The sequence below is a fragment of the Lacihabitans sp. CS3-21 genome (assembly GCF_024343675.1).
In the GTDB taxonomy this organism is placed as follows: domain Bacteria; phylum Bacteroidota; class Bacteroidia; order Cytophagales; family Spirosomataceae; genus Leadbetterella.
On sequence record NZ_RJUD01000018.1, the window covers coordinates 1 to 57,671 of the forward strand.

The 57,671-nt window shown below is 36.0% G+C and carries 59 protein-coding genes and 2 pseudogenes (1 of these 61 running past the window's edge); 32 read left to right on the forward strand and 29 right to left on the reverse strand.

From position 1 onward, the window contains the following. The 9 genes from EGI24_RS11475 to EGI24_RS11515 form a co-directional block, all read right to left on the reverse strand. A partial coding sequence (locus EGI24_RS11475) for a hypothetical protein (RefSeq protein WP_255048548.1) occupies positions 1–299 on the reverse strand: 299 nt, incomplete at its 3' end. A gap of 3 nt (positions 300–302) precedes the next feature. Further along, positions 303–599, reverse strand: coding sequence for a Dabb family protein (locus tag EGI24_RS11480; RefSeq protein WP_255048549.1), 297 nt, complete (start codon positions 597–599; stop codon positions 303–305). Between the two features lie 95 nt (positions 600–694). Then, a complete protein-coding gene (locus EGI24_RS11485) occupies positions 695–1,567 on the reverse strand; it encodes a sugar phosphate isomerase/epimerase (protein ID WP_255048550.1) in 873 nt (290 codons plus the stop codon). 36 nt (positions 1,568–1,603) lie between these two features. Beyond that, entirely contained in the window at positions 1,604–2,386 is a 783-nt protein-coding gene (locus EGI24_RS11490) for an SDR family NAD(P)-dependent oxidoreductase (RefSeq protein WP_255048551.1), read from the reverse strand. Positions 2,387–2,572: 186 nt separating this feature from the next. Next, positions 2,573–3,469 carry an AraC family transcriptional regulator gene (locus EGI24_RS11495; RefSeq protein ID WP_255048552.1) on the reverse strand — a complete coding sequence of 299 codons (897 nt, stop codon included), beginning with the start codon at positions 3,467–3,469 and terminating at the stop codon, positions 2,573–2,575. 222 nt (positions 3,470–3,691) lie between these two features. After that, the gene (locus EGI24_RS11500; RefSeq protein WP_255048553.1) at positions 3,692–4,447 is read right to left on the reverse strand and encodes a cyclase family protein; all 756 of its coding nucleotides are present in this window, start codon (positions 4,445–4,447) and stop codon (positions 3,692–3,694) included. Between the two features lie 137 nt (positions 4,448–4,584). Continuing rightward, positions 4,585–5,370, reverse strand: a complete 786-nt coding sequence (locus EGI24_RS11505) for an SDR family NAD(P)-dependent oxidoreductase (RefSeq protein ID WP_255048554.1) — start codon at positions 5,368–5,370, stop codon at positions 4,585–4,587. Between the two features lie 209 nt (positions 5,371–5,579). Continuing rightward, positions 5,580–6,854 carry a histidinol dehydrogenase gene (hisD, locus tag EGI24_RS11510; RefSeq protein ID WP_255048555.1) on the reverse strand — a complete coding sequence of 425 codons (1,275 nt, stop codon included), beginning with the start codon at positions 6,852–6,854 and terminating at the stop codon, positions 5,580–5,582. 1 nt (position 6,855) lies between these two features. Continuing rightward, positions 6,856–7,143: an antibiotic biosynthesis monooxygenase gene (locus EGI24_RS11515; protein ID WP_255048556.1), complete on the reverse strand. Its 288-nt coding sequence runs from the start codon at positions 7,141–7,143 to the stop codon at positions 6,856–6,858. A gap of 267 nt (positions 7,144–7,410) precedes the next feature. Between EGI24_RS11515 and EGI24_RS11520 the strand changes: the two genes are divergently transcribed. From EGI24_RS11520 to EGI24_RS11565, 10 genes are all read left to right on the forward strand, one after another. After that, positions 7,411–7,932, forward strand: coding sequence for a DUF3237 domain-containing protein (locus tag EGI24_RS11520; RefSeq protein WP_255048557.1), 522 nt, complete (start codon positions 7,411–7,413; stop codon positions 7,930–7,932). A gap of 3 nt (positions 7,933–7,935) precedes the next feature. After that, entirely contained in the window at positions 7,936–8,817 is an 882-nt protein-coding gene (locus EGI24_RS11525) for an AraC family transcriptional regulator (protein ID WP_255048558.1), read from the forward strand. 147 nt (positions 8,818–8,964) lie between these two features. Beyond that, positions 8,965–9,741 carry a crotonase/enoyl-CoA hydratase family protein gene (locus EGI24_RS11530; RefSeq protein ID WP_255048559.1) on the forward strand — a complete coding sequence of 259 codons (777 nt, stop codon included), beginning with the start codon at positions 8,965–8,967 and terminating at the stop codon, positions 9,739–9,741. 350 nt (positions 9,742–10,091) lie between these two features. Continuing rightward, positions 10,092–11,885 carry a feruloyl-CoA synthase gene (locus EGI24_RS11535; RefSeq protein ID WP_255048560.1) on the forward strand — a complete coding sequence of 598 codons (1,794 nt, stop codon included), beginning with the start codon at positions 10,092–10,094 and terminating at the stop codon, positions 11,883–11,885. A gap of 126 nt (positions 11,886–12,011) precedes the next feature. Further along, positions 12,012–12,419: a GxxExxY protein gene (locus EGI24_RS11540; RefSeq protein WP_255048562.1), complete on the forward strand. Its 408-nt coding sequence runs from the start codon at positions 12,012–12,014 to the stop codon at positions 12,417–12,419. A gap of 75 nt (positions 12,420–12,494) precedes the next feature. Then, on the forward strand, positions 12,495–13,262 hold the full coding sequence (locus tag EGI24_RS11545) for a 3-hydroxyacyl-CoA dehydrogenase (RefSeq protein WP_255048563.1): 768 nt from the start codon (positions 12,495–12,497) through the stop codon (positions 13,260–13,262). Positions 13,263–13,281: 19 nt separating this feature from the next. Further along, entirely contained in the window at positions 13,282–14,394 is a 1,113-nt protein-coding gene (locus EGI24_RS11550) for an alpha/beta hydrolase (RefSeq protein ID WP_255048564.1), read from the forward strand. 22 nt (positions 14,395–14,416) lie between these two features. After that, complete coding sequence (locus tag EGI24_RS11555) at positions 14,417–15,523, forward strand: 5-methyltetrahydropteroyltriglutamate--homocysteine S-methyltransferase (protein WP_255048565.1); 1,107 nt, start codon at positions 14,417–14,419, stop codon at positions 15,521–15,523. Positions 15,524–15,674: 151 nt separating this feature from the next. Next, on the forward strand, positions 15,675–17,456 hold the full coding sequence (locus tag EGI24_RS11560) for an acyl-CoA dehydrogenase (protein WP_255048566.1): 1,782 nt from the start codon (positions 15,675–15,677) through the stop codon (positions 17,454–17,456). 2 nt (positions 17,457–17,458) lie between these two features. Further along, positions 17,459–18,325 carry an amidohydrolase family protein gene (locus tag EGI24_RS11565; RefSeq protein WP_255048567.1) on the forward strand — a complete coding sequence of 289 codons (867 nt, stop codon included), beginning with the start codon at positions 17,459–17,461 and terminating at the stop codon, positions 18,323–18,325. 96 nt (positions 18,326–18,421) lie between these two features. Here EGI24_RS11565 and pcaF read toward each other — a convergent pair whose 3' ends face one another. The 10 genes and pseudogenes from pcaF to pcaH form a co-directional block, all read right to left on the reverse strand. Beyond that, entirely contained in the window at positions 18,422–19,630 is a 1,209-nt protein-coding gene (pcaF, locus tag EGI24_RS11570; RefSeq protein ID WP_255048568.1) for a 3-oxoadipyl-CoA thiolase, read from the reverse strand. Between the two features lie 2 nt (positions 19,631–19,632). Continuing rightward, the gene (locus EGI24_RS11575) at positions 19,633–19,893 is read right to left on the reverse strand and encodes a hypothetical protein (RefSeq protein ID WP_255048569.1); all 261 of its coding nucleotides are present in this window, start codon (positions 19,891–19,893) and stop codon (positions 19,633–19,635) included. Positions 19,894–20,082: 189 nt separating this feature from the next. Then, the gene (locus EGI24_RS11580) at positions 20,083–21,432 is read right to left on the reverse strand and encodes a 3-oxoacid CoA-transferase (protein ID WP_255048570.1); all 1,350 of its coding nucleotides are present in this window, start codon (positions 21,430–21,432) and stop codon (positions 20,083–20,085) included. A 288-nt stretch (positions 21,433–21,720) separates the two neighbouring features. After that, on the reverse strand, positions 21,721–21,936 hold the full coding sequence (locus EGI24_RS11585; protein ID WP_255048571.1) for a four helix bundle protein: 216 nt from the start codon (positions 21,934–21,936) through the stop codon (positions 21,721–21,723). Between the two features lie 196 nt (positions 21,937–22,132). After that, positions 22,133–23,302 carry a 4-hydroxybenzoate 3-monooxygenase gene (locus tag EGI24_RS11590; RefSeq protein WP_255048573.1) on the reverse strand — a complete coding sequence of 390 codons (1,170 nt, stop codon included), beginning with the start codon at positions 23,300–23,302 and terminating at the stop codon, positions 22,133–22,135. A gap of 3 nt (positions 23,303–23,305) precedes the next feature. After that, entirely contained in the window at positions 23,306–23,701 is a 396-nt protein-coding gene (gene pcaC, locus EGI24_RS21980; protein ID WP_409035478.1) for a 4-carboxymuconolactone decarboxylase, read from the reverse strand. Continuing rightward, a pseudogene (gene pcaD, locus EGI24_RS11595) lies at positions 23,699–24,442 on the reverse strand (3-oxoadipate enol-lactonase); the annotation flags it as partial. The gene pcaC and the pseudogene pcaD, both read right to left, overlap by 3 nt. Beyond that, on the reverse strand, positions 24,432–25,745 hold the full coding sequence (gene pcaB, locus EGI24_RS11600; RefSeq protein WP_255048575.1) for a 3-carboxy-cis,cis-muconate cycloisomerase: 1,314 nt from the start codon (positions 25,743–25,745) through the stop codon (positions 24,432–24,434). The gene pcaB and the pseudogene pcaD, both read right to left, overlap by 11 nt. Positions 25,746–25,749: 4 nt before the next feature. Further along, positions 25,750–26,262 (reverse strand): protocatechuate 3,4-dioxygenase subunit alpha, encoded by a 513-nt coding sequence (pcaG, locus tag EGI24_RS11605; RefSeq protein ID WP_255048576.1) that lies wholly within the window; start codon positions 26,260–26,262, stop codon positions 25,750–25,752. Between the two features lie 14 nt (positions 26,263–26,276). After that, on the reverse strand, positions 26,277–26,984 hold the full coding sequence (gene pcaH / locus EGI24_RS11610) for a protocatechuate 3,4-dioxygenase subunit beta (RefSeq protein ID WP_255048577.1): 708 nt from the start codon (positions 26,982–26,984) through the stop codon (positions 26,277–26,279). A 235-nt stretch (positions 26,985–27,219) separates the two neighbouring features. On the opposite strand from pcaH, the gene EGI24_RS11615 reads away from it, so the two are divergent. The 3 genes from EGI24_RS11615 (at position 27,220) to EGI24_RS11625 (ending at position 30,616) form a co-directional block, all read left to right on the forward strand. After that, positions 27,220–28,092 (forward strand): helix-turn-helix domain-containing protein, encoded by an 873-nt coding sequence (locus EGI24_RS11615; protein WP_255048578.1) that lies wholly within the window; start codon positions 27,220–27,222, stop codon positions 28,090–28,092. Between the two features lie 68 nt (positions 28,093–28,160). Further along, positions 28,161–29,468: an MFS transporter gene (locus EGI24_RS11620; protein WP_255048579.1), complete on the forward strand. Its 1,308-nt coding sequence runs from the start codon at positions 28,161–28,163 to the stop codon at positions 29,466–29,468. After that, positions 29,465–30,616: a glycosyltransferase gene (locus EGI24_RS11625; RefSeq protein ID WP_255048580.1), complete on the forward strand. Its 1,152-nt coding sequence runs from the start codon at positions 29,465–29,467 to the stop codon at positions 30,614–30,616. Before EGI24_RS11620 ends, EGI24_RS11625 begins: the two co-directional genes overlap by 4 nt. On the opposite strand, the gene EGI24_RS11630 is transcribed toward EGI24_RS11625, so the two are convergent. Together EGI24_RS11630 and EGI24_RS11635 are read right to left on the reverse strand one after the other, a co-directional pair. Further along, positions 30,581–31,513 (reverse strand): hypothetical protein, encoded by a 933-nt coding sequence (locus EGI24_RS11630; protein WP_255048581.1) that lies wholly within the window; start codon positions 31,511–31,513, stop codon positions 30,581–30,583. The genes EGI24_RS11625 and EGI24_RS11630 overlap by 36 nt on opposite strands. A 68-nt stretch (positions 31,514–31,581) precedes the next feature. Beyond that, the gene (locus tag EGI24_RS11635; RefSeq protein ID WP_255048582.1) at positions 31,582–32,973 is read right to left on the reverse strand and encodes an MBOAT family protein; all 1,392 of its coding nucleotides are present in this window, start codon (positions 32,971–32,973) and stop codon (positions 31,582–31,584) included. 98 nt (positions 32,974–33,071) lie between these two features. On the opposite strand from EGI24_RS11635, the gene mnmE reads away from it, so the two are divergent. After that, positions 33,072–34,403 carry a tRNA uridine-5-carboxymethylaminomethyl(34) synthesis GTPase MnmE gene (gene mnmE, locus EGI24_RS11640; RefSeq protein ID WP_255048583.1) on the forward strand — a complete coding sequence of 444 codons (1,332 nt, stop codon included), beginning with the start codon at positions 33,072–33,074 and terminating at the stop codon, positions 34,401–34,403. A 22-nt stretch (positions 34,404–34,425) separates the two neighbouring features. On the opposite strand, the gene EGI24_RS11645 is transcribed toward mnmE, so the two are convergent. After that, positions 34,426–35,490, reverse strand: a complete 1,065-nt coding sequence (locus EGI24_RS11645; RefSeq protein WP_255048584.1) for a Fic family protein — start codon at positions 35,488–35,490, stop codon at positions 34,426–34,428. 64 nt (positions 35,491–35,554) lie between these two features. Between EGI24_RS11645 and EGI24_RS11650 the strand changes: the two genes are divergently transcribed. Beyond that, positions 35,555–35,782: a DUF3820 family protein gene (locus EGI24_RS11650; RefSeq protein WP_255048585.1), complete on the forward strand. Its 228-nt coding sequence runs from the start codon at positions 35,555–35,557 to the stop codon at positions 35,780–35,782. 2 nt (positions 35,783–35,784) lie between these two features. Here EGI24_RS11650 and EGI24_RS11655 read toward each other — a convergent pair whose 3' ends face one another. Continuing rightward, a complete protein-coding gene (locus tag EGI24_RS11655) occupies positions 35,785–36,819 on the reverse strand; it encodes a glycoside hydrolase family 113 (RefSeq protein WP_255048586.1) in 1,035 nt (344 codons plus the stop codon). 16 nt (positions 36,820–36,835) lie between these two features. Between EGI24_RS11655 and EGI24_RS11660 the strand changes: the two genes are divergently transcribed. Together EGI24_RS11660 and EGI24_RS11665 are read left to right on the forward strand one after the other, a co-directional pair. After that, positions 36,836–37,510 carry an NUDIX hydrolase gene (locus EGI24_RS11660; RefSeq protein WP_255048587.1) on the forward strand — a complete coding sequence of 225 codons (675 nt, stop codon included), beginning with the start codon at positions 36,836–36,838 and terminating at the stop codon, positions 37,508–37,510. An 11-nt stretch (positions 37,511–37,521) separates the two neighbouring features. After that, entirely contained in the window at positions 37,522–38,172 is a 651-nt protein-coding gene (locus tag EGI24_RS11665) for a hypothetical protein (RefSeq protein WP_255048588.1), read from the forward strand. Positions 38,173–38,228: 56 nt separating this feature from the next. On the opposite strand, the gene EGI24_RS11670 is transcribed toward EGI24_RS11665, so the two are convergent. Then, the gene (locus EGI24_RS11670) at positions 38,229–38,888 is read right to left on the reverse strand and encodes a hypothetical protein (RefSeq protein WP_255048589.1); all 660 of its coding nucleotides are present in this window, start codon (positions 38,886–38,888) and stop codon (positions 38,229–38,231) included. A gap of 180 nt (positions 38,889–39,068) precedes the next feature. On the opposite strand from EGI24_RS11670, the gene EGI24_RS11675 reads away from it, so the two are divergent. After that, positions 39,069–40,244 (forward strand): exo-alpha-sialidase, encoded by a 1,176-nt coding sequence (locus EGI24_RS11675; protein WP_255048590.1) that lies wholly within the window; start codon positions 39,069–39,071, stop codon positions 40,242–40,244. A 144-nt stretch (positions 40,245–40,388) separates the two neighbouring features. After that, positions 40,389–40,853, forward strand: a complete 465-nt coding sequence (locus EGI24_RS11680; RefSeq protein ID WP_255048591.1) for a hypothetical protein — start codon at positions 40,389–40,391, stop codon at positions 40,851–40,853. Positions 40,854–40,937: 84 nt separating this feature from the next. Here the strand turns inward: EGI24_RS11680 and EGI24_RS11685 are convergent, their stop codons facing one another. Beyond that, complete coding sequence (locus EGI24_RS11685) at positions 40,938–42,098, reverse strand: iron-containing alcohol dehydrogenase (RefSeq protein ID WP_255048592.1); 1,161 nt, start codon at positions 42,096–42,098, stop codon at positions 40,938–40,940. A gap of 81 nt (positions 42,099–42,179) precedes the next feature. On the opposite strand from EGI24_RS11685, the gene EGI24_RS11690 reads away from it, so the two are divergent. Then, positions 42,180–42,707 (forward strand): DNA-3-methyladenine glycosylase I, encoded by a 528-nt coding sequence (locus EGI24_RS11690; RefSeq protein ID WP_255048593.1) that lies wholly within the window; start codon positions 42,180–42,182, stop codon positions 42,705–42,707. Between the two features lies 1 nt (position 42,708). Next, positions 42,709–43,116: a DUF1801 domain-containing protein gene (locus tag EGI24_RS11695; protein ID WP_255048594.1), complete on the forward strand. Its 408-nt coding sequence runs from the start codon at positions 42,709–42,711 to the stop codon at positions 43,114–43,116. Positions 43,117–43,230: 114 nt separating this feature from the next. Here EGI24_RS11695 and EGI24_RS11700 read toward each other — a convergent pair whose 3' ends face one another. Beyond that, the gene (locus tag EGI24_RS11700; RefSeq protein WP_255048595.1) at positions 43,231–44,709 is read right to left on the reverse strand and encodes a Gfo/Idh/MocA family protein; all 1,479 of its coding nucleotides are present in this window, start codon (positions 44,707–44,709) and stop codon (positions 43,231–43,233) included. Positions 44,710–44,946: 237 nt separating this feature from the next. On the opposite strand from EGI24_RS11700, the gene EGI24_RS11705 reads away from it, so the two are divergent. The 11 genes and pseudogenes from EGI24_RS11705 (at position 44,947) to EGI24_RS11755 (ending at position 55,730) form a co-directional block, all read left to right on the forward strand. Next, on the forward strand, positions 44,947–45,135 hold the full coding sequence (locus EGI24_RS11705; protein ID WP_255048596.1) for a hypothetical protein: 189 nt from the start codon (positions 44,947–44,949) through the stop codon (positions 45,133–45,135). Beyond that, positions 45,122–45,901 carry a TIGR00266 family protein gene (locus EGI24_RS11710; RefSeq protein WP_255048597.1) on the forward strand — a complete coding sequence of 260 codons (780 nt, stop codon included), beginning with the start codon at positions 45,122–45,124 and terminating at the stop codon, positions 45,899–45,901. The genes EGI24_RS11705 and EGI24_RS11710 overlap by 14 nt, the downstream gene beginning before the upstream one ends. 508 nt (positions 45,902–46,409) lie before the next feature. Beyond that, positions 46,410–47,531, forward strand: a pseudogene (locus EGI24_RS11715) (DNA polymerase III subunit gamma/tau); the annotation flags it as partial. 182 nt (positions 47,532–47,713) lie between these two features. Next, complete coding sequence (locus EGI24_RS11720) at positions 47,714–48,139, forward strand: hypothetical protein (RefSeq protein ID WP_255048598.1); 426 nt, start codon at positions 47,714–47,716, stop codon at positions 48,137–48,139. A gap of 117 nt (positions 48,140–48,256) precedes the next feature. Continuing rightward, positions 48,257–48,691 carry a ribose 5-phosphate isomerase B gene (gene rpiB, locus EGI24_RS11725; protein WP_255048599.1) on the forward strand — a complete coding sequence of 145 codons (435 nt, stop codon included), beginning with the start codon at positions 48,257–48,259 and terminating at the stop codon, positions 48,689–48,691. Positions 48,692–48,913: 222 nt separating this feature from the next. After that, positions 48,914–49,423 (forward strand): T9SS type A sorting domain-containing protein, encoded by a 510-nt coding sequence (locus EGI24_RS11730; RefSeq protein ID WP_255048600.1) that lies wholly within the window; start codon positions 48,914–48,916, stop codon positions 49,421–49,423. Positions 49,424–49,498: 75 nt separating this feature from the next. After that, positions 49,499–50,386, forward strand: coding sequence for an outer membrane protein assembly factor BamD (locus tag EGI24_RS11735; RefSeq protein WP_255048601.1), 888 nt, complete (start codon positions 49,499–49,501; stop codon positions 50,384–50,386). Between the two features lie 72 nt (positions 50,387–50,458). Next, a complete protein-coding gene (locus EGI24_RS11740; RefSeq protein WP_255048602.1) occupies positions 50,459–50,773 on the forward strand; it encodes a DNA-directed RNA polymerase subunit omega in 315 nt (104 codons plus the stop codon). 112 nt (positions 50,774–50,885) lie between these two features. After that, positions 50,886–54,224 carry a ThuA domain-containing protein gene (locus EGI24_RS11745; protein ID WP_255048603.1) on the forward strand — a complete coding sequence of 1,113 codons (3,339 nt, stop codon included), beginning with the start codon at positions 50,886–50,888 and terminating at the stop codon, positions 54,222–54,224. A 62-nt stretch (positions 54,225–54,286) separates the two neighbouring features. Then, positions 54,287–55,207 (forward strand): helix-hairpin-helix domain-containing protein, encoded by a 921-nt coding sequence (locus tag EGI24_RS11750; RefSeq protein ID WP_255048604.1) that lies wholly within the window; start codon positions 54,287–54,289, stop codon positions 55,205–55,207. Positions 55,208–55,346: 139 nt separating this feature from the next. After that, positions 55,347–55,730, forward strand: coding sequence for a RidA family protein (locus tag EGI24_RS11755; RefSeq protein ID WP_255048605.1), 384 nt, complete (start codon positions 55,347–55,349; stop codon positions 55,728–55,730). On the opposite strand, the gene EGI24_RS11760 is transcribed toward EGI24_RS11755, so the two are convergent. The 3 genes in view from EGI24_RS11760 to EGI24_RS11770 are tightly spaced (each overlapping or abutting the next) and all read right to left on the reverse strand, a layout consistent with a single transcriptional unit that may run on beyond the window. Beyond that, entirely contained in the window at positions 55,727–56,383 is a 657-nt protein-coding gene (locus tag EGI24_RS11760; RefSeq protein ID WP_255048606.1) for a response regulator transcription factor, read from the reverse strand. The two genes, EGI24_RS11755 and EGI24_RS11760, sit on opposite strands and share 4 nt — an antisense overlap. After that, positions 56,370–57,185, reverse strand: coding sequence for a sensor histidine kinase (locus EGI24_RS11765; RefSeq protein WP_255048607.1), 816 nt, complete (start codon positions 57,183–57,185; stop codon positions 56,370–56,372). Before EGI24_RS11765 ends, EGI24_RS11760 begins: the two co-directional genes overlap by 14 nt. Then, on the reverse strand, positions 57,182–57,671 hold the 3' portion of the coding sequence (locus tag EGI24_RS11770) for a hypothetical protein (protein ID WP_255048608.1). 200 nt of this gene lie beyond the right edge of the window; 490 of the gene's 690 nt are visible here — the last part of the coding sequence; the start codon falls outside the window, past its right edge; it ends in the stop codon at positions 57,182–57,184. The genes EGI24_RS11765 and EGI24_RS11770 overlap by 4 nt, the downstream gene beginning before the upstream one ends.

Here is a 57,671-nt window from a genome sequence, read left to right on the forward strand (position 1 = left end):
GCTCCAGCATCTGCCACTTCTCCATTCTTAATTGACTTTAAAAAAGAATCATAAGCTTTGTTTAACTTCAAAGAATCGAGTTTTTTTAAACCTGAAAAGTAAAATTCGAAATCGGTATTTTCATCTAAACTTTTGATATTAACCGACATTTGTCTTATTTTGAAATCGGTCAAAGCTCTATAAGAAGTAGAGTCTATTCTATCAATTTTCACTTCGTAATCAACTTTGTTTTTCAGGTTGGAGTTTCCACAAGCGAGAAACATACACGATATAATAGAAAGAAATAGTAATTTTTTCATTTATCAGTTATTGTAAAGGGTGTAATCAATTTCTAAAAAATCTTCCACATTTGGAATCCAAAAGTTTTGGATAAAATCAAGATGGGCAGGATGATTTGAATAAGTATCATATTGTTCTTGATTTTCAAACTCCATCGAAATACCATATTCAAATTTATTTTTGGGGCTTATCTGGTTCAAAACCTCAAATGTCTTGACGTCTGGTATTTCTTTTAGTTTGTCTACCGCATCAAAAAAAGCTTTCTTGGACTCATGGGAAATGGTCTCTTTTAGTTTGAGAATGACGGAATGGCGTATCATGTTTTGAGGCTTGAGTTTAATTTATTGGATAATTTAGAATTTCGTATGAGATTTTTTTCTTGACATCTTAAACGTCAAGGTCATTCAATTTTCTCTTATAATTTTAATATTTCACGGTAATAGTTGACGGTCTGTTTTACTGAACTTAAGTTATTGGGTTTCTCTTTGGTGTCTCTTTCTATATTGATATTCCCTCTAAAATCCTGTCTTTTCAGTTCATCAAAAATTGCTGGAAAATCAATCACACCCGTACCAACTGGTACGTCCTGAATTTTAGTATTGTTATACTCAGCGATGTCTTTTAGATGTATTCCTATTATTTTTCCTTCCAATTTCTTGATAGCGTCCAGCGGATTCAGGCCAGACTTTGGATAATGACCTAGGTCAGGACAAGCACCAAAACTCGAATGACCTGCAATGGCTGCTAGCACCGAATCTGGGTGCCAATATATACTATTTCCGTTCCAGTGATTGTGCAATGCCACTTTTACTCCATATGCTTTAGCCAAACTATCTACACTATTCCACATATTTTTGGGCGGTTCGGCAGTTACATATTTCACGCCAAAACGATTTGCAAATTCAAAATCACGTTTCCAGTTGTCAACAGTTTTACCACCAGTGATGTAAATGGACTCCATCTTAAAACCTTTTTGATTAAGTTTGGCCTTCAATTGTTGTACACCTGACGGCGATAAATTCATGAGGAGACTATCTTTGAGTTCAATTCCTGCTTTTGCAAATGTGAATCCCTCCACATATTTAATACCAGCACTATCGGCATAGTCTAGCTGCTGCGGGAAAGACATATTACTAAAAGTGTACAAAGCTAAACCGAGTTTCCAATTAGAAGGGTCGCCTTTGCTCTTTTTGGTTTTAGATTGTGCTAAACCTTGAATTGTGAAACACAGAGAAAGACCAATCACAAAAACTATTTGTAACACGCGAGACTGCCCAGACGACTTCATATTGATAATTATTTAAGGTTAATTTTTCTTTAATTCTCATTCATAAGGCGATACCCCTACTGAGGTCCATCCACCATCTATCACCAAATTCTGCCCCATGATCTGTCGCGAAAGTGGAGAAACCAAAAACAATGCAGCATGAGCAATATCTTCTATAGTTGCTGGCCTTCCAGATGGTGTAATTCTGGACCAAGTGGAAATGTATTCGGTATCTTCTAAAGTTCGTTCAGTAAGTGTTGCCCCTGGAACAATGGTGTTAATATTTATTCCATGAGGTGCCAAATCCACGATCAAATTTTTAGCCAATTGATCTATGGCGGCCTTTGTCATGCCATAGGCAGCCAAGTTTTTGTGGGCCGCATGGGCCGTAACAGAGGATGTTAACAAAACACTTCCCCCTTGACCTTGGGCGACCATTTTTCTAGTAGCCGCTTGTGTAAGGAAAAAAGTCCCAAAAAGATTGACTTGCAATAAATGCTGCATTGAAATTGGTTGATACTCCCAAAAATCACCAAAAGTGGTAATACCCGCATTGGCCACTAAGATGTCTAATCTTCCAAAATTATCAACCGTAAACTTTACAACATCCTGTATAACAGACATTTCCGAAACATCTCCAGCAAATGCCTTACAAACTCCTTGCTCGTCAGTTATTTTTTGACACGCTTTTTCAGCCAAATTTTTATCTATATCATTGAGTATGATTTTAGCACCATTTTTTGCTAATTTTCGAGCTATTTCAAAACCTATTCCTACACCTGCACCCGTGACTATAGCTACTTGGTTTTCAAAAAGCCTATTTTCTTGTTCCTCTTTCAATTTCTATTTTATCCATTAATTGTCATAAAAGTATTAAAAAACTTATTTAAGAAATATTCGACCGAAACATTTAATCTTTCGTTCTAAATTTTAAAATTAAAAAGACCGTAAATTCAAATGAAACACTACCAAAGCTAAAGAAAAAAAATCAGCAAACTAACCTGCACTGTTGATGCCTAATAGCAATTATTTGTATTCCTTTGGCATCATACCTGTTTTACTCTTAAAAAACCTGGCAAAATTGCTAGGCGTTTGATTTCCCAATTTTATTGCGATTTCTGCAATATGCAGATTAGAATATTTCAACAAGGATTTAGCTTCCAAAATCATCATTTCGTTAAGCAAATCTTGAGATGATTTCAAAGTTATATTTTTTACACATTTATTTAAGTGATTGGGAGTAACATGTAGATAATTGGCATAATCACTCACTTTTTGTTTTTGGTAAATAAACTGAGAAAGTGCCTCTTTGTAACGTTGCACCAGACTTGCTGCAGCATTTTTTTGAGGTTTCAAATCTGATTCAACAAACAATGAGGCTTCTTTAAGTAAAGCAAAAATATAGAAGGCTATCAGCTCCATTTGCTTATTTTCACCCTCTTGATCTAAAACTTCTAACCTGTAAAAGATATTTAAAATAGGTTCAACAGCTTCAGAAGAAACGGCCACAACAGGATTAGAAAGGAAATTAAAAAAATTGAATTTATTGAGGTGTTTGTCTAAGGATAAATGCTTAAGAATATCAATATCAAAATGCAAAAAATAGCCTTCGGCATCCTCACTCATGTACTCGTGTGAGGTAATTTGGTAAGGAGGTAAAAAGAAAAATTGACCCACTCCAAACTCATAGTTGGCTAAGCCTTTACTTCTTACCGATTTCCCTTTGGTAAGAAAAATCAAATCATAGACAGTTTTGCGATGCGGAGGCAGGGGAAAGGAGAGTTTATCTCGATAATTCTCTATACGATTAATATGAAAAAGATTGTGATCCTTGCTAAAGTTAAACGGCCAACTTACCCCTCCGAAATGGAAAGAATCCAATCCGTTGGGTTCGATTACTGGTATGTTTATTTCTTTATTCAAGCGTAGTTATTGGTCAATTTGTTATTAAATATTTGGTTTAATTGCAACGATATTATTGTTATCTCGGTTAGCTAATTACTAAATCTCTCAATACTTTATATTTCTTATGCAAAATCTGATTATTGTTTTTAGCCATCTTCCCTCTTTTTTTTAGTATTAATAAAAAACCTCTTATCCAATAACCAGTTTACTAATAACCAATCAACAAATAACCAAATAAGATTACTCAAAAATAGCCACTGCCCTTGTCCAACCAGCACTTGCTTTTTCTATTTTGGCTGGGAAACACGCTACCTTAAAGCCAAATGGCGGTAATTGATCTAGATTTGCCAGTTTTTCTATTTGACAATATTCTTTTTCGATACCCACGTAATGTGCCTGCCATATAACACCTTGTCTAGGGTTGGCTTTGTAATCAGCGGCCTGAATATGCAAAGGAATATCCCAACCCCAGCCATCAGTCCCCATTACTTTTATACCTTGGTCAATCAGCCAGTGGGTGGCTTTTGCAGATGCACCCACATGAATTTTTACAAAATTATCGTCGTGAATGCGTTTGTCGGCATCACATCGAATGAGTACAATATCAAGTGGTTTAAGCTGATAGCCAATAGCTGATAGCTTTTCCTGTAAATCTTCTGGCTCAAACATATAACCATCCGGCTTATCCGTAAAATCCAAAACTAATCCATCTTGAAAAAACCAATCCAAGGGAATTTCGTCGATTGTACGAGAGGGTTTCCCTTCGCAAGTGGGATAATAATGATAGGGAGCATCTACATGTGTACCACAATGACTGGTTACGGTCAAAGTTTCTCCAGCAGGTCCATTATCGTTTACAAAACAATCGGTCATACCTCCAAAAAGCATAGCTCCAATCTTTTTAGCACCATTTTTATGATCTTCATAATCGATTTTGGTGGCCATTGGCTCCTTGATTTTTTCCGAAATGGTTACTGAAAGGTCTATAATTCGCATGTTTGGTTATTGGTTAATTGATTACTGGTTAATTGGATATTTGTATCTTGCTAATTGCTTTGGTGGCAAATGTTAATAAGTTTAAAGTTTTTCTAATTAAACCCTCTAAAATTTATTGCTATTCATTAAAATACTCCTCACTTTAAAAGCCTCCCCCCGTCTACAGTAATGATATTTCCTGTTGAAAATGTCAACTGCGTAGCAACAGCAAAAACCGCATTTGCTACATCATTTCCGTTGGCAAAACGCTCCAAGGGCGTATTGTCCATTTGATTTTTCAAAAAAGCTGGGTCAAAGTTTTTGGTATATTCACCTTCAACAAAACCAGGTGAAACAGACACCACCCTTATTTTCGGTGCCAAAGCCCTAGCCAAAGACCTCGTCATAGAATCGACCGCTGATTTGGAGGCACAATAAGCCACATTCGAACCAATACCGTAAATTCCGGCTATTGAGGAGATATTCACCACTAAGGCAGAATCTTCCTCTGACTTCATTAATAAATCTTTAAAAGCCCTGACCATTGCAAAACCTCCTCTGAAATTGGTCTGCATTATTTTATCAATCCACTCATCTGTCAATCCATCCAAGTCATCGTGTTTTACGGGAGTGGTTATTCCTGCATTATTTACCAAAACATCCAATTTTCCGTATTTTTCAAGCACAAATTCCTTCAAGTCGGCCAGTTTATCTGGATCAGTAGTTGGGGCATGAAAGATGGAATGATGTGCTTTTTTTTCGATTGAAGATTGACGCTTAACGATTGATTGCTCAGAAGCCAAATTTAATTCAGCTAGCAACTTTTCGGCTTTTTCTTTATTCGAATTATAAGTGGCTAAAACACTGTAGCCTGCCTCAGCAAATTTTCGACAAATAGCCGAACCAATTTCTCCTGCACCACCTGTAACTAAAACTGTTTTCATAAAACTTATTTTTTGTAAATCGTCATTCGACATTCGTTATTCGTTATTTGTTATTAGTTATTAGTTATTGGTTATTCGTAAATCGTCATTCGCAATTCGTCATTCGTCATTCGTAAATCGTCATTTGCAAATCGTCATTCGTAAATCGTAAATCGTAAATCGCAAATCGCAAATCGTCATTCCTTTTGGCTAAAATCGCAAACCCTAAATCAAGAATACCTCCTCACCCTAATATCTGCCTGCTCTTTGTGGCCAGCAAAATTCTCGATCTCACACAATCTTGAACAATATTCTCCAATCATTGCACTGGCTTCAGGCGTTCTGATTTCTTGGTAAGTACATGTTTTCATAAATTTACCCACCCAAAGACCTCCTGTATATTTTGCCCCATGTTTGGTTGGCAAGGTGTGGTTTGTGCCAATTACTTTATCTCCATAGGCCACATTGGTATATTGCCCGAGAAAAAGTCCGCCGTAATTGGTCATTTTTTCTAAAAAATATCTTGGGTCTGCCGTCATTACTTGCACGTGCTCACTCGCAATGGCGTCAGCTTCAGCTACCATTTCATCTATGGTATCTACCACTATCACTTGTCCATAGTCTCTCCAAGAAATGCTCGCAATATCTGCTGTCGCAAGGGTTTTCAATTGCTTTTCCACTTCTAATATAGTTTCTTTTGCCAACTTTTCAGAGTTTGTCAACAAAATAGCTGGAGAAGTTGGCCCATGTTCGGCTTGACCGAGCAGGTCAGTGGCACAAATTTCGGCATCGCTGGTATCATCCGCTATCACCAATGTTTCAGTTGGACCAGCCAATAAGTCTATCCCAATTTTTCCAAAAAGTTGTCTTTTTGCTTCCGCCACATAAGCATTTCCTGGCCCAACAATCATGTCTACTTCATCTATGGTTTCTGTTCCTAGAGCCATGGCTGCAATGGCTTGAACGCCACCCAAAAGGTATATTTCATCTGCACCAGCCATGTGCATTGCTGCCACAGTAGCTGCGGGTATTTCGCCCTTCATGGGAGGAGTGCAAGCTATAACACGCTTAACTCCAGCTACTTTAGCAGTAAGAACACTCATGTGAGCGGAGGCCACCATCGGATATCTTCCACCAGGCACATAACAGCCAACGCTATTCACAGGAATATTTTTATGACCTAAAAACACACCAGGGAGGGTTTCGACTTCGATATCAACAAGAGCATTTTTTTGATGCTGAGCAAAGTTTCTTATCTGCGTTTGAGCAAACTCAATATCTGAAATTACTTGAGAAGGCAAACTGGCTATAATGTCGATAATTTGACTTTTAGACAATTTAAAACTTTCTGGTGACCAATTGTCCAGCTTTGTCGAAATCTCCTTTACTGCTTTATCCCCTCCAATTTTTATTTCTTCAATAAAACCTTCAACGGTTTCTCTTACTTTTTTATCGTTTGACTCTGCCTCAAAAAGTGCTATGGCAGATTTTAATATTCTTTTCATATTAAATTAAATTGTAATGTAAGGCCAAAGGTGGTGAATTAAAAAAAGGAGATAGAATGGCTCTCCATTCTATAAATAATGGAGATTCTCTAAAACCAATGGTGTGATCTTCGAGCGTTTCCCACTTTATGAGTGCCAAAAACTTTGTAGGTGTTTCTATACATTTCTGAAATTCTATGCTAACAAAACCTTTAGATTGGCTTATTATATTTTTAGCCGAATATGTGGCTTCCTCAAACAAATCCTCTTTTCCCGCTAGTATATCGAACTGGGCAATTTCAAGTATCATATTCCAATCGTTAGTTTAGGATAAATCCCATTAAATTTTGAACAAAATTAAGTCGAAAACCTAACCATTGTTAGTCAAAAAAAGGCAAATAATATTCAATATCAATCAATAATAGAGCAATTACGTTTTGAAAGGTGATTTTTAAATTCAAATAATCTAAATCTGGCGTTTATGAACTAGAATAAAGCCTTTGAAGAAAAACTTCTCAATTCAATTAAAATCATTTCTCATTTTTATAATATTGCAGAAAAATCAAACCCTATTAATATGAAAAACACCCTTTTTCTATTATTTCTACTTATTTCGACAGTGGCTTTTTCTCAAAAGACCCCTGCGGCACCAGGTCTCGAATATGTTTGTGAATTGAAAGTAAAATTGAATCCCCCTTATATTGTTGGAGAAACACCGCATGGTTTGAGGCGAATAATTCCGATTGTTGGCGGAACCGTAGAAGGTCCAAAAATCAAAGCCGAAATATTGAATGGTGGTGCCGATTGGCAAATCGTGAGGAAAGACGGCGTAGCAGAGCTAGAGGCTCATTACCAAATGAAAACTGATGATGGCGTAACTATTTATATAAAAAATATAGGTTTAAGAGTGGCAACACCCGAAGTGGCCGCAAGAATTGGTAGAGGTGAGCAAGTAAGTCCTTCAGAGTATTATTTCAGAGCAGTTCCAAAATTTGAGGCCCCTGCTGGAAAATACGAATGGATGAACAATGCCATTTTTGTCTGTACAGCTGAAAGGAATCCCGATAATGTGGCCATTAGAGTTTGGAAACTTTTATAAGTTTTGAAAAACATAAAAATACCCACCGTAAAGCCTTCAGAGTTTGACGATTATCTATTTGCTAATTGGAAAGCTCCCGTTACTAGTTTGTACGAAAACTTCCATGTTTCGAGAATAGAGGATTACAAAAATCACCTTAAACTACCTACACCTCCGCACAGAAGATCTGTATATTTTTTTCTTTTTATTACTAATGGCCAAGTAGTTAGGCGGAAAGATTTGACAAAATTTGAACTCAAAAGAGACTCATGCTTTTGTTTATCAGCAGATCAAATAACGAGCATTGATTTTGTGAGTCAAGACGCCACCGGTTTTTACATGCATTTTTTACCCGAAATTTTTAATCATCCAAATCTTAAAGTAGATTTAATTAAAGACTTTCCTTTTTTTTCGAATTGGAATGAGCCCCATTTTGAAATTAATGATGACAAAAAAATTAAAAATCTATTCGAAATGTTAATAAAAGAACATCTAAACGAGAATAAAGAAGTCTTGCCCTTTTATCTAATGACGCTTCTTTCCGAAATAAAAAACCTTGCACAAATAAATCAAAACAAAAAACAAGACGCCTCTTCTATTCTCACCTATAAATATAAAAACGCTCTTTCAGAGTTTATCTACTCCAAAAAAACTGTTTCAGAATATGCTGATTATCTATCAGTAACACCAAATCATCTGCTAAAATGCGTTAAAAACACAACTGGAAAAACTGCCCATGAATTGTTGGATGAAATGCGAATTTTGGAGTCTAAAGTATTACTAAAACAAACTGATAAAAGTATTTCTGAAATTGCGGACGCAATAGGCAAAGAAGACCCGTCTGACTTTTCGCGGTTTTTTAAGTTAAAAACAGGCCAAACTCCTAATCAATACAGAAAAGCATAAAATATTTTAGCTTTAATAACCAAAAAGCTCAAAATTGATTGATTTTGCATAAAAAATCAAGCATTTTTCCTATTTTCAAAAGATTAATCCCTATTATTTTTGCATTATTCAAATAATAATTTTAGATATTTGACTATAAAAACATTAATGATGAACCTTCCTGCTTCACTTACGATAGAACAAAAAGACGAAATTCTTCTCGTAAAAATCAATAGACCAGAAAAAAGGAATGCCATAAATGATGAATTGGTTTTGGGGCTTGAAACACTCTTTTCTAATATTCCAAAAGGCATAAAATGTGCTGTTATTTCAGGTGAAGGTCAACATTTTAGTGCTGGGTTGGACTTGTCCGAGCTCAAAGAAAGAGATATCATTGAAGGGCTACATCACTCAAGAATGTGGCACCGTGCCTTAGAAAAAATACAGTTTGGAACCGTTCCTGTAGTGGCGGTTCTACATGGTGCTTGTGTGGGTGGCGGCTTAGAAATAGCCTCCGCTTGTCATATTAGAGTTGCCGAAAAAAGTACTTTTTATGCCTTGCCGGAGGGTCAGAGAGGAATATTTGTTGGTGGAGGTGCTTCCGTAAGACTACCCAAACTCATCGGAATGGCAAGAATGGCCGACATGATGTTTACTGGCAGGGTAATTTCAGCAGAGGAAGGCATGCAAATGGGTTTTTCGCAATATGTTACCGAAAACGAAGGTGGACTAGAAAAAGGAATAGAACTCGCAAAAAAAATTGCCCAAAATGCTGAAACCACAAACTACGCTTTGATGCACGTTTTGCCAAGAATTGTGGATTCAGGCCAAACTGAAGGATTAATGATGGAATCGTTGATAGCAACCATATCCTCATCCTCTCCAGAAGCAAAAAAGCGGTTAAATGATTTCTTGGAAGGCAGGGCCAAGAAGGTTGGAGAATGAGTTGAATCTTGTGCTGAGCGAAGTCGTCGAAGCCTATGATTTTTTAGAGGACGATTAATTCGATTCTAGATTAACAATTTTAGATTTTTTTTGAAGATTATTTAAGGAAGATCAAGCTAATTGATAGAGCGATGCAGCGATCGGTGGTTGAGCGGAGTCGAAACCACCTGATGATTGAGTTAAGCCAATCATGGTGGTTGAGCGGAGTCGGAAGCACCTTATGATTGAGTTAAGCCTAAAATGGTGGTTAAGCGGAGTCGAAACAAACCTACGGTTTTGCTAAGCCAAAATTGGTGGTTGAGCGGAGCCGAAACCACGACACTCTTTAAATTTAAATATTAAAAAAATAGATGTTCAAAAAAACTATGTTTGGGCCAACTGCGACCACGAAGAAAGTTCGTGAAGATGGCTCTGTATTATTAAAACTTGAACAAAAACTGGAGGCTTTTCCTGAAAGAATTACAGAAAAACTTATTTATTGGGCGGAAAACTTCCCTAATAAAACATTTATTGCCCGTAGAAAAAGTTCCAAACCCAATGATTGGGAGGAATATACTTATGCCGAAACTTTAAAAAAGGTCAAGGCCATTGGGCAGCACCTTTTAAATTTAAATTTCACGGAAGAAGAAACAATCGTAATCTTATCCGACAATAGTATTGAACATGCATTACTGGCTCTGGCGGCTTTGCATGTAGGTATTCCGTACACACCAATTTCGCCTCCGTATTCTTTGGTTTCAAATGATTTTGGAAAACTCAAGCATTGTCTTGAAATAATGACGCCTAAATTGGTTTTCGCACAAAATGCCAAAACCTACGCAAAAGCTATAGCATTTACGAAAGATCTTTTTCCTGAAATAAATGTCGTGACAGCAGAAGAGTCTATTTATGCAGTATTCTCTGAAATATTAAAAACTTCACCTACATTGGAAGTAGATGAGGCGTTTAAGAAAGTAAATGGTAATTCAGTAGCCAAGGTTTTGTTTACCTCTGGCTCAACAGGCCTACCAAAAGGTGTAATAAATACCCACAAAATGTGGTGTGCAAATTTACAACAGATTACTCAGGTATTTCCCTTTATGCATATAGAACCACCAGTTTTTATTGATTGGCTGCCTTGGAATCATACTTTCGGTGGAAATCACAATTTCGGTTTGACGCTTTACAATGGAGGCACTTTGTATCTAGACGAAGGAAAACCTACTGCAAAAGGAATTGAAACTACTGTTCAAAACTTAAGAGAAATTTCTCCTACTGCCTATTTCAACGTACCCAAAGGTTTTGAAATGCTGATTCCCTATTTTGAAAATGAGTCTGAACTACGAGAGAAGTTTTTTGAAAAAGTAAATATTCTCTTTTATGCAGGTGCAAGCTTGGCCCAACCTGTTTGGAATCGTTTGGAAGAATTGGCAATGAAAACCATTGGTGAAAAAATCCCTATAATTACTGGACTTGGTTGTACAGAATCTGGACCTTCGGCGATGTTTGCGAGTTGGGGCGGCAGCTATTCAGGACTTTTAGGTGTGCCTGTTCCTGGTATGGAAGTAAAATTGGTGCCCGATGGAGACAAAATGGAAGCAAGATACAAAGCACCTAATGTCACGAACGGGTATTGGAGAAACCCTGAAGAAACCGCCAAAGCCTTTGATGAAGAAGGGTTTTATAAAACTGGCGATGCGGTAAAATTTGTGGACGATGAAAACCCAAGCAAAGGTTTGGTTTTTGATGGTAGAATTGCTGAGGATTTTAAACTTTCGACAGGCACATGGGTAAATGTGGGCGTACTTAAGGCAAAAATCATTTCAGCAGGTTCGCCAATAGTGCAAGATGTAGTGTTGGCAGGATTAGACAAAGAATATATTGGGGCTATTTTGTTTTTAAATGCAGATTCTTGTCGAAATTTGATAGGAGAAAACTTAGAAAATAAAGATGCATTTTTACACGAAAAAGTACATCATTTTTTAGGCGATGTGTTTGAAAAATTCAATGCTCATTCAACTGGTAGTTCTACCAAAGTTGAAAGAATAATGATAGCAACAGAGCCACCTTCAATTGATTTGGGAGAAATAACAGACAAAGGTTCTCTAAATCAAAGGGCTGTTCTGAAACATCGAGCCCATTTGGTGGAGGAATTGTTTAGCTAACTGTTAAATTGGCACGCTGATGACGCTGATCTTCGATCGCTGATTAGCACGGATTTTATTAAAAAGGGTATTGGTTAAGATTTTCTATTTGGGTTAACAAAGTATTTAGGGCAAAATATTTATTCGATGGAATTACTGCACAAAGATTTGACTGACAAAATATTGAGGACTTTTTTTGATGTATATAATGAATTAGGTTTTGGATTTTTAGAAAAGGTTTATCAGAATTCTTTATTCTTAGAATTGAAGTCAAGAGGTTTTCATGTTGAAGCCCAAAAGCAAATTAAAGTGAATTTTAAAGGTTTCGAAGTAGGAGAATATTATGCTGATTTAGTTGTGGATGAAATGATAATATTGGAATTAAAAGCAACAGAATTTATTGTTCCTGAATTTGAAAGTCAACTTATTAATTATTTGAGAGGTACAGATAAAGAAGTTGGATTGCTTTTAAATTTCGGAATTAAACCGGAATTCAAAAGAAAAGTCTTTGAAAATTCTAGAAAAAATTTAAAAGTAAATAAAATAGCCGAATGAGATTCAAAAATAATATCCGTAAAATCTGCGTTGGAACATCCGTTTTATCAGCGTGCCATCAGTAAGAACGAAACAATGGAAATAAAAAATAAAACATTCTTAATTACTGGCGGGGCGTCTGGTTTGGGATATGCCACCGCCAAAATGATTATTGAAAACGGTGGAAATGCTGTTCTGCTAGATGTAAATGTGGAGTCTGGAGAAAAAGCAGAAAACGAATTAGGTAAAAATGCCAAATTTATAAATACCGATGTCACCAGCGAAGAACAGGTTCAAAATGCCGTTGATGTGGCTGTGAATCATTTTGGAGGCATAAATGGTGTGGCCAATTGTGCAGGAATAGGTCCAGCAATGCGAGTAGTTGGAAAAAATGGACCACATGGACTTGATTTTTTCTCAAAAGTAATCAGTATCAATTTAATAGGTACGTTCAATGTATTGAGATTGGCAACCAATGTGATGCAAAACAACGAGCCAAATGAAGGTGGAGAAAGAGGTGTAATTATCAACACAGCCTCAGTGGCTGCATTTGATGGACAAATAGGACAAGGAGCATACTCAGCCTCAAAAGGAGGAATCGTAGCAATGACCCTTCCTATAGCACGTGAATTAGCAAGAATGGGAATTAGGGTTATGGCCATTGCACCTGGGATATTTGAAACACCCCTGTTAGCATCCATGCCCGATGAGGTAAAAGATTCACTTGGAAAACAAGTACCATTCCCTCCAAGGCTTGGCCAGCCCTCAGAATATGCAAATTTGGTAAAACATATCATTGAAAATCAAATGCTGAATGGCGAAGTAATCCGATTGGATGGAGCAATTAGAATGGGAGCTAAATAGAATTAATCAACCTTTATAAATGAAATACATAATTATTCTTCTTTTTCTGGCAAATGTACTTTTTGCCCAAAAAATAGCCAAAATAGATTCTGGATCAATAAATGGAGCTGCATACCGAATAATTTTCCCTGAAAACTGGAAAGGAAAACTGGTCATGTATGCCCACGGATATGAGTTTATGGGTAGTCCTTTGCAAAGTAAAAACCCAGAGTGGGCAATAAGAATGAAGCCTTTCACTGAAAGAGGTTTTGCAGTTGCAGCTTCTGATTATCGAAATCAAGGTTTGGCTCTTGCACAAGGCGTAGATGATACCGAGGCCCTACGTCAACTTTTTGTGAAAAGATACGGCCTTCCTGACTCCACTTTTATGGCAGGACATTCGATGGGTGGTGGAATAACAATCGCTACGCTAGAAAACTTTGGTAAAAACTATGCGGGTGGCTTCCCAATGTGTCCATTAGCAGGTCGAATCTACCTACAAACGAGAAAAGAATTCGATTTGATAGCCACATTCAATGCTTTGTTTCCTGGAAATATGCCTAGTTTGATGGAAATCTTAGATAAAAATCAATCCAAAAATCCGGTACCCATGAATGTGGCGTTTGGAAAAGCGATGGCACTAAAAAAAGTAATATTTGCTAAAGACTCACTTTTGGCGGCGGACATTGCAGATAGATTTGACCTTAAGCCTGATGATTTACCTTTTGCATTGGTATTTGGAGAAAATGTACTTCGAGATATAGCCATAAAAGGTGGAGGAAATCCTTATGATAATACAAATACGCTCTATGGCGGGTTTCGAGACAATCTTTTGGTGAATCAGAATGTAGAACGTTTATCAGCAACTATTGGTCAAGATAAATTATTTTCAAAATATGATAGAACAGGAAATATCGACAAGCCTACTTTGGTTTTACATACTATTTATGACCAATTGATTCCTGCCGAAATGGCTATCGTTAGATACGAAAATTTAATACAAGAAAAAGGAAATCAAGCTTTTTACACGGTAAAATTTACCAACGGACAAGGGCATTGTAACTTTTCACCTGAGCAAACAGGAAAGGCTTTTGACGAATTGAGAGAATGGGCAAAAACGGGTATCAAAGCTAAAGCAGGCTATATAAAATAAAAATCTTAAAAAATATAACAGAATGAAAAACAACAATTTTAGAGCCGATCATGTGGGTAGTTTATTAAGAACTCTTGAAGTTAAAGAAAACCGTGATAAATGGAAAAGAGGAGAAATTCCTGCTGACGAACTAAGAGAAATAGAAAATATCGGAATAGCAGAAACGGTTAAAAAATTGGAAAATACTGGTATGAAAGCCATCACTGACGGTGAGTTTCGTAGAGATTATTTCCATTTAGATTTCCTAAAAGAATTGGATGGTGTAACTGTAACTGGTGGTGTTGGTGGTGGACAAGCCAAAGTTGCTTCAGACGGATTTACGCCTCCTGTATTAAGTGTAACTGGTAAACTAAAACACAGTCACGACATCCAAGTTGCTGATTTCAATTACCTAAAATCTATTGTTACCGCAACTCCCAAGGTATCGATTCCCTCTCCTACCATGATACATTTTCGTGGTGGTCGCAAATCCATAGATATCAATTCTTATCCTGATATGGACGAATTTTTCCATGATTTATCAAATGCTTACAAAGAAGAAATTGATCACCTTTACAAAGCTGGCTTAAGATACTTGCAATTGGACGACACCAACTTGGCCTATCTTTGTGACCCAAAAATGCGTGCAGCCGCAGCCGAAAGAGGCGAAGACCCAAATGAGTTGCCAAAAACCTATGCAGCCTTAATAAATTCAGTTATTGATGGTAGGCCTGATGATTTAACAGTTGGAATTCACTTATGTAGAGGCAATTACAGAAGCACTTGGTTTGCAGAAGGCGGTTATGAGCCAGTTGCGGAGATTCTATTTAATGAAATCAATGTTGATAGATATCTTCTAGAATATGATGACGAACGTTCGGGCGATTTTGCACCATTAAGATTTGTTCCAAGCCACAAAAAAGTAGTTTTGGGCATTATTTCTTCGAAAAAAAGAGAATTAGAAAATATGGATGACCTTTGTAAAAGAATTGACGAAGCAGCTCAATATATGCCACTAGACCAAATGTGTGTAAGCCCACAATGTGGTTTTTCAAGCACCCACCATGGCAACGACATGAGCGAAGATGATCAATGGAGAAAAATGGATTTGGTAGTTAAAACAGCTGAGAAAGTTTGGGGCGAAAGCTGATTTGTTTGCGTTTTTTTTTGAAACACAGATGATACAGATTGGATGGAATGACATAGATTTTTTCTATTTTCGAAGTGTAAAAATGATCTCTGTGTAAATCAGCAAAATCCGTGTTACCAGTTTTCAAATCTGATTCAGAATTAAAATAAAAATGCAATTATACACGAGGAAAAATATTGATTTTATATTGCACGATGTGCTGGAAGTAGAAGAGCTCTGCAAGAATGATTACTTTAAAAATCATTCTAAAGAGACCTTTGATTTGGTGCTTGATATGGCTGATGAAGTAAGTAAAAAAACTTCTTTGCCTGCATTTGTAGATAGCGACCGAAATCAACCAGCACTTACTGATGGTCACGTAAAAGTTCATTCAGGTTTACACGCATTTACAAAGGCTTATGCTGATGCAGGAATGATTGCTTCTACATTTGACGAGTCTTTTGGAGGACAACAATTACCAAAAACCATATATGCAGCTACCGAGTATGTGGGTATGTGTGCCCACAACAGCTTCATGATGTTTACCGATTTGGCAAATGGTTGCTCTAATCTCATAGCCACCTTCGGTAATCAAGAACAAAAAGAGCTTTACATACCCAAATTACTTTCGGCTGAATGGCTTAGCAGCATGTGCCTGACCGAGCCTCAGGCAGGTAGTTCGCTTTCAGAAATTACCACAAAAGCCAGTCCACAGATTAATGGTACATTTAAAATTTCAGGACAAAAAGTATTCATTTCTGCTGGAGATCATGACATTACACCCAATATTGTCCATTTGGTTTTGGCTAGAATCGAAGGAGCCCCAGCTGGAGTAAAAGGGATTTCATTGTTTATCGTACCCAAAAATCGCGTGGAAGATCTAAGTCAATCCAACGATGTTACTTCGATCGGTATTTTCCACAAAATGGGCCAGAAAGCTACACCTGCAATGCATTTAGCGTTTGGTGCCAATGACAATTGTGAGGGTTATTTATTGGGTGAAGCCAACCAGGGTTTGACACAAATGTTTAAAATGATGAATGGAGCAAGGCTTGGTGTGGGAATGACCGGCATAGCCTGTGCCTCAGCGGCATATCATCATTCATTACAATATTCCAAAGAAAGAATTCAAGGAAAGCGTTTGGATTTAAATCAAAAAGCTGCTTCGGTAGCTATCGTGGAGCATCCGGATGTCAGAAGAATGCTTCTTAGGCAAAAAGCAATTGTGGAAGGCGGCCTAGCTTTTATGTTGCAATGTTATTTTTATATAGATCAAATTCGTTTGAAGCCAGAAAGGAAATCTCAATACGATACATTGCTTGAATTGCTCACACCGGTTGCCAAAACATTTGGAGCAGAAATGGGTATCGTTTCGGTGAATCAAGGTTTGCAGGTTTTGGGAGGCTATGGATATACGGAAGATTTTCCATTGGAACAATTGGCCAGAGATGTTAGAATTTGTAGTATTTATGAAGGGACTACAGGCATTCAGTCTTTGGCTTTGTTGGGTAGAGAAGTTTTTAGAAATGATAAGATAGCTCTAAAACTTTGGCATTCTGAGGTTCAAGAAACATTAGAATTGTCAAATGAAATAAAAGAATTACAGGCGTTTGTAGAAGAATTCAAACAAAAACTTAACATTTTTGACAAACTTAATGAACATTTAGAGAAAATCTCTGGAGAAGGTAATTCTGAAATCTTCTTGAAAGACGCTACTGCTTATATGGAAATGTTTGGCCTTTTAAATGTAGCTTGGCAATGGCTAAAAATGGCCCAAATAGCACAATTGAAAATCTCAATTATTAATGCAGAAGACAATTTTTACAAATCCAAAATACAAACCATGAAGTTTTTCTTTAAATATGAACTGAGCCGAGTAAATAATTTATCAGAAATTCTTTTCCAAAATGACACCTTGACCATTTTTGACCCAAATAATGAAATTTTAGTTTAATCATGATAGATATTCAAAAAATAAAAGCCATAGATGTACACACACACGCTGAAGTTTCATGTGGCCAGCCGCATGATGATTATCGACCTGAATTTGATGTGGCTTTTGCGAAATATTTCAAATCAGATAAACGTCCAACGATTCAGGAAACGGCTGATTTTTACAGAGATAGCAACCTGGCCTTTGTGATGTTCACGGTGGATTCTGAGCATGAAGTGGGTAAAAAAAGAATTCCGAATGTCGAAGTAGCTGAAGCTGCTCTGAAAAATGACGATGTTATGATTGCTTTTGCGAGCATAGATCCTCACAAAGGCCGAATGGGGGCACGTGAAGCTCGAGATTTGATAGAAAACTACGGAGTAAAAGGATTTAAATTCCACCCAACCGTACAAGGATTTTACCCACAAGACAAAATGGCCTATCATTTATATGAAGTCATCGCTGAATACAAATTGCCGATGCTTTTTCATTCGGGTCATTCTGGATTTGGCTCTGGCGTTCGTGGAGGCGGCGGTTTGAGACTTGAATATTCCAATCCGATGCACTTAGACGATGTGGCTATTGATTTTCCAGATTGCCCAATAATTATAGCCCATCCGAGTTGGCCATGGCAAGACGAGGCTCTTTCAGTAGCCATGCACAAGCCCAATGTTTATATAGACCTCAGTGGCTGGTCACCAAAATACTTCCCGAAACAATTGATTCAATATGCCAATACAATGCTCAAAGAACGAATTCTTTTCGGCACAGATTTTCCGCTAATTACGCCAGAAAGATGGATGAAAGATTTCGAGGAAGCAGGATTTAAAGACGAAGTAAAGCCGTTGATATTGAAAGAAAATGCGATTCGGATGTTGGGATTGAAGTGATAAAAAAAGCCTGCTAATGGAACACAGATGACAAGGATATTAAAATACCACGGATTAACACTGATTTCTTAATTCCATGGTATTTATTTTTAAAACTTAAACCCGCTCCAATATTACCGCATAACCCATACCAACTCCCACACACATAGAGGCTAAGGCATATCTTTTATTGCTTCTTTGCAACTGATTCACAGCCGCTTGAATGATACGTGTACCCGACATTCCTAACGGATGTCCCAAGGCAATTGCTCCACCGTTTGGATTAATTCTTTCATCATCGTCTGCCAAACCAAGGTTTCTTGAAACAGCCAAACATTGAGCAGAAAAGGCTTCGTTAAACTCAATTACATCCATATCTGCTAAAGTTAACCCTGCCTTTTGCAAAGCTTTCTGAGAAGCTCCTACAGGTCCGATTCCCATAATTCTCGGCTCTACACCTACAACACCCGAACTCACAATTCTTGCTTTTGGAACTAGATTATAAGATTGTACCGCATTTTCAGAGGCAAGAATCATAGCGGCTGCACCATCATTGAGTCCAGAGGCATTACCTGCAGTTACAGTTCCACTTTCCTTTCTGAAAGCTGGTTTCAATTTTGCCAAAGTTTCTAAACTTGTGACTCCTTTTATAAATTCATCTTTGCTAAAAGCCGTTACTATTCCTTTTTTGTCTGTCAATTCTACGGAAACAATTTCCTCTGCCAAAATACCATTTTGTTGAGCCGCAAATGCTTTCTGCTGAGAATTATATGCAAACAAATCCTGATCCTCTCGACTAATATTGTACATTTCCGCCAAATTTTCAGCAGTAACTCCCATAGCATCAGTACCATACAATTTATTCATCACCGGATTTACAAAACGCCAACCGAAGCTTGAATCGAATAGTTGTACATCTCCACCAAACGCTTTTGTGGATTTACTCATTACCATTGGCCCTCGGGTCATGTGCTCCATTCCTCCCGCTATCAAAACCTCTCCGTCTCCTGCTTTTATTGCTCTGTTGGCATGAATCACTGCAGACATACCTGATGAACATAGTCTGTTGACCGTTTCGCCAGGAACTGTATAGGGTAAACCTGCCAAAAGCAATGCCATACGGGCAACATTTCTATTATCTTCTCCTGCTTGGTTGTGACAACCCAAAATGACATCCTCTATCGCTTCTAAAGGAATATTTGGATTTCTTTTGATCAATTCTTTGATTGGAATAGCTGCCAAATCATCTGCACGAACCGTGGACAAGCTACCTCCAAGACTCCCAATTGGAGTTCTGACTGCATCTATTATGAAAGCATCTTTCATTTTTATTCCTTTATTTTATTGCCAAAAATATATAACCAAATAATTCTTGAAAGTCTAAAATTGAGAGGAAAAAGAATTATCATGAAACTAATAATAATCAATAGGTTAACATAGTCAAATAACTCATTTCCATACCAAGAACAAGCCAGAATAACTAACAAACCCTCTAAGCTGGCTAAACCATAACTCACAAACATAGCTCCCCAATAAAATCCATTTTCAGGAAAAAAGTTGTAATTACAGTTTGGGCATTTACTGTTCATTTTTGTTAATTGAAAAAAAGAAAATAAATTTCTATTAATAAAAATATTGCCTTTTCCGCATTGCGGACATTTATTTTGAAACAAGTGTTTGAGTGCCATTAATGCATATTAATTTGAGTACATAATTCCCCAAAATTACCTATATAATGCTAACAGATTACAGAATGTCTGATTTTTAATGGTGTGGCTTTAATCCACTAAGCCATTCACAAACCTTGCACTGGTTTTTACCTCTACCTCCTCCAAAGTGGCATTTGGAAGCAAATCTACCAAAGTTAAAATACCATTGGTGTAAGAAAAAACCGCCAAATCTGTAATAATCATATCCACTACACCCGATGCAGTTAATGGCAACATACACGAAGGTACAATTTTCGGAGACCCGTCAGAATTGGTATGGGTCATGGTAATGATGAGTCGTTTAGCTCCTTTTGCCAAATCCATAGCACCACCTACACCCAAAAGTGGTTTCCCTGGTACTGCCCAGTTGGCGAGATTTGCGGCTTCGTCACACTCTAAACCACCCATTATGGCCACATCGATGTGACCACCACGAATCATCGCAAATGATTCCGCACTATCGAAATAACTACTTCCTTGTAAAGGAGTTACAGGAATTTTACCAGCATTTACCGGATAATTCATTGCTCCTCCTCCATCTGTTGGAGCTGGACCAACGCCCAACATTCCGTTTTCAGTATGGAGAATAATGCCTTGGTCCTCTGTGATTAAATCGGCCACCAAAGTTGGAATTCCGATACCTAAATTTACGACATCGCCCTTTTTCAGTTCGGCCAATGCACGGCGAGCCATATTCATTCTGACCTCATCTACTTTTTTAGAGGACGCTATGGATGCAGAAGTGCCTAAATCTTCCAGAGTAAGCGTAGCTTGTACCAAATAATCTACAAAACAGCCCTGTGTATGCACGTTTTCGGGAGCTATTTCACCAACTGGCACAATTTCTTCAACTTCAGCAATGACCAAATCCGCAGCTGTTGCCATAGCTTTATTAAAGTTATTTTCCGTCATACGGTATTGCAAATTTCCAGCGGTATCAGCACGCCATGCACGTATGAAAGCTACGTTACCACGAATACCTTTTATGAAAACTTGCTCTTCTCCATCGATAATTTTGGTTTCACGACCTTCGGCAATCTTGGTTCCAGCTGAAGTTTTGGTATAAAAACCACCAATACCTGCACCACCAGCACGGATGGCTTCTGCCAAAGTGCCTTGAGGCAAGAGCTCTGCTTCAACCAATCCAGATTGAACGGCCTTTACAGCATTTGGATTTGAAGTAAAAAACGAGCCAATTACTTTTTTTAACTGACCATTGGCCAATAATCTATCGCCACCCAGTCCAGGTTCGCCCGTATTATTTCCAATAAAAGTTAAGTTTTTAGTACTTGTTTCAGCCAAAGCATGCATCAAATGCACAGGATTTCCCGTCATACCAAAGCCACCTTGGAGGAGGATATCTCCGTCTTTTACAAATTTAACCGCCTCATTTAAGCTTACAATAGGCACATTTTTCATAATAAATTAAAAAAGAAAATGATAAATTTCGAATAACGAATAACGAATGACGAATAACGAATGACGAATAACGAATTTTGGAATACCTTAAATCATTAATATTAACCCCTTCAATAAACCTATTAAAGGAGTAAAAAACATTGGCTAATTTCATTTTTATTTATTCCTAGCAGTCTTAATAGATGCTACAGTTATTGATAAAAGTTCATTTGCCTCTTTATATATAGATTCAGAGCTTCTTCCTAGAACAGGAAGAAGTTCTGTTATGAATTCAATCCAAAACATTGTCTAGTCTAATTCTTCCTCAACTATTTTTAGTTTATTTATAAAATCAGGATTCGATTTTCCTCTACAAGCAGCTCTATAATTTGCTGCTGCTGAAGGTGCTGATCTGACTATCTGTTTTCGACAAGCTTTAAATTCAGGATCACTTGGCAATTGCCTTGTCATAATAACAACTGAAATCGCCCATTTTTTATACCTTTCTTTTAAATCTGAAATCATGTTGAGTTTGGTTTAGATTATTGATCGTTGATTTCTTTAAATATTGTATGATAAAATTATCACATTAAATTAAAACAAACGAAATTCTATAAATGCAATTATTAGAAATTCTTTATTCGAAAATCGTGCCCCTGTCTTCGTTATTCATAACTCACCATTCTCCATTCTTAACTCGATAATCGTAATTCGTAATTCGTCATTCAAACACCTCAAATGGCAATCCCACATAATTCTCTGCTATGGTTTTTTGATAAGCTTCAGAAATTCTTAAATAATCAAACTTTGATTTTTGTAGTAATTGTTCAAAACTACCATTTTCGGCTTGTTTATGACACAAATACGTCATGAAATTGGAAAAATCTTGTACTCTCCAAACTCTTGCTACAGATTTTTTGGTGTAATTATTAAGAAACTCTTCATTTCCATTTTTAAAGAATTCAGTTAGGCCAATAGCTAAATTTCTCACATCTGCAATTGCCAAATTTAAGCCTTTCGCTCCAGTTGGCGGCACAATATGTGCCGCATCACCAGCCAAAAACAATCTCCCTGCTTGTAAATTATCAATCATAAAGCTTCGCATAGGCGTAATGCTTTTTTCAAAGATATCTCCTTTGTCTAATTCAATTCCCAATCTATTTTCTAGTTCTGACCATATGTTATCATCAGACCAATTCTCAATTTTTTCGTCGTTTGGTACTTGCAGATATAATCTGCATACTTTTTCTGACCTCATACTGGCCAAGGCAAAACCATTATTATGAAAAGCATAAATCAATTCATCATAATTAGGTTTGGAATAAGCCAAAATACCTAACCAACTAAACGGATATTCAATTTTGAATTCATTGTAAGATTCTTTGGGTAATGTTTTCCTCCCCAAACCATGAAACCCATCCGTTCCCGCTACAAAATCACAATGCAATATTTTATTTTCTCCCAAGAAAGTAAATGATATACTTGGTTCATTGGACATAAAATCATTGATTTGTGTAGCATCTGCCTCAAATAAAATCTCAATTTTTCTATCGATACAGGCTTGAATTAAATCCTTCACAACCTCTTGTTGCCCATAAATCGTTACTTCCCTTTGTGTATGTTTTTGAAAATCAATACGTTGAATCACCCCATTGTAAGCAATATAACATCCATGATGCACCAAACCTTCTTTATGCAATCTTTCGGCTACACCCAATTCCTCAAAAACTTCTACAGTGTTTTGTTCTAACAAGCCTGCCCTTACACGATTCTCCACATATTCTCGACTTCTATTTTCTATTATAATACACTTAATACCTTGTTTTTGAAGCATCAAAGCCAAGGTAAGTCCAGCTGGCCCAGCTCCAATAATTCCTACTTGAGTCTTCATGGTTTAAAAATTAATATCGTTTTCTTTAAAAACTTCTTGTGCCAAATGGAAGGCATCATTAGCGGCCGGTAATCCACAATACAATGCTGATTGCATAATTACCTCTTTGATTTCATCCACAGTAACTCCGTTATTAAAGGCTGCTTTTACATGCATTTTAAACTCAGTCGGCCTATTTAATGCAATTAGCATGGACATGGTAATTAAACTTTTAGTGGGTTTAGACAGGCCCGGCCGTGTCCAAATTTCACCCCATGCATAATTTGTAATAAAAGACTGGAAATCAGCATTAAAATCATTTATTTTACTATTGGCTTTATCTACATGAGTATCCCCCAAAACACTTCTTCGAACATGCATTCCCTTTTCAAAAGTTTGATCTCCTACAAAAAAATCAATCAAAACCGCTGCATATTCTTTTGGTAATTCAGTGGCAGCTAGGTGTCTGGCATGGAGTACTTTTAATCTAGCATCGGGTATTTTGGATACCAAAAATTCAGCCTGCTCAACGTTTGTCACTGGATCTTCGTCACCAGTAATGACCAAAGTTTTGACACTCAAATTTTGTAACTGTTCTCTAAAATCTGCATCACGAATGGCACAGCAACAATTAGAATAGCCTTCTACATTACTTCTTAAAAACATGGCATGCATTTCGGTAACTCTTTTTGGGTTTTGCCTGCGAAATTCTTCAGTAAACCAACGCTCCATGGTATCATCAACGATGGCCTGCATTCCGTTTTTTGAAATGGTTTCTATGCGGCTATTCCAGCGTTCATCATTACCTATTTTTGCTCCAGTATTGCTTAAAACTATTTTTATGAAGCGATTTGGGTAATTGATTCCTAAAAATTGGCCAATTAATCCACCCATTGAGAGTCCACAGAAATAGGCTGAATCAATGCTTAGTTCATCCATTAGTTGGATAACATCATTGCCTAAATGCTCAATCGTCGAATCACTACCAAATATAAAACCTTCACTTCCACCATGTCCAGCTGTATCGTACCTTAAAACCCTAAAATAAGGCAATAAATAAGGAACTAATTCATCCCACATCATCATTTCTGAACCTAATGAATTGGAAAAAATCAAAACTGGACTGTTTGGTGTTCCTTCTATTTTATAGTTAATTTTCATATTTCTTTAGAATATTCTCAACAATTTCAACACTGTTTCCTATGGAATTTTGAGGATTAAAATACATATTTAAATTCTCTAAGTCAAGATTCATTTCCCTTAGTACTTCTTTCAAATGTTTCTTTTTTGAAATAGCAATTTTACAAGCTTTCTCTACCAACTCATGGGCCTGAATTTTACCTATTTTTGAGGCCAAAGCAAGTGATACATTTTCTGCAAAAATCAGCCCCTGTGTAATCTCAATATTTGCCAGCATGCGTTTTTCATCAACCTCCAAGCCTTCAATCAATTCCACAGTCTTTTCTAAACTACCTGCTGTCAAAAGCATTATTTCGGTCAAAACCTCCCATTCCGCATGCCAATTTCCAGCGGAACGCTCATGCTCTTGTATCATAGAAGAAAGCATACTTCCAACCAAATGCGGAATACGTGTTGCATTGGCCAATATGGCTGCACATGTTACGGGATTGCGTTTATGTGGCATAGTACTAGATCCCCCTTTACCTTCGGCCGCACCCTCAAAGACCTCCCCAACCTCGGTCTGCATCAATAATGAAACATCTTTCGCTATTTTGCCTAAGGAACCACTCAAAATGCCTAATTTAGACGCTAGCTCATTTAAATTATCTCTCTGAGATTGCCATGAAAATGAAGGACATAAGCCCAAAAACTGAGCGAATAAATTTACAACATCGTTAGAAATATTTTTATTTTGACTTCCAACAGCACCAGAAAGTTGCACCCCCAAAAGCCTTGGTTTCATTTCAACCAACCTATCTATTGACCTACAAACACCTTCTAACCAAGCACTTGCTTTTAGACCAAATGTAATTGGACGAGCTTGCTGCAAAAGCGTCCGCCCAACCATCACAGTACTTTTGTGCTTTTTAGAAATTTTTATCAATTCTGACTTTAGAATCAATAATTTACTCTCCAATAAATTTACAAATTGAGCTATTTGTAGTATCGAGCCAGTATCCACAATATCTTGGCTAGTAGCACCAAAATGGACAAACTTTGAGGCTTCAAAGTCTCTACTCTTTACTACTTTCGTAAGTTGCTGTACCAATGGTATAGCCGCATTGCCTCCAAGTTTAATATCTTTTTTAAGTTTTTCTATATCAACAAATTCAATCTGGCAGCAATTCGAAATAATATTGGCAGACTCCCTTGATATAATTCCTACCTCTGCCTGAGCCTGAGCCAATGAAGACTCTGCAACCAACATGGCCGCGATTGTGTTTTGGTCCGAAAAAAGTTCGTTTACCTCAGAAGAATAAAAAAGTTCACTATATAAACTCATAATTTCAAATATCAAAGAAAACCGTTTCGCTATCGCCTTGCATGTGAATATCGAATAAATAATAATTATCTTTTTTCTGAGCTATCAAAGTTTCTCTTCTTGAATTATCTATTTGAGAAAGCACTTCATCTGTTGCATTTTTGACTTCGTCAGAAAAATAAATTCTTGTGTAAGAATGAATTAATTGACCACGCATAAATAGAATCACGGACAAAAAAGGTGCATTCTCTCCTATAGATTCAGGTTTTTTAGTTTTAAAAACAAAGCTTTTGTCTTTTTCGGTACCCGTACCAAATCTTCCGAATAGGTTATTCTGATTGTCCCAAATCTCGAGCATGGCATCAGGAATAACGTTTCCTTCGCCATCAAAAACTCTTCCTCGAATTACTATATGTTCCTCATCTGATGAAACCAGATCATGCTGAGCCAGACTTTTAAAATCGTACAAATATTGCTCAGGAGTAAGACCATATGCGAAATAAGGTCCAACGGTTTGTGATGGTGTTTGCTTTAACATAATATTTTCAAAATTTATATTTTCTCAAATGGCGTGGCTTTATGACCTCTTAAAACAAAATCAAAGCGGTAACCCAAGGCAAAATCAGGTTCTGTAGCCCCAAGATCAAACTTTGATATCAATAAGTCTCTCCCTTTAGGTGGTACTGCCAAAAATATCGGGTCATGTTCTAAAAGCGGATCACCTGGAAAATACATTTGTGTAACCAAACGATTGGTAATATTTGCTCCAAACAGTGAAAAATGTATATGATTTGGCCTCCAAGCGTTGTAATGATTACCCCAAGGATATGCCCCCGGCTTGATGGTGTAAAATTTATAATTCCCATCTTTGTCTGTCATGCATCGGCCCGCACCCAAAAAGTTGGGATCCAATGGGGCATCGTGCTGGTCCACTTTATGTACATATCTACCACATGAATTGGCCTGCCAAATTTCTATTAATGTATGCGGAATCGGTTGGCCGTTTTCGTTAAAAACCGTACCGTGTACCACAATTCTTTCGCCCAATGGTTCGCCATTTTTAATCGAATTCTTGGTTAAATCATGATCAAACTCCCCCAAATTAAAGTCCCCAAAAACAGGCCCTGAAAGTTCAGCCAATGATTGTTTCAGTAACACCAAAGGTTTGGTAGGTGCTCGGAGAATAGTTGACTTATACGCTGGTGACAATCGAGGTGGATGCACCTCCATGTCGAAAGGATTATATATCAATTGACTCATGATTTTACATTTAAAACTATATAATAAAACAAATGTACCCTGAAAGTATAATTTATTCTTGGACAAATTAAAATATTGTTTGTACTTTTATAACATAATAATAATTTTATTGGTGACATAAATTGAGACAAACTGGAAAAATTCAAATAAAAATAAATCCTAATTACTAATAAACAATAGCTTACAATAAAACCAAAGAAAAAATAAGGGGAAAATCAAAAAGTACATTTATAACATGAAGGAAAAACTCGTAATATTTAACGGACTCTATGGCGAAAACAATTACAGCTCACTGCTGGAATTCGTTCATGCTGAACCGTTGGAATCGAGAAGCAAAATGTATAATTGGGAAATCAAAGAGCATTTACACACAGATTTGGTTCAGCTATTTGTCATAGAAAGTGGAAATGGAATTTTAGTTTCAGAGAAAAAGGAATCCATTATCTCGGGGCCAAGCATAGTTTTTATTCCCATAAATACACTGCATGGATTCATTTTTCAAGATAATGTAAAAGGGGAGGTCATCACTTTTTCCGATTACTTTCTTGAAAATAATTTTAAACAAAACCAGAAAATCGTATTTGAATTAAATCATTTGCAATGCTTTAACTTTGAAAGAAACAACACGCATTTTGAACAAATAAAAATACTCAAAGAAATGATAATTAAGGAATTAAATGAAGAAAACATAGAAAAACGCACTTTCATAAATTCCTTATTCCAAACGTTATTTCTCGCAATTTTCAGAGTTAATCAAATTCAAAAAACAAGTATGGAAGAAACGGATAATAAAACATTAAAATATTTCCAGATTTTCCAGAAAAGTATAAAACAAGATTATTCAGAAATGAAAACTATCAGCCAATATGCCAAAGAAATAGGAATTACCACCATGCATCTCAACAGAGTTTGTAAGATAGTAATAGGTAAATCTCCACTCCAAATCTTACATGAATTAGTTGTCGCAGAAGCAAAAAAATACCTTTTAAACACCTCCTATTCTATCTCTGAAATTAGCTATTTTCTAAACTTTAACGACCCCGCTTATTTCACAAGATTATTCAAGAAAAATGTCGGGGTATCACCTAGTGATTTCCGAAAAACTTAAAATTGATTTTTATTCTTAATTTTGCAAAAAAGGTTTTAGTTATATTGCCTAATATTTAAACCCTATACATGAATTTTATAAACAATAAAAAAATCTGGAACGCATGGTCTATGTACGACTGGGCGAATTCAGTGCATAATTTGGTCATCACTACCGTGATTTTTCCGATTTATTACCATGCAACTGCCGTGGGAATAGATGGCAGTGATAAGGTACTTTTTTTTGGATTTGAAGTAAACAACAATTCCCTATATAGTTTTACGATTTCGGCGGCGGCCATGACTTTGGTCTTCCTTTCACCCATACTGACGTCCATCGCAGACTATTCAGGGAGGAGAAAAATGTTCATGAAGTTCTTTTGCTATTTGGGGGCGGCTTCTTGTGCATATTTTTACTTTTTTACAAAAGAAAGCCTGAATAGTGTTATGATTGCATTTGGCTTATCCATTGTTGGTTGGGGTGGAAGTATCGTCTTCTACAATTCATATATTCCCCAAATAGCCACGGAAGACAATTTTGACAAACTTAGTGCAAAAGGATTCGTATTTGGCTATATTGGAAGCGTTATATTACTAGTTTTCAATCTTTTAATGATTCTTAAGCCTGAGCTTTTTGGCCTTACAGAAGCAGACTCCAAGTCTGGACTTACCTCCAGAATTGCTTTCTTAACAGTAGGTATTTGGTGGTTTGGCTTTGCCCAAATTCCATTTTATTTTTTACCAAAAGACAACAGCAAGAAGTTTGAACTCAACTGGATAAAAAAAGGAATAAAAGAACTACGGAATGTAATTTTAGAAGTCAGGCAAAACAAGATTTTAACCAAATTCCTTACGGCCTATTTTACTTATTATTTGGGTGTAATGACAGTGATTTACGTTGCCACCTTGTTTGCCGAAGATGAACTCAAAATACCTCGTGATGGCTTAATAGCCACCCTATTAGTTATACAATTGGTTGCTATTCCAGGTAGTTATTTGGCTTCTTATTTATCCCGTAAATTTGGAAATTCTATAGCATTAAGAATTCAAGTCTTCATATGGTTTTTGGTTCCACTTGGTGCATATTTTACTACTACTGCCACTCAATTTTATGTCATTGCCGGCATGGTGGGTTTGGTTATGGGCGGAATTCAGTCACTTTCACGTTCTACGTTCGCCAAATTGATACCGGAAGACATAAAGCATACAGCATCTTACTTTTCGCTATATGATATTTTGGAAAAGGCCTCTATAACCACGGGAACTTTCATTTTTGGATATCTCAATGCCATAACAGGCAGTATGCGAACCTCTATTTTGTTCCTAATGGTGGCATTTTTCCTGGGCTTTTTACTACTGATGAGAATACCATCCAAAACTGTATATCACGATAAATGAGGATTTTAATTACGGATTTAAATATAAAGTTGGACGGGCATAAGTTTGGCTACGTAAGCAATTTACTAAAACACATTGAAGCCCTTAGTACTGAGAATGAATACTTTATACTGACAAATCACTCAAAAGAATTTAAATTAGCTTCAGTTAAACCTAATATTAAAATTCTCAATACAACCGAAGAACAACAAACAGTGATTTTGTCACAAAAACACTATTTCCAAAAGTCTGCAGAAGAATGGAAAATCATTAATAATGAATGTCTCAAAAATCAGATCAATCATTTGGTTTTGATGGAACTAGATCCTTATCAGGTAGAAATTGGAAAGAAAAAAACTTCATTTAGTATAGCTGGAATTTGGTTTAGACCTTACGCCAGAATGCAAAAAGAAGGCCCAGGACTAAGAAACCAAATTGTGTTTTGGAGGACGATTTTACAGAAAAAATTGACAATAAAATGGGCTTTATTGAATAAAAATCTTAAAAAAGTATTCATTTTGAATGATGAAGCCATGCCAAATTGGCTAGACAATCAACGTTTTTTTTATTTACCCGACCCCTATTTTGAATATAAAACAATTGAGAATTTCGACCTCAGAGAAAAACATAATATCCCGAAAGAGAATCTTATTTTGCTCCAGTTTGGCAACATGGACGAACGCAAAAACAATGAGAACATCCTAGCCGCACTGAATAATTTGGACGAAGATTTGGCACAAAAAATTTCTTTAATTATTGTAGGAAAGTTTAAGGAGGGCTATTTGGAGAAAATAAAGAACCTAATCCCTGAAAATTCAAAATATCAAACGATAATAAATGATGAATTTGTGAGTGACGAAGAAATGGAGTCGACGTTTATACAATCAGACGTTATCCTAAGAATGAATATCAACTTCTTTGGCTCAAGCGGGATAGTCGGGCAAGCAGCCAATCACAACAAACCATGTATAGTGTCTGACAGTGGAGTAATGGCCGAGCAAGTAGAAAAATATAAGCTTGGAAAAATCATAGACCCTTATGATATCAATGCCATAAAAGAAACTATTATTTACTATTTACAAAATCCAAGGTCAAGAAATATTGATGGGGAATATTATAGACAAACTCACGATTTAAAGGCTTTTGGAAATACTTTGTTGCGTATTTAATAGTTTTTCGTTAACCTTATCTACCCAAATTTTTTGCCCTTCGCAATTCCAATGCGAATCGCCTTTTAAGTATAGATTTTTCTTTCGAAAATCTTGAAAAATACTAATTATCGGGATTTTAAGGTTCGAATTACCCTCAATTCTCTCAACGAGATGATTATACTCCGCCAAATCTTGGGCTAAAATACTGGTTTTATTGGGAATTATACTCAAGTAAACTTCATCAAAACCTAAACCTTTATAATATGCATAGGTTAAATTCGCATTATTCACCATCAAATCTATTTCTGAATCATCTATTTTATCAAAACAACTGCTAATTCCAGGATTAACATCCAAATAATAAAGCAGATGACCATTATGTAGTTTTACTTTATCGTCTGTTTTACCAAAAAGCCAAAGATTCAACTGAGCTTTAATCTCTCTAATTTTCATCATAAAGTCCGTTCCAAATAGCAGAGATTCATGCATTTGTGTGTTATATGGCACTTTAATGTCTAAAAGTTTTTCCTTTAAAGTTTGTTGATTCAAAACCGCATTTTCACTTGCCACATCCCAGTTTTTCCAAGGTTGCTGAAACCGTTCCCTAAAATGTCGCTCCACTGTTTCAATCACCAATATTTTTTTTCCACTTGGCAAATTGAAACTTTCGTTGGATTCGGCAACAAACCCTCTTTCAAACTTTTCAGTTGCAAAATTATCGCTTTGCAATCTGCCCTTCTCAGTAAAACTGTCCCCGGCTAAAAATAAAGCCACATCTGATTTTTCCCCTTTAAAATCATCGTCGCATTTTTTTACTTTTTCTCTAAAATCGGGCAGATTAGCCAAACGATACAAATCACCATAACGAAAGTCATCCTCCACTATTTTATTATCATATAGGAAATTGGTAGCCATTTTTGAACAACCTAGAAACCAAAGAAAGGCAAACACAAACAGAGCAAAATATTTAAATATTTTCATCATCAAAATTGGAAATAAATAAATTGATTAGAAGAAAATATACCAAAGAAGTAGCAAACAAGGAGTAAGCCTACGAATTTCGCATAAAACATAGGGGTATTTGAGGTTTTTATTTCTTTCATAAAAATATCTTTTAGAAACAAAACTATCATCAACGTCCAACAAAAAACAAACTCATTGAGTGTGAAAGGCATAGAAAAACTACCATAGTCACCAAAATCAAAAACCTTAGACAAGATTATTTTAGCATTGTACAATCCTTTAGCCCTGAAAAAGACCCAAGTAATCATCACCAACACAAACGTAAAAATTATAGATAGAAAGGTGTTTTTTGGCAGTTTAAATGGCAAATATTTATCTCTCATAATGGCCAGTACCAGATAAATTCCATGCAAAGCTCCCCAAATAACAAATGTCCAAGCTGCACCATGCCATAAGCCACTCACTGTAAAAACTATCAAATAATTAAGATACAATCTTCCTGTGCCTACCCTACTTCCACCCAAGGGGATATACAAATAGTCTCTAAACCAAGTAGATAGCGAAATATGCCATCGCCGCCAAAACTCTGAAATACTTTTGGAAAGATAAGGTGCATTGAAGTTCAACATGAGATCATAACCCATCGTTCGAGCAGCTCCAATGGCAATATCTGAATATCCAGAGAAATCACAATAAATCTGAATCGTAAAAAACACGGTGGCCATAAGTAATGTCAATCCCGAAAATTGTGTAGGATTGTCGTAACAATAATCCACCATGATGGAAAGTCTATCGGCTATTACAACTTTTTTGAATAAACCCCAAGCCATGAGCATCAAACCAGACTTCAGTTTTTCAAAATCAAACTTAAAATAGGTATGAAACTGCGGCAAAAGGTTTTGTGGCCGTTCAATTGGCCCTGCCACCAACTGCGGATAAAACATTACATAAAGGGAATAAACAATAAAATCTTTCTCTGGCTTTTGATTTCTTCTGTACACCTCTATGGTATAGCTCATCGCCTGAAAAGTATGAAATGAAAGCCCGATGGGTAAATCAAAGGGGTAATCATGAAAAGGATTTTCTACACCAATTAAACCGAGAGCAAGCGAAATATTTTTATTTATAAAATTCCAATATTTAAAAAACGCCAAAAAACCTACATTGGTAATCAAACTCAGAATCAAAAGTGATTTACGTTTTTTACCTTCCGACTGACTAATCCAAATACCAGCAAAGTAATCTACGATGATAGTTACAAGCAAAATTAGGATATAAACTGGCTTAAAAACCAAGTAAAAATAACTACTTGCCAAAAGCAAAAGCCAAACTCTGCCCCTATGCCTAAGAGAAAAGTAAAGAATGGTAACAACTATGTAGAAAAAAACAAATTGAAGTGAATTAAAAAGCATATATGGGCTTCAATGGGTTTGATTTAAGTTCAAAATTAATTGAATTGTCTCAATAAAAGAGCTGTTTTTGAGTTATTTTTGCACAAAAATAAGAGCATTTGAACCAACAAGAAACCATTTGTGCTTTAGCCACCCCCCAAGGCATTGGTGCTTTGGCTATCATCAGGGTGTCCGGACAAGAAACATTCAGGAACGTCAATAAAATCTTCAAAGGCGTGGATTTAGAAAAAGCCATAGCCAATACGGTTCATTACGGCAAAATAATGGATGGGGAAAAGATGATTGACGAAGTACTAGTAAGTGTTTTTAGGGCTCCAAAAAGTTTTACCAAAGAAGATTCTGTTGAAATATCAACTCATGGAAGCGAATACATTGTTAGGTATGTACTTAAACTTCTTATAAAAAACGGTTGCCGTATGGCAAATCCGGGAGAATTCACACAAAGGGCATTTTTAAATGGACAGTTTGATCTCGCTCAAGCCGAAGCAGTTGCTGATTTAATTTCTGCGGATTCCGAAGCATCACACCAAATAGCCATTAACCAATTGAGAGGTGGTTTTTCGAAAAAACTGGCCATTTTAAGAGAAAAACTAGTCCATTTTGCAAGCTTAGTTGAACTTGAGCTAGACTTTGGCGAAGAGGATGTAGAATTTGCAGACCGTGATGATTTGAGAGCCTTAATAAACGAACTTCAATCACAGCTAAGGCCGCTTATTGCATCCTTCGAAAACGGAAATGCCATAAAAGAAGGACTACCGGTAGCCATCATCGGGGCTCCAAATGCAGGTAAATCAACCCTACTTAACGCCCTATTGAACGAAGAAAAAGCGATTGTAACTGATATAGCTGGCACTACCAGAGACGTTATTGAAGATATCGTATTTATTGAAGGGCAAAAATTCAGATTTATAGACACTGCCGGAATTAGACATACCGAAGATATTATTGAATCTATGGGTATTGAACGCTCCCGTAAAGCCATGCATTCGGCCAAAATCATTATCTTTTTATTTGACAATGACGTAAATAAAATCTTCTTAGACCAACTAGAAAAAGAAACAACGAATGCTGATATTCTTTGGGTACAGAACAAAATTGATCTCTACGAAAACTTTAAATCCGATGCAGTTATAAGAATTTCTGCCAAAAATGACATTGGGATAGAAGATCTTAAAAAAGCATTGGTAGCCAAAATAAAACTCCAGAGCAGTCAAGATACCACTATAACCAACCTCCGCCATTTCGAACACTTATTAAAAGCCAACGAGGCTCTCACAGAAGTCCTTAATGGATTAGACTTAGGGATTACGGGGGATTTTTTAGCACAAGACATCAGACTTTCCCTACATCATTTGGGCGAAATTACAGGAACCATTACCACCGAAGACTTGCTGGCTAATATTTTTGGTAAGTTTTGTATTGGGAAGTAGAGCCTTTTACCAGAAAAAGACTCTAAACCAAATTCAGATGTTCCTCCAGCGAGGCCAAACACCTTTCTATCACCAAAGTATAGAACGGCTCTGTATTATTATTAAATTGAACCTCTTGTAAGGCGGTATAATATTTAATTTTAGAGTCTGAATCGCCCTTTAGAATAGCAACAGTATAGCCATTCTGAAGCAATACAAAATTCATAATTAGCCGAGAGGTACGCCCATTGCCATCCAAAAAAGGATGAATACTTACCAATCTTTCGTGCATTTCAGCAGCCAATATAACTGGATGAAGAAACTTCCTTTGTTTATTATAATGCAAAAAATAGTCCTCCATCATTTTCTCCAACAAAAATGGCTGTGGTGGCATATATTCAGAACCACCTATACTTACAGGAACTTTTCTAAAAACCCCAGCATTTTCGGAATCGATACTTTTCAATACCAAGCGATGCAAGTCTAAAAGTGACCTTTTATTCAAAGGCTCTCTTACAGAAATTAACTCCTCCAAAAAATCAATGGCTTCTGAATGATTTATGGCCTCTAAATGCTCTCTCAAACTTTTACCATTGATTGTTACACCTTCCTTGATAACCAATTGAGTTTCTTGGAGAGAAAGCGTATTACCCTCTATCCTGTTTGAATCATAGGTATATTTCAGTGCGAAATGTTCCCTCAACTTCTGCAATTGTGTCTGATTCAAGGGCTTACTTTTCTGCCATTGGTCCTTCAAAGAATCCAACCTTCGAAGTTTAATCTGAACCTCAGAACTAAATACAGGTAAATCAAAAACATCTTTCGAACTCAAATACTCCACCCTCGATTCGGCCGTTGATAATATTTCATAAACATTTTCCTCATACATAACCAATTCGGCTATTTTGCCTATCAATAACTCTCTTCTTAGAACTTTTAGCGGTATTTTATAACCATCGGCCAGTGCAATCAAGTGGTTTTCGGAAGGAATCCTTTTACCTCCTTCATACTTGGACAATAAGGCTTGGTCAATTCCTGTCATTGCAGAGATTTCTTGAAACTTTAACCCTAAATTTGTTCTCTGATTTTTTAAAAGAACATTTATCATTTTTTGACATATTATTTCATGACAATTTTAGTCATTTTTTCTCGAATTAAAAATCTTTCTCACAATGTTTCAACCCGATAAGCAAATTTTATTAGAAATTGTAAAAAACCAAATGCCCTTTGGCAAATACAAAGGCACTTTTTTGTGTGATTTGCCCATCAGTTATTTGGAGTGGTTCTTACGAAAAGGCGGTTTTCCGGAAGGTAAACTGGGTATGCAGCTATCTACGGTTTATGAAATCAAATCAAATGGCTTGGATGAAATTCTTTGGACACTAAAGAAAATGAAATAGCATTATTTGCCATAATGCTCCCCCAGCACTTTTTCAGCAATTTTACCTTGAGGCGAAAACGTTTCTCTTTCATGGAAATGGTCAATTTCAGACGGAAACCATTTCCAAATAAAGGCACCAGCACACCATGGCTGTTTCCAAGCACTTTCAAAGAAAGATTGATAGGCTATGGCTTGAACATTTTCATTTTTAGGTTTTGAATAATCAGTTTCCCAGGGCTTTTCTGTGCTGTAATCGTTACTCCTGTATCCTATTTCAGTAAATAATATAGATTTTTGATGCTTCGCTGCGTATTTATCCAGTTTCTTTAGGTGCGTTTTCCAACCTTGATTTAGTTGATTCTTACTTGGCTCACGCTCATCAGAAAGAGGAAAGTAACCATCGACACCAATAAAATCTAATTCATTCCAAAACGGTACTTTATCAAAGCAATCCCAGTTTTCAGCATAAGTTAGTTTTCCTTTGTACACCTTTTTAATTTCTGAAATCAAGCTAAACCAATAGGCTTCTCTACCTTGTACATGGCTCCCCATTTCAGTGGCAATGCAAAAAACTTCGACTTTTTCTGATTCAGCCAAACGAGCAAAAGTCAAGATATAATCTTTAAAACTATCCTCGAAAATCTTCCAATCTGATTCTTTCTTGAAATCCAAATCTCCAGTAAACTGTCCCCAACCCAGCCACAAATGAGGCTTGAGCATAACTTTTATACCCTTTGAGTGAGCCATTTCTATACATCTTTTCACACCTGCTGGTGTTTCTCCCCACCATTGGTGCTTTTTTGTGGTGTCTATTTGAAACCGCACTTTGGCACTTTCCTTTGGCACAAAAGCATAGGGCATCAACGAGACCCAATCAGCGTTTACGTTTTGAATGGAATGAAAACAGGTTGTATCCACTTCTTTGGGCGGTGCCACCAAAGATAGGCCTTTCATCTTCAAACCCTTATACTGAAATGCTTTATCGCTCGAGCCATAGAAATAAAAACCACCTAAAAGGAGAAGAATAAAAGCGGGAGTAAGTAGTTTTGTTTTCAATATATTAATTTCAAGAATGAAAGAGTCGCTAGAAAATGCCCATAAATTTAAAATCTGGAAAGCCAACTTACAAACTAATGGACTAAAAATAAATAATATAGAGGAAATTTATACCAGACATCGATACAACGGAGAGGCATTATTTTCTTTGGTAATGCTCGATGCTAATACACCAGAGGGTGACAAAATTCCCCCAATCTGTTTCATAAAAGGCGAAGTGGTTTGTGTTTGCATTGTTTTAATAGATAAAAAAACCAAAGAAAAATATCTGCTTTTGGTAAAACAAAGAAGAATAGCCGAAGGTGGATTTACCTATGAGCATCCAGCAGGAATGGTGGATGGCACCAAAACCCCGCTAGAAATAGCCGTAATGGAGGTAAAAGAAGAAACGGGCATAATTGTGACTGAAAATGATTTAATCGACCTTTCGCCTAAAAAAAGGCTTTTTCCGAGCACTGGAACCTCAGATGAAGCCATGTATTTCTATTTTTGTGAGATTACTTTAGATAAAACAGAAATCGAAACGTTTGAAAATAAAGAAATGGGAACAGAATATGAATTCGAAAGAATAACGACCCACGTATATCCATTTGTAGAAGGACACCATAAAATTAATAACAGCAATGGGCTTTTGCTCAATTACCTTTATTTGTCATATATCAAAGATTTTGAAACATTAAAACAAATTTAATACTAAAAAAAATGAAGACTAAAATCAAAACTATTTTCTCCGTATTCCTAATTTTAGGACTCAATGCTTGCCAACAAAGCAGTTCAAATGATCAATCCAAATCAACTGCAGACTCATTAGCTGTTACCGATACCACGCAGTATCCCGAAAACCTCGAAGCCTCTTCCTTTCCAAATGGAGAACTTGTTCACGAAACAGGGCTATTAAAAAAATACGAAGATGGAGGCTATCCTTTTGCAACTTTAACCATTGAATTTCCAGAGAGAAATTTCGAAGAATCTTTCACTCTAAACCTCGAGGAAGTCAAAGATATTAAACCAGAAAACCTTTCAAAATCCATCGGCAAATACCTAGATTTTTCTTATGTAAGCAAATTTGAAAACGCTTTGATGGATATTCAAAACAATGGAAAGTCTATTTTTAAGACTGATGCTATTCCAGTAACAGGAGAGATGAAAAGCATTACTGGTGTATTAAATGGAGCTAACGAAATTACTGGAGGTGATATGCCAAACAAAGTTTCGGTTTCTAATACCGAACAAACCATTGAATTCGAATATTATGTAACCGAAGAGATGGTTAAATATAATGGAAAAACGATTAAGGTTTTCTACGAAGAAAGAACTAGTAATGACTTGGTAGAGATCAAAATATTAAAATAAAGCAAAAAAAGAGGTCATAGCATATTCAAGCTATGACCTCGCTATTTTAATAAATACTATTTTACCTCTTCAACAGGCTCTGAAGTTTCTTTATGTTTCTTATTAATTTTATAATCAAACACTCCAAATTTCAACCCTAAAGAACTTGAGAATCCACTCAAATCTGTATCAAAACCACTTTTATTAGCCGCTAATCTGTAGTTTGCTCCTACGAAAACTTTGGCGTATTTAAGCATATTTGCCTCTACATTTATACCTGGCTGAAGTACAAAACTTCCATTTCTTCTAAACTCAAACCTGTCTTGATATTTACCTCGACGATCAAAACCGTTAAAATCCTCTCTTGAATAAATATTCCCAGCTCCTACAACAATCGGAAACGAAACATGCACCAAGGCATCGGGTTTTATCGTGTATTCCATTTTTAAACCTCCAAAATGCCCTCTGGTAGTTGTAGTACGATTATCTCTAATTGTGCTAAATGCCGTAGCACCAATGGCAAATTTTTTATTTACAGTTAGCATTACACTATTTCCGGCGATTGGTACAAATGAGCCACTAAACTGACCATAAGACAACTCGGGAGCAATGTAAAATCCAAGCGACTGAATTTTGTTTTTAGACTTTCCGAACAAAGTTTGCATTTCATTTTGTGCAATTGTATTGATAGAAATCAGACCAAGCAAATACATTAAAGCACCTTTTAAATAAGTCATAAGTTTAAAATTTTCGTTTTGTTTATTATCATTACGAATCAGAAGAACTCGATGCTGCTTTGTGCGATTGACTTTTTATTTCGGTTAATAAATCTGTCCATTGCTAAAAAATCGATATTTCGTAGAGAAGAATATAATCTGTAAATTTGAATTAATTTTTCAACCAAAAAAATTAATTAAATGAACCTCAAATATTTAAGTATCTTCTTTTTTATTATAAATTCACACCCAGTTTTTGCTCAAAAATCTCCCATAATTCATAGTTCCTTAGTTTTTCCATTACAAGAAAAACACGTTCATGCCAGTAGCATGGTAGTTTTACCAGACAATAACATACTTATAGTTTGGTTTGAGGGGAGTGGAGAAAGAACTGCAGACGATGTAAGAATAATGGGTTCAAGATTAGAAAAAGGTAAAAACCAATGGGAGGAGCCCTTTTTGATGGCAGATACACCGAACATCCCAGATTGCAATCCTGTTTTATTCTTAAATGCCAAAAATCAGCTGTTTTTGGTTTGGATTGCAGTGCAAGCTAATAAATGGGAACAATCCATTCTGAGATATAAAATCTCGTCAAACTACCAAAACCCTGGCCAGCCGGTTTGGGAATGGCAAGACAATATCCTCTTAAAACCAAAAGATTCATTTGCAATAGAAGTAGAAAAAAAACTAAAAGATTTACCCGAATTAACTGCTGGCTGGGCGGGATATGCTCCCAAATATGACGAAATGATCATACAATCCAGTAAAGACCCAGTAAAAAGAAGCTTTGGATGGATGACCAGAATAAAACCTTTGATCTTAGAAAATGGAAAAATAATTTTGCCTCTTTATTCAGATGGCTTTAATTTCTCATTGATGGCTATTTCTGAAGATCACGGACAAAGTTGGAGACCTAGCTCCCCCTTGGTTGGCCGAGGGCCGATACAACCTGCAATAGTACAGAAAAAAAACGGGGATATTATAGCATTACTAAGAGATAGCGGCGATGAGCCATCGAGCGTACAAAAAAGTGAATCTCAAGATCAAGGTGAAACTTGGACGGCAGCTACAAAAACCGATATTCCTAATACTGCGAGCGTAGAATTGTTGGTATTAAAAGACGGTCGCTGGGCTTTTGTTGGCAATGACCAAACGGATGGCAGGTATCGACTAAGTCTATATATATCTGATAATGAAGGTAAAAACTGGAATAATAAATACTTTCTTGAAAATGATGAGTCACTAAAAAAGAGCTATTCATATCCTTGTTTAATTCAATCTCCAGATGGAAATATACATATTTCATACTCATTTCATGAAGAAAAAATGAGGAAGTCAATCAAATATATAGTCTTGAATCCCGATAAAATATAAAGTATTAACATAGTTGATGTTAATGATGAACCAGCAAAACCTAATAGATCGTCTTACCAAAAATTAATCAAATCAAAGAATTTGGATTTTAAAATCCTTCCCATTAATTTTAGAGAAATTAAAGTAAATTAAACCATATATAAAATGAAAACTAAATTATTAATTGTCCTTTTTGCTCTTACGTTTTCTTCGTTCACTTTTGACAACGTTTATGTTTGGGAGAAATACAGACTACAAATAACGGTCCCAGATGATTTTGAAGTGGCTAAAAATACAGATGAAGAATTTGAAATGGAAGGCGATGGTATGTCACTTGCCATCAGTATTTTTGCAGAAAAAATCACATTGGCAGACCTGGAGGAAGCTACAATTGAAGGAGCTGAAGCCATAAAAATGACTGAAATAGACCAAGCCCATGCTACCAAAATCAATCAATTAGACGGTTTTTATGTAGAAGGTTATTTAGATGATCACCGAGTAATGTTCGCTGGGCTAATGGACCAAAGAACCAAAACGACACTTTTCGTAGCAATAACTTTTGCCGATGACGATGCCAATGCCGAAAAAGAGGCATTTAAGATTATAAATTCTTTAAAAAGATTAAAGTAATAGCCTGATTTACTGAGAAATAAATAGAATTAAATTTCTTCGCTTTAGAAGTAAATTTAATTCTATTTTTATTTAAGCAAGAACTTAAGCAATACTCATTCTCAAAATTGCTTCTGTTGCCAAGGCATCAATATCGCTATTTTCTCCATAGTTAACATTTCGGTTCGTAAAACGTTTCTTTATTTCTTGAACCGTCTCCTCTCCTATTCCATAAGCAGATGCTTTTGTAGGTATTCCCAACAATTCATAAAATTCAATTGTTTTTTGAATTGCAGCTTCGGCCAGTTCGTCATCCGTTCCTGACTGCCCCCAAACCTCCTTAGCATATTGAACCATTTTGTCCATTTTATTTACCATTTTGTATCGCATCAAATGCGGCAAAACTACCGCCAAGGTCCGTGCATGGTCGATTCCGTGCAACGCTGTAAGTTCATGACCAATCTGATGTGTAGCCCAGTCACTAGGCACTCCTAGCGAAATCCAGCCATTCAAAGCCACCGTAGCCGCCCACATAAAATTCGACATATCCTCATAATTGGTCTGGTCGTGCATCACTTTTGGAGCTACTTCAATCAAAGTTTTAAGCACACTTTCGGCGAATTTATCCTGTATAAGTGCATTGACCGGATAGGTCAAATATTGCTCCATCACATGCGTAAACGCATCAGCCAAGCCATTGGCTATTTGAACTTTAGGCAATGAATACGTAGTCGTAGGATCCAAAATAGAAAACTGTGGATACAAAAGTGGACTTCCCATACCGTACTTTTCATGCGTTTCTTTTCTAGAAATTACGCCACCCGAATTCATTTCTGATCCTGTAGCAGGCAAAGTTAAAATAGCACCAAATGGCGTGGCGGTTTTATATTTTGTTTTGCCGAGAACTATATTTTCCCACTCATTGCCACCTTCAAAAGGAATAGCGGCTGAGATAAACTTGGTTCCGTCAAGTACAGAACCTCCTCCAACTGACAATATAAAATCAATCTTCTCGGCTCTTCCTACTTCTACGGCTTTCATCAAAGTCTCGAAAGTGGGATTAGGTTCAATTCCTCCAAATTCTATGATTTCAAAACCCAAGAGTGCGGTTTTTACCTGTTCATAAACACCGTTTTTAAAAATGCTACCTCCGCCATAAGTAACCAAAATTTTGGCACCTGCTGGAATATTCTTTGGCAAAGTTGCTATGGTATCTTTTCCGAAAATTATCTTTACGGGATTCCTAAATGTGAAGTTTGAGATCATTTTGCTTAATTTTTTATCATTTAAAATACTAACACGTTTTTTGTTGAATTAATTTTTAATTTTGGCAAAAAACCATCAGAAATGAGCTATTGTACTTATTGTAAAACACTTCCTGAAGACAACCACCACCGAATTTACCACGATAATCACTACGGCTTTCCGATTGAAGGAGATAACGAACTTTTCGAAAGGTTTGTTTTTGAAATCAATCAAGCAGGCCTTTCTTGGGATTTGATATTGAAAAAACAAGAAACTTTTAGAGCTGCGTATCATAGATTTGATATTGATGTGGTGGCCAATTATAATCAGGTAGAGATTGAACGCTTACTCAACGATGCAGGGGTAATTCGTAATATATTAAAAATAAATGCTGCCATTCACAATGCGAAAGAAATTCAGAAACTTCAAAAAGAGCATGGTTCGTTTAAAAAATGGATAGATCATCACCATCCAAAAACTAAAGAAGAATGGGTAAAAATATTCAAAAAAACTTTTAAATTTACTGGCGGAGAGATAGTTAACGAATTCCTTATGAGCACTGGTTACCTTTCTGGAGCACATGATTCAGATTGTCACATTTTAAAAAAGATTCAAAATGGCAAAAGTTAATATGAAAACAACAGAAAATGAAGTTTCAGTTTTGGACTTCATTAACGCAGTTGAAGACGAATCCAAAAGAAAAGACAGCTTGGAACTGATAAAAATAATGGAGGAAATAACCCAATCTCCTGCCAAAATGTGGGGACCAGCTATCATTGGGTTCGGTAAATATCATTATAAATACGAAAGTGGCAGAGAAGCCGATATGCTTAGAGTTGGTTTTTCGCCTAGAAAAGATGCAATGGCTCTATACATAGGAGCAAATTCTGAAGAAAACCTGGATATTATTTCAAATCTAGGAAAATTCAAAACAGGAAAATCATGCCTTTATGTCAAAAAACTCAGTGACATCAATATTGAAGTTTTAAAAGAAATTACAAAAAGAGGATTTGCAAGAAAGCAATTTGGAGAGGTATAAAAAAAGAGGAAGCATTTCTGCTCCCTCTAATTATTTATTTCAAAAAATTAAACTTCGGCGTCGCTCAGTTTCCTTTAACCAGTAAACAGTAAACCATTAACCAATCCACCAAAATCAGATCGTCTTCCAACCTTCACGGTAGTTACGAGCTACAAATTGATTGGCCTCATCATAGTTGGTAATTTTCATATTGTTACCATCCCAAAGTAACTTCTTACGACCATCAAAATCTAAACCAGCTGCACCGCCTGTTTTCTTTTTGCCTAACTGATAGCTTCTTATGGCCAAGTTACCCATCAAAACTGTTTCAGTCAATGGCCCAGAATAATCAAAAGAAGAAGTCAAAGCTTGGTGTTTTTTGCCTCCAAAACCATCCTTGATGGCATCACACCACGACACTTGGTGACCATATTCAGGCAATTTCTCATTTGGATTAGTAGTTTTGTAATCTTTCGGCATTTCCAAAACATCTCCGTTGTTTTTATACACTTTCGGTACAAGTCCATAAGTTCCACAGGTCATTATGCCTTTAGAACCTATTATCATCACACCGTTTGCACTTCCATTTTCACCTATAGAATCATTGGCAGGTATCAAATCTGGATGAAATGGCCTAACACCACCGTCTGTCCAAATCATCTTGATATCCTTTTTATTTTTCTTGGACGCCGGAAATTTCAACTGAACATGCGATGAAGGAGGACAACCTTCAGGAATATACTCTGCTTGCCAATCTTTCAAGAAAACTTGACCAACGCTACATTCTACCTCTGTTGGATAGCCCAATTCCAAAACTCTGAACGGAGGGTCAATTAGGTGACAACCCATGTCGCCCAATGCTCCAGTTCCGAAATTCCACCAGCCTCTCCATTTGAAAGGATGATAAAGCGGGTGATAATCTACATAATCTGCAGGTCCTATAAACAAATCCCAATTGGCTTTACTCATGGTATCTGGTAGTTCAGGCTTGCTGGTTGGTACCGGAATTCCTTGTGGCCAAACAGGTCTATTGGTCCATACATACACCGTATCTACCGTACCAATTAATCCTTTTTTATGCCATTCTATCATCTGTTGCTGGCCTGGATTCGAAGCTCCTTGGTTACCCATTTGCGTTACGACTTTGTATTTTCTTGCCGCTTCTGTCAGCATACGTGTTTCGTAAATATTATGGGTAAGTGGTTTTTGCACATATACATGCTTGCCCATTTGCATAGCTGCCATAGCTGCTACACCGTGGATGTGATCAGGTGCCGAAATCGTCACGCCATCAATTTCTCCCTTCATTTGCTCCAGCATCACCCTGAAATCAGCGTAAAGCTTGGCTTTCGGGAATTTATCAATAGCGGCTTTGCACTGACCTGGGTCTACATCGCAAAGAGCCACTACGTTTTCTGCACCATTATTATAGGCGTTAAAAATATCCGAACGACCTTTTCCACCAGCACCAATTGCAGCCAGATTAAGTTTATCACTCGGGGCTTTGAAGCCTTTCCCTAACACATGGCGAGGAACAATAAAGAACGAACTCGCAGCCACAAGGCCAGTTTTCAAAAAGTCCCTCCTTCCTTTTTCTAGAATCTTTTTTTCCATATTTGTTTGATTGAATAGTATTTTGTTAAAGAATTTCTGAAACAATGAACCTTGCATTTGTGCAAAATATAGTCCCAGCCTTTCAAACTATAATATTAAGCACAAAAGTTTATTTATGAATTATATTTTTAAATAATTTTAATAAACTTTACAAATATTTAATGGAAAAGAAAAAATAGCATTCCAAGCTCTAAATAAAGAAATCTTGTATTTTTGTTTCAAATTAGAAAAGCTAAAATGGCAAAGAAAACAAAAGAAAAAGTAGAATTACCTAAAGTACACAAAGACCTTGAAGGTTTTGATGTTACCATCAACTCATTTGGAGAAATCCAGATGTCATATAATATTGAGAAAATCAACGATTTTTTGAACAACAAAGTAGAAGACAAAAAACTAAAACATTTGAAAGAAGATGAAAAGCCATGAAATAGATTACAAAATATTGGGTGAAGACATTCAAGTAGTAGAAATAGAACTTGACCCCAACGAAACTGTAATAGCTGAAGCAGGTTCCATGCTATTTATGGAAGATGGCATAACCTTTGAAACTAAAATGGGCGATGGCTCTCAGGCCAATCAGAGTATTTTGGGAAAAATGTTCCAAGCTGGTTCGAGATTATTGATGGGTGAGTCGCTGTTTATGACCCACTTTACCAACCGGGGTACAGCTAAAAGAAAAGTAGCATTTGCAGCACCTTATCCTGGAACCATTAAAGCTGTAAATCTTGCAGAAATTAACCAAAATACGCTCATTGTTCAGAAAGATGCATTTCTTTGTGCTGCAATGGGTACAAGCATTTCGATTCATTTCAACAAACGATTCGGGGCGGGTCTCTTTGGTGGGGAAGGTTTCATTTTAGAAAGAATTCAAGGGGATGGCCTTGCTTTTATACATTCTGGTGGTGTGGTTATAGAGAAAACACTCAATAATGAATTACTTAGACTTGATACGGGCTGTTTGGTGGCTTATGAACCGCAGCTGAACTTTGACATTCAGAGTGCTGGTGGACTTCGCTCTATGATTTTCGGTGGAGAAGGCATGTTTTTGGCCACTTTGAGTGGTACAGGTAAAGTCTGGATTCAGTCCCTTCCGATATCCAAACTTATACAAAGACTTTCACCATATGGTGGAAATGCCAGCAAAGAAAGTGGCTCTGTAATTGGTGGGCTAGGTAGTTTATTTGAACGATGAAATAATTAATGATTGGACTTCATCAAATCATTTAAAAAAAATGGAATTTTAGTTGTTCCTTTTTATAAGGTATTGAAAGATAATACTTATCGATAAACACCTGTTAGAACACAATTAAAACATATCAATGATAGAAATGAATATATATTCCAAGATTTAAAAATAAGTTTTCAAATGTAAAAAGCAACCCATAAACTTGGAAATGAAATGGATATTGAATTACTATTTTTACAATATTTTTTCAAGAAAAAATTCCATTTTGAGGTTAATCAAAAATGTTTGTCGATAGAAAACTATTAATCATCTTTCAAAATCTGTTTTTAATAGAATAGCTCATTTGTAATAAATTCGTATACATACATTTGTGTATCATTTATTCAACCATGAAATATATCTTCAGTTATTGAAGAGAAAAATGCCAACCTCATCGGTTGGTATTTTTTTTAGTAAAATTACTTCAAGCCAAAAAGTTTTTAATCAAATCCAATTTCTTTTATATCTTTGCCTCATGGAAAATTTCGTAGTATCTGCTCGTAAATATCGCCCAGTCACCTTTGACTCGGTCGTTGGGCAGTCGCACATTACTACTACACTTCGAAACGCCATAAAATCCAACCAGTTAGCCCAAGCATTTCTGTTTACTGGTCCAAGAGGCGTTGGCAAAACCACTTGTGCAAGGATTTTAGCAAAAACCATCAACTGTCTTGATGTAAATGAACACACCGAACCTTGTAACAAATGTTCGTCTTGTAGAAATTTCGACCAAAATGCGTCATTTAACATACATGAATTAGATGCTGCATCAAACAACTCAGTAGAAGATATCAGAAACTTGATAGACCAGGTGCGTTTCCCTCCACAAGACGGTAAATACAAGGTTTATATCATAGATGAGGTTCACATGCTTTCTCAAGCGGCTTTTAATGCTTTCTTGAAAACCTTGGAAGAACCACCATCTTATGCCATTTTTATATTGGCTACCACAGAAAAACACAAAATACTGCCCACGATTTTGAGTAGATGTCAAATATTTGATTTCAATAGAATTCAGATAAAAGACATGGCAGATCATCTGGCCAAAATTGCGGATAAAGAAGACATTGGTTTTGAAGTTGAGGCTCTTGAACTCATTGCCCAAAAAGCGGATGGAGGCCTTCGCGATGCACTCTCCATGTTTGACCTCAATGTCACATTCTCATCAGATCGAAAGTTATCCTATAAAGACGTATTAGAAAACCTACACGTTCTTGACTATGATTATTACCTAAGAATGCTAGATGTGCTACATGAAGGAAATATTACGCAAGTACTTTTGATTTTGCATGAAATCATTTCCAAAGGTTTTGATGTTCACCAATTTGTCGTTGGACTGAATGAACATTTTAGAAATATTTTGGTTAGCAAAGAACCCTCAACACTTGAAATCCTAGAATTATCTGAAACTATCAAGCAAAAATATATTGAACAAGGAAAAAGGATTTCTACAGGATTCTTAATGTCAGCATTGAGTGTAGGTTCAAACATTGATATCAACTTTAAATCAGCCAAAAATCAGCGTTTACACGTTGAAATTGGTTTATTAAAGCTATCGCAAATCAATGCAGTATTAAACTTGGCAGACCTCCCAGATGGTGATGGTCAAAAAAAAAAGTTGATGGAGGTGTAAAAATCACCACAAATTCTTCTGAAGAAATTACCCAAAAAACGGTTGACAATAATTCACCGTATCCTTCTGAGAACCAAAGAAATGTCTCAAATCAAGTCAATCCAATAAAGAAAACAGGACTGAAGTCTTTCAAGTCCGTTTTGGCAATGGAAGAAGAAGTTAGTCAAAATACTTCAACTGAAATCACCATAGGAAACGGTTCCTCTGTTCATCAAACCAAAGAATTTACAAAAGCGATGGCCATCGGAGTTTTAGCGGATTTTGCTGATGGAAGAAATACACAGACCGAAAAAATGGTGGTTACAAGGGATTTTGATCTAATTAAAAACAATTTAAACTTCAAACTACCCAATAAAATCTTGTTTGACATTTTTCATGAAATCAAACAAGACTTAACTGACTTTCTTAGGAAAAAACTCCACAATTCTGATATTCAAATAGACGCCACAATAACTGCAGAAGAAACCAAGGCAAAACCTAGAACAGAGCAAGAAAAGTTCGAATCGATGGCTGAAAAAAATCCTGCTATTTGGAAACTAAAAGAAGCATTAGGCCTTGACTTGCTTTTCTAAATTTCGATTATCCATTTTTGATTCCGAAGTTTTAAGTTCTAAAACAACAAATAAGTCTAGTTTTCAATAGACCAAACTCTCCTAAATATTATATTTGCACAAAAAAAAGCTTACAAAATGTCATTAAGAATTGCAATTGGTGGAGATCACGCAGGATTTGAATACAAACAACTGATATTAAAATGGTTACAGTCTGAAAATTTTGAAACGGCAGACTTTGGTCCTTACACATCGGCTTCCATAGATTATCCTGAAACTGCACATCCTTTGGCACAAGCCATAGAAGATGGAAAATATGATTTGGGAATTTTAATCTGTGGCAGTGGCAATGGCGTATGTATGACAGCTAACAAACATCAAGGTATTAGAGCTGGATTGGCATGGAATAAAGAAGTAGTGAAACTCATCAGAATGCATAATGATGCCAATGTAATGTGTTTGCCAGCAAGATTTATTTCGCCTGAAGAAGCGTTAGATTTTGCAAAAACATTTATAAGCACTGAGTTTGAAGGTGGAAGGCATGCAACAAGAGTTGGAAAAATTTCTTGTTGACAATCCGCTCTTTTTAAACAATTTGCAATATTATTTGTTAAAATTTTAGAGATTTAGACAATATTTTAGTTTTTTTTATGATACAGGGCAACCTTTTAACAAAAAATAACGTCTAATACACAAAACAATAGATTTTTTTATTATACTTTTGTAAAAATAAATTTTTATAGATTAAATTTTACCTCGTTGAACATACTTTCTAAAATATCAACTGCTTTGCTTATGACCATAATGGTCACCAGCTTCGCTTTTGGTCAGAAAGATGAATCGAGGCTAAATATTGGTCAATCTCCAAAAAAGACGATAATCTCCAACTCATTGTTAGCAAAAAACAGCACATTGTCAAAGGGTATATCGTTTAATTCCAAAAACAATTATACGCAGTTTTACAGAGATTTGCTCATCAGCAATAACTCCAAAAATACTGACAGTAAATCAGTTGCAAATCCAGTTCAAGAAAGTGCCGCAGAAAAAATTAAAGTTTCCAATATTTACCCAAATCCAGCCAATGATTATGCGTATTTGGACTATACAGTAAATGGGAATTTTAACGCTGCAAACATTTCTTTCTTTAATTTATTGGGAAAACAAGTTGCGGAGTATCAGTTAGGCAAATATTCAGAAAAACTTAAAATCAATACTTCCAACTGGGAATCTGGAATTTACATGTATCAGCTCATAATTGACGGTAAAAAAATCGCCACCAAAAAGCTTTTGGTGAGACACAATTAATTTAATTTTCTGCTTTAATCCAATTTTTCTATTTCTAAAACGTTTTATTGCTGATAGAATTCGTAGTTTTGTAAAATGAAATTATTACACGTGAGATTTTTAGTTATCGTTCTAGCCTTTAGCCTTTTCCAACTTTCTTGTTCAAAAAAATTCAATCAACTTCAGAAAAAAGGGACTGTTGACGAAAAATACAAAGCTGCTATAGACTACTACCAAAAAGCCGATTATTATAAAGCTGGTGTTTTGTTAGAAGAGATAACACCCTTATTGAAAGGCGACAGCACTTCTGAAAGAGCTCAATTTTACAATGCTTATTGCAATTACTACCAAAGTAATTTCCAAATGAGTAGTTATTTGTTTAAAACATTTTATTCTACATATAACAATAGCGAGTTTGCTGAAGAGGCCTATTATATGTATGCCTACTCAATGTTCAAAGATGCTCCACCGCATAACCTTGACCAAACCAACACGCTCACAGCGATAGATGCTTTGCAAACTTTCATAAATACCTATCCAGATAGCAAATACGCCAAGAAATGCTCACAAGATTTAAATGACTTAAGGTTTAGACTTGAACTAAAAGCTTATGAAAAAGCAAAGCTTTATTTCAAAACCAGAGAGCCCTCTTTCTTAGGAAGGAGTAATTACAAAGCCACTGTAGTGAGTGTTGAAAATTTTAGAAAAGACTTTCCTGATTCAAAATTCAACGAGGAGTTGAGTTATTTACAGATTTTAGCACAGCAGGAGTTATCTGACGTAAGTTATTTTATAAAGCAAAGAGAACGATATAACGAAGCTATAAATTTGCATGAAAAATTCATTGATAGATATCCAAATAGTAAATATTTGAAGGAATTGGACAAAATCTATGAGAAGTCATTGAAAGGACTTGAAAAAGTAGCTAAAACAGAAAAAGAAATTGAAGAAGCAAAAAAACTAGCTGAAAAAGAGAAATCTTAAGCATTTTTGCTTATTGTTCAATAATTTAAGTTACTTTTGCACCTCGAAAATTAAATTTTAAAAATATATACCATGGCAATAAACGCATCAATCGTAACTCGTGACACTGACGTATTAGCAGCAAAAACGGGTAACGTTTATGAATCAGTATTTGTGGTTTCGAAAAGAGCTCAACAAATTGCTATAAAAACCAAAGAGGAACTAACTCAGAAATTGAGCGAGTTTGCTTCAAGTGTTGACAACTTAGAAGAAATATTTGAAAACAGAGAGCAAATAGAAATTTCAAAATTCTATGAAAGACAACCAAAACCAACAAGTGTGGCCTTGGAAGAATTCCTTAACGACCAGTTGGTAGTTAAATACAGAGACGTCGAAGAATCTAACTGATTTTAAAAAAGAAATCTTTAAACCACCGAGCTATCTCGGTGGTTTTTTTTTGTGAAATACCTTTAGTTTCCTTCGTTTGTAAATATATTTGTCATAAAATCAATTACTAAACATGTCTAAAAAATTCAACCTATTTCTATTAACCGCATTTACTAGTTTTCAACTTTTTGCTCAAGACAATTCCGTTTTAGTATTTTCAAAAACAGCTGGATTCAGACATGTCTCTATAAAAGAAGGCAGAGAGTTTTTTGAAAACTTAGGAAAAACCAACGGATTCAAAGTGGTGCTCTCAGAAAACTCTGATGAATTCAATGAAGAAAACCTTAAGAAATTCAATGCGGTGGTATTCCTTAATACAACTGGAGATGTTTTAAATCCGGCTCAACAAGCTGATTTTGAAAGATATATACAGTCTGGTGGTGGCTACTTAGGGATACATGCGGCCTCTGATACAGAATATAACTGGCCATGGTACAATGACCTAATGGGTGGTTACTTTGCGAGTCATCCTGGAAGAAATGTTTCCAATGTCCAAAATGGCAAAATGATGGTTATTGACAGAAATCACCCATCTACAGCTCATTTACCCGAAACATTCGAGCGTGAAGATGAATTTTACGACTTTAAATCTCTTAAGACAGATAAACTCAAGTTTTTAGTAAAAGTTGATGAAAAGTCCTACAAAGAGGGAAAAATGGGAGATTTCCATCCAATGTCTTGGTACCATGAATATGACGGCGGAAAGTCTTTCTACAGCAATTTTGGACATACTCCAGCCACTTTTAGCGAACCTTTGATGACCAAACACTTAAGTGAAGGACTAAAATGGGCTTGGGCCAGCAAACTTGATTATACTAAGGTAAAAACTCAAAGAGCACCAGAAGAAAACAGATTCATAAAAACAACATTGGTCAAAAACCTGGACGAACCAACAGAATTGGCTGTAATGCCAAACGGTAAAGTAATTTTTGTCGAAAGAAAAGGGGCTATTAAACTTTGGAATCCGAAAACCAAAGAAACTAAGCTAGTTGGACAACTTAATGTATACAAAAAGTTTGAATATGGATTAATGGGGGTTAGTCTTGATCCAAATTTCGTGAATAACAACTGGTTGTATTTTTACTATTCCCCAGAAACAGATCAGCACAAAGATAATTTCTTGTCTAGATTTACTTATGATCAAAATACGGATACCGTTTTGATAAGTACTGAAAAAATAGTTTTGCGTGTACACGCCAAAAGGGACGAATGCTGTCATACTGGAGGATCTATTGATTGGGACGCAAAGGGGAATCTTTTCCTTTCAACGGGCGATGACACGAATCCATTTGCCTCAGATGGATATGCACCGATTGATTTCAGAGAAGGTCGCCAAGGATGGGACGCTTTGAGCACTTCGGGAAATACAAATGACCTGAGAGGAAAAATTTTAAGAATTCATCCAGAAAATGATGGAACTTATACCATACCCGAAGGAAATTTATTCCCCAATGGAATGGAAAAAACAAGACCTGAGATTTATGTAATGGGTAACAGAAACCCTTATCGTATTTCAGTTGATAAGAAAACTGGGTTTTTATATTGGGGAGAAATAGGTCCCGATGCAGGTAAAAGCAATCCAGAAAGAGGACCAGAAGGATATGTCGAATTTAATCAAGCTCGTAAACCAGGATTTTTTGGATGGCCGATTTTTGCAGGAAATAATACACCTTACAGGGCCTATGATTTTGAAACTAAAAAATCTGGTGAACTTTTTGACCCATTAAAACCTGTAAATCTTTCCCCACATAATACTGGCTTAAAAAACCTACCTCCTACTCAAAAACCTATGATATGGTATGGTTATGGTGATTCTAAAGAATTTCCTTTGATGGAAAAAGGTGGTGCAAATCCAATGGGTGGTCCTGTTTATCACTCCGAAGAATACCAGAATTCTGATGGAAAGTTTCCTAACTATTTCGATAATAAATTCTTCGCTTATGAATGGATGAGAGATTGGATAGTAGCAGTAACCCTAGACAAAGATGGAAACTACGCTGGTATGGAAAGATTTATGCCGAATACAAAATTCTATCATCCAATGGACATGGCCTTTGGTCAAAATGGCGTGTTATATACCCTAGAGTATGGAATGAATTGGTTTGCCCAAAATGAAGAAGCACAACTATCGATGATAGAGTACAATGCAGGAAATAGAAAACCAGTAGTTAAAGTTAAGGCCAGCGTTACAGAAGGTGCCGCACCATTAACTGTTAAATTTAGCACCGAAGGCACTTTGGATTACGACAACGATAAGATTTATTTTGATTGGACTTTTGGCAAATCGATTCCCAACTCAAAACTGGCCAATCCATCTGTTGTGTTTACAAAACCAGGGATTTACGATGTAAATCTTTTAGTGAAGGATTCGGAAGGAAATGAAAATAATGAAATAGTAAAAATAAAAGTGGGCAATGCGGTGCCTGTTGTGGATATCAAAATTAAGTCAAACAAGTCTTTCGTTCTTGACGAAACTATTGATTACGAAGTAAAGGTATATGATAAAGAGGATGGTAGCCTTATCAGAGGAATAAACCCTGAAGACGTAATGGTAAGCATAAATTACTTGGAGGGATATGATAAAACAGTCTTGGAGCAAGGACATAAATCAAACGAGTCTTTCATGACTGGAAAAAGACACATCGAAAAAAGCGATTGTGCTGCTTGCCATTCGAAGGATAAAAAATCTATCGGACCTTCTTACTATGACATCGCCGATAAATATCCAAAAAATGCTACCAACATAACAATTTTGGCCAACAAGATCATCTCAGGTGGTGGGGGTGTTTGGGGCGAGCAAGCTATGGCTGCTCACCCGCAATTGGGCCAAACAGAGGCCAAAGAAATAGTTGACTATATCTTATCTATTAAAGACCCAAAGGCAACTTCAAAGCCAATTTCTGGAAGTTTCAAGGCCAATGATCACAAAACTAAAAAAGAAGGTGCTTATATCATTCAGGCTTCATACACAGATAAAGGCGGAAAAGTTATTGGCTCTATCACCAATTCAAAATCAGTAGCAATTAAAACGCCTATTTTGAGTGCTCAAGCATACGACAAAACTGAAAATACACAAAAATTTTCTGTAGCCCCAATAGGCGATTTGCTCATTGCCAATCACAATTCTTTTGGAGAATATGAAAAAATAGACCTTACTGGAATAAGTAAAATTTCTATTTCGGCATTTTCCCAAGCTGGTCAATCAGTTGGAGGAAGCATTGAAATTAGGTTGGGCAGTGCTACGGGCCTTCTGATTGGCAGCACAATCATATCTGCAGGCAACATGCTGCCTAAAGAGGTCACATTACCCAAAGCTTTTGCAAAAACAGAAGACATTTTCTTTGTGTTTAAAAATGAAAATGCTGAAGGCAAACCTTTATTCGGAATTTCAAAAATTGAATTCAAAAAATAAAACTTGCTTTGAATTATTAAAAACCTTCACTATTTTAGTGAAGGTTTTTTTTATAAATTCACATGAAGCGACTTATAAACACTTTAAGGGAGCATTTTGAACTCACGCACAATGAAGCCAAAAGTGCTCTGATTTTCTTTGCAATTATCCTAGTTAATCTCCTATTGTATTATTCTTATTCTACTTCAACTGTAAACAAACAGCGTGAAATTCTTATTGAAGATTATGGCCAAACAGAACTTCCTGAACCCGAAGAAAGAAAAAGCAAATGGACAGATTTTAGTACCAATAAAAAATCTGCGAAGACCTTTGAAAAATTCAACTTTGACCCTAATATTGCTTCCGAAGATCAATTGACAAGACTGGGTTTTCCAAAATACCTCTCAAAAACGATGGTAAAATATCGAAGCAAAGGTGGGAAATTTAAGTATAAAGAAGATTTATTGAAAATCTATTCTATGAAACCAGATTTGTATGCTGAAATAGAAAATCTAGTTTTGCTCCCCTCAAAAATGGATAAAAAAGTTGTAGATTTTGAAGAGCAACGAGTTTTTACAGAGCCCAAGACGCCAATTTTTACAAAGAAAGAATTTAGTATCAGCAAATTTGACATTAATACCGCAGACACCTCTCAGTTAATGCAAATAAGAGGAATCGGAAAAGTGTTTGCCAATAGAATCATTAAATACCGTGATATCTTAGGCGGTTTTTATTCGATAGATCAAGTTGGAGAAACTTACGGAATTGACCCAAATATTTTGCCAGAATTAAAGAAGGTTGCGGTATTGGGTTCACCAATTAAAAAGATTAAAATAAACGAATCGGAAAACTTTAGACATCCTTACCTCAAGTTCAACCAAGTGAAAGTAATTCTAGCATATAGAAAACAACATGGAAACTTTAAAAATGCTGAGGATTTGAAAAAAATCAAAATTCTAGACAATGAAACAATTTCAAAAATTGAACCTTATCTGGAATTCTAGATAAGCTAATTAGCCATTTTTATCTATTTCATCAACGCGATCTTGAAGCATAAATGCCAAATTACTCAATTGTTAATTTTTACTAAGATTTTAGTTTTTGTTTAAAAAAAATATATTTTTGTAAAAATTAGAACCAATCATGAAAAGAGTGAATTTATCTTCTGGCTCAAAATGGGAAGACATCGTAGGATACAGCCGTGCAGTGAAAATTGGTGATACGATAGAAGTTAGTGGAACGGTTTCAACAGATCACAGTGGGGAAATTGTTGGAGAAGGTGATGAGTATCTACAAACTAAATTCATCCTCATGAAATTAGAAAACACCCTAGGCCAATTAGGTGCGAAATTAGAGAATGTAGTCAGAACAAGGATTTTTTGTACCAATATAAGCAACTGGGAAAAAATCGGGAAAGCTCATGGTGAGATGTTTGCCAACATTAAGCCAGTAACAAGTATGGTAGAAGTCTCCAAACTCATTGATGACAAGTATCTCGTAGAAATCGAAGCTACTGCAATTCTCTAATCAACCAGGTCATTTTTAATCGCAAAAGCCACGAGTTTGGCCGTATTGTTCACGCCAAGTTTTTCCATAATTCTTAATCTATGCCCTTCAACTGTTCTTGGGCTGATACACATGGTATCTCCAATTTCAGTTGTGGTAAGTCCTTCGCAAATATGTTTTAAAACCTCCAACTCACGGGTAGAAAGATCTGTTTTGTAATTGAAGATTTTATTCGGAGTTTGGGTATTCTTTTTATTCATTTTCCTCAACATTGCTCTACTCACAAAGTCTGAAAAATAAACACCAGAATCATATACTTTTCTGATGGCAAGGATAACCTCATCGGTGTCTGTGTCTTTAAGCAAATAGCCATTTGCCCCTATTTCCATCAAATGAAGAATGAATTGATCCTCATCATGCATTGAAAGAATAATTATTTTTATTTGTTCATTCTTTTCTCTCAAAAGTTTAGTGGTGGCTATTCCATCTAACTCTGGCATTTGTATATCCAAAAGGACCACCTCAACGTCATTTAAGTTTGGGTGATCTAAAAATTCTCTTCCATTAACTGCATCAAACAATACTTCAAAATCATCTATTTGCTGAAGTATTGACATCAACCCCTTTCTAAATAGTTTATGGTCATCTACCAGAGCTATTTTAATTTTTTTCATGACAATCGCTTATTTCAATTTCAAATCTAGTTCCTTTCTCGGGATTAAGAATCTTTATAGCCCCATTAATGATGGACAATCTACTTTCAATATTTCTGATTCCTAAGCCGCTGTTAGGATTTCTAAGAACCTCTTCCATTGAAAACCCAACACCATTATCAGCAAATATCAAGAACATAGTGTTGTTTTCAAAATTAAGAATCAAATCTATCTTTGAAGCTTCGGAATGCTTAAGGGCGTTGTTTGAAAGTTCTTGAATTATTCTAAAAACTGACAATTCGACCTTTGGAGCGAATCTACTTTTTTCAGAGATGTTTTTGTGTAAAAATTTAAATTCAATGCTAGAGTTTTTCTCGATTTTGTTAAAAAACTCTTCAATGGCATGAATGAGTCCGAAGTTTTCGAGTGTTTGTGGCACCAAATCTTTAGAAATGCTCCTCACCAAACCAATGGATTCGTCAATGAGCTCTTTGTTATTGTTAACCAACTTCTTAATAGATTCATCCTCCACTTCCTTTTTCACCAATTGATTATTGCCCATTTTTAATACAGAGAGCAAGGCTCCAACCTCATCGTGCAAATCTTTGGCCAATCGTCTACGTTCAATTTCTTGAACTTCCATCGAATTTTCTAATAGTTTTTTCTGAAACTCCAACTCAATGGCCTGTTTTTCTTCGTTCTGTTTTATCTCTAATTTGAACTGTTTCCGCTGATAATAAACTACAAATACTATGAAAGAAAGTATAAAAAAAATGAGCATTGAAGTACCCAATATCAAATATGTTTCTATGGAGAACTTCATTTTAATTTTATTTGAGCGTTCTTTTTCAAATTCCAAAAACCAACTGCAAAAAGTATAAACATTACCGAAGTTAAATATTCTAGAATACTTCTAAATAGAAAATACGTATGACTTTTTATATCAGGAGTTATGGAAAACTGAAAGAAAAAATAAATCAATAATGTGCTAAAACAATAAAACAAAATGCCTGTATTGAACCAGAAGAAAGGATAAATGAGTAAATCTCTAATTTTAGGATAATCTATTAATCTTACAAAATACCACACAGCAATTGAACCTAATAATAAAACATTTATCCAATTGTATTTCCCTTTTTCGATTATTCCAAAAAGTTGAAAGACTAATCCTCCACACATTATTGATAAAAAAGAGAAAAGGACTATCCTGTCTGAGCTCCTTTTTATTCCCAAAAAGTAGACAGAAAGCAAGAAAATATTTATCGAATAAATTTTAGTGTCATTATATAGCAAATTATTGATATCCAAT

Coding starts and splice junctions, on each gene's coding strand:
- EGI24_RS11480 (WP_255048549.1), bottom strand. CDS start 599: ATGATACGCCATTCCGTCATTCTCAAACTAAAAGAGACCATTTCCCAT.
- EGI24_RS11485 (WP_255048550.1), bottom strand. CDS start 1,567: ATGAAGTCGTCTGGGCAGTCTCGCGTGTTACAAATAGTTTTTGTGATT.
- EGI24_RS11500 (WP_255048553.1), bottom strand. CDS start 4,447: ATGCGAATTATAGACCTTTCAGTAACCATTTCGGAAAAAATCAAGGAG.
- EGI24_RS11505 (WP_255048554.1), bottom strand. CDS start 5,370: ATGAAAACAGTTTTAGTTACAGGTGGTGCAGGAGAAATTGGTTCGGCT.
- hisD (WP_255048555.1), bottom strand. CDS start 6,854: ATGAAAAGAATATTAAAATCTGCCATAGCACTTTTTGAGGCAGAGTCA.
- EGI24_RS11515 (WP_255048556.1), bottom strand. CDS start 7,143: ATGATACTTGAAATTGCCCAGTTCGATATACTAGCGGGAAAAGAGGAT.
- EGI24_RS11520 (WP_255048557.1), top strand. CDS start 7,411: ATGAAAAACACCCTTTTTCTATTATTTCTACTTATTTCGACAGTGGCT.
- EGI24_RS11530 (WP_255048559.1), top strand. CDS start 8,965: ATGATGAACCTTCCTGCTTCACTTACGATAGAACAAAAAGACGAAATT.
- EGI24_RS11535 (WP_255048560.1), top strand. CDS start 10,092: ATGTTCAAAAAAACTATGTTTGGGCCAACTGCGACCACGAAGAAAGTT.
- EGI24_RS11540 (WP_255048562.1), top strand. CDS start 12,012: ATGGAATTACTGCACAAAGATTTGACTGACAAAATATTGAGGACTTTT.
- EGI24_RS11545 (WP_255048563.1), top strand. CDS start 12,495: ATGGAAATAAAAAATAAAACATTCTTAATTACTGGCGGGGCGTCTGGT.
- EGI24_RS11550 (WP_255048564.1), top strand. CDS start 13,282: ATGAAATACATAATTATTCTTCTTTTTCTGGCAAATGTACTTTTTGCC.
- EGI24_RS11555 (WP_255048565.1), top strand. CDS start 14,417: ATGAAAAACAACAATTTTAGAGCCGATCATGTGGGTAGTTTATTAAGA.
- EGI24_RS11560 (WP_255048566.1), top strand. CDS start 15,675: ATGCAATTATACACGAGGAAAAATATTGATTTTATATTGCACGATGTG.
- EGI24_RS11565 (WP_255048567.1), top strand. CDS start 17,459: ATGATAGATATTCAAAAAATAAAAGCCATAGATGTACACACACACGCT.
- pcaF (WP_255048568.1), bottom strand. CDS start 19,630: ATGAAAGATGCTTTCATAATAGATGCAGTCAGAACTCCAATTGGGAGT.
- EGI24_RS11575 (WP_255048569.1), bottom strand. CDS start 19,893: ATGAACAGTAAATGCCCAAACTGTAATTACAACTTTTTTCCTGAAAAT.
- EGI24_RS11580 (WP_255048570.1), bottom strand. CDS start 21,432: ATGAAAAATGTGCCTATTGTAAGCTTAAATGAGGCGGTTAAATTTGTA.
- EGI24_RS11585 (WP_255048571.1), bottom strand. CDS start 21,936: ATGATTTCAGATTTAAAAGAAAGGTATAAAAAATGGGCGATTTCAGTT.
- EGI24_RS11590 (WP_255048573.1), bottom strand. CDS start 23,302: ATGAAGACTCAAGTAGGAATTATTGGAGCTGGGCCAGCTGGACTTACC.
- pcaB (WP_255048575.1), bottom strand. CDS start 25,745: ATGAGTTTATATAGTGAACTTTTTTATTCTTCTGAGGTAAACGAACTT.
- pcaG (WP_255048576.1), bottom strand. CDS start 26,262: ATGTTAAAGCAAACACCATCACAAACCGTTGGACCTTATTTCGCATAT.
- pcaH (WP_255048577.1), bottom strand. CDS start 26,984: ATGAGTCAATTGATATATAATCCTTTCGACATGGAGGTGCATCCACCT.
- EGI24_RS11615 (WP_255048578.1), top strand. CDS start 27,220: ATGAAGGAAAAACTCGTAATATTTAACGGACTCTATGGCGAAAACAAT.
- EGI24_RS11620 (WP_255048579.1), top strand. CDS start 28,161: ATGAATTTTATAAACAATAAAAAAATCTGGAACGCATGGTCTATGTAC.
- EGI24_RS11625 (WP_255048580.1), top strand. CDS start 29,465: ATGAGGATTTTAATTACGGATTTAAATATAAAGTTGGACGGGCATAAG.
- EGI24_RS11630 (WP_255048581.1), bottom strand. CDS start 31,513: ATGGCTACCAATTTCCTATATGATAATAAAATAGTGGAGGATGACTTT.
- EGI24_RS11635 (WP_255048582.1), bottom strand. CDS start 32,973: ATGCTTTTTAATTCACTTCAATTTGTTTTTTTCTACATAGTTGTTACC.
- EGI24_RS11645 (WP_255048584.1), bottom strand. CDS start 35,490: ATGATAAATGTTCTTTTAAAAAATCAGAGAACAAATTTAGGGTTAAAG.
- EGI24_RS11650 (WP_255048585.1), top strand. CDS start 35,555: ATGTTTCAACCCGATAAGCAAATTTTATTAGAAATTGTAAAAAACCAA.
- EGI24_RS11660 (WP_255048587.1), top strand. CDS start 36,836: ATGAAAGAGTCGCTAGAAAATGCCCATAAATTTAAAATCTGGAAAGCC.
- EGI24_RS11665 (WP_255048588.1), top strand. CDS start 37,522: ATGAAGACTAAAATCAAAACTATTTTCTCCGTATTCCTAATTTTAGGA.
- EGI24_RS11670 (WP_255048589.1), bottom strand. CDS start 38,888: ATGACTTATTTAAAAGGTGCTTTAATGTATTTGCTTGGTCTGATTTCT.
- EGI24_RS11675 (WP_255048590.1), top strand. CDS start 39,069: ATGAACCTCAAATATTTAAGTATCTTCTTTTTTATTATAAATTCACAC.
- EGI24_RS11680 (WP_255048591.1), top strand. CDS start 40,389: ATGAAAACTAAATTATTAATTGTCCTTTTTGCTCTTACGTTTTCTTCG.
- EGI24_RS11685 (WP_255048592.1), bottom strand. CDS start 42,098: ATGATCTCAAACTTCACATTTAGGAATCCCGTAAAGATAATTTTCGGA.
- EGI24_RS11690 (WP_255048593.1), top strand. CDS start 42,180: ATGAGCTATTGTACTTATTGTAAAACACTTCCTGAAGACAACCACCAC.
- EGI24_RS11695 (WP_255048594.1), top strand. CDS start 42,709: ATGAAAACAACAGAAAATGAAGTTTCAGTTTTGGACTTCATTAACGCA.
- EGI24_RS11700 (WP_255048595.1), bottom strand. CDS start 44,709: ATGGAAAAAAAGATTCTAGAAAAAGGAAGGAGGGACTTTTTGAAAACT.
- EGI24_RS11705 (WP_255048596.1), top strand. CDS start 44,947: ATGGCAAAGAAAACAAAAGAAAAAGTAGAATTACCTAAAGTACACAAA.
- EGI24_RS11710 (WP_255048597.1), top strand. CDS start 45,122: ATGAAAAGCCATGAAATAGATTACAAAATATTGGGTGAAGACATTCAA.
- EGI24_RS11720 (WP_255048598.1), top strand. CDS start 47,714: ATGGAAGAAGAAGTTAGTCAAAATACTTCAACTGAAATCACCATAGGA.
- rpiB (WP_255048599.1), top strand. CDS start 48,257: ATGTCATTAAGAATTGCAATTGGTGGAGATCACGCAGGATTTGAATAC.
- EGI24_RS11730 (WP_255048600.1), top strand. CDS start 48,914: ATGACCATAATGGTCACCAGCTTCGCTTTTGGTCAGAAAGATGAATCG.
- EGI24_RS11735 (WP_255048601.1), top strand. CDS start 49,499: ATGAAATTATTACACGTGAGATTTTTAGTTATCGTTCTAGCCTTTAGC.
- EGI24_RS11740 (WP_255048602.1), top strand. CDS start 50,459: ATGGCAATAAACGCATCAATCGTAACTCGTGACACTGACGTATTAGCA.
- EGI24_RS11745 (WP_255048603.1), top strand. CDS start 50,886: ATGTCTAAAAAATTCAACCTATTTCTATTAACCGCATTTACTAGTTTT.
- EGI24_RS11750 (WP_255048604.1), top strand. CDS start 54,287: ATGAAGCGACTTATAAACACTTTAAGGGAGCATTTTGAACTCACGCAC.
- EGI24_RS11755 (WP_255048605.1), top strand. CDS start 55,347: ATGAAAAGAGTGAATTTATCTTCTGGCTCAAAATGGGAAGACATCGTA.
- EGI24_RS11760 (WP_255048606.1), bottom strand. CDS start 56,383: ATGAAAAAAATTAAAATAGCTCTGGTAGATGACCATAAACTATTTAGA.
- EGI24_RS11765 (WP_255048607.1), bottom strand. CDS start 57,185: ATGAAGTTCTCCATAGAAACATATTTGATATTGGGTACTTCAATGCTC.